Source organism: Flagellimonas oceani, assembly GCF_011068285.1.
Classification (GTDB): Bacteria; Bacteroidota; Bacteroidia; order Flavobacteriales; family Flavobacteriaceae; genus Flagellimonas; species Flagellimonas oceani.
In genome coordinates this window covers 4504116-4561786 of record NZ_CP049616.1, presented here as the reverse complement: position 1 = coordinate 4561786, position 57671 = coordinate 4504116, and the positions used below count along the sequence as shown (strand labels likewise).

Below are 57671 nucleotides of genomic sequence, written 5' to 3'. Positions count from 1 at the left end.
TTGCTTCATATTATTAAGACTCCTTTTCTGTAACTTTTACTTCTACCGCACCTGTTTCCCATAACAAGTCAGCAAGTTCATTTTCGTTATCGTTCAAACCTATTTCCATCAAAAAATGGTCGTCGGTAGTACGTTTGTCCGGATTTTCAGCTTTTTTGAACGGCCACATTCTACTTCTGAGGTAAAAGGTGATCACCATTAAGTGAGCTGCAAAGAAAACCGTAAGCTCGAACATGATCGGCACAAAGGCGGGCATGTTCTCCAAATAGCTAAAACTCGGTTTACCGCCGATATCCTGGGGCCAATCCTCGATCATGATATAATTCATCATAACTATGGCAACGGTAAGGCCCAAACATCCATATAGGAAAGAGGTGATGGCGATTCGGGTATCCGCCAATCCCATTGCCTTGTCCAACCCGTGAACAGGAAACGGAGTGTACACCTCCTCGATATGATGGTGCTCTGCCCTAACCTTTTTTACAGCATGCATCAACACATCGTCATCGTTGTAAAGTGCTTGTATAACTTTTGATGCCATAATTATTTTTTATCGTTTAACAACTTTGCCTGACCCGCCCAATCGTCGCGTTGCGCGCGCCCTGGGAACCTTCCGGTAATGGAGTCCAACAAATCATACTCTCTTTCGGTCATTCTTGCGACCTGGGCATAGGTGAATATGCCTATTTCGTTCAGGGTACGCTCCATTTCGGGGCCTACTCCTTTAATTTTTTTCAGATCATCTGGAGTTTCGGTTGCGGCGTCGAACGTTCCGATGGAACTCAACAATTCGGACACCCCTACCTTATCGCCCACTGCTGGTTTCGCCTCGCCCATCAACACATCATCCGTAATGGGCTCATCATAGCCAACAACTTTATTTACGCCTGTGGGCATTTGGTACAACGGCTGGCCGGCATCCCTCAACTTTTTGTATTTCTCTCCTGAAGATTTCAAGATTGATTTTACTTCTGCCTGAGCAATCACCGGGAATGTTCTGGAATACAACAAGAACAGTACGAAGAAAAATCCGATAGTTCCAATGAAGATTCCAATATCCACAAATGTTGGGGAGAACATCGTCCAAGAAGATGGCAGGTAATCCCTGTGCAACGAAGTAACGATGATCACAAAACGCTCGAACCACATTCCTATGTTCACCACAATGGAGATAAAGAAGGAGAACATGATGCTGGTACGCAATTTTTTGAACCACATGAACTGGGGCGAGAATACGTTACAGGTCATCATGGACCAGTAAGCCCACCAGTAAGGACCGGTAGCCCTGTTCAAGAAGGCATATTGCTCGTATTCTACACCGGAGTACCATGCAATGAACAACTCTGTGATATAGGCACAACCAACGATGGAACCGGTGATCATGATCACAATGTTCATCAACTCGATGTGCTGTACCGTAATGTAGGCTTCCAAGCTGCACACTTTACGCATAATGATCAACAGTGTGTTCACCATGGCAAATCCCGAGAAAATCGCACCCGCAACAAAGTAAGGTGGGAAAATGGTGGTGTGCCATCCCGGAATTACCGAAGTAGCAAAGTCAAACGATACGATGGTGTGCACGGAAAGTACAAGTGGCGTGGCCAAACCTGCCAACACCAAGGAAACTTCCTCAAAACGTTGCCAATCCTTGGCACGACCTGTCCAACCAAAGCTCAACAGACTGTATATTTTCTTTTGGAACGGTTTTACCGCTCTGTCACGAATCATGGCGAAATCGGGCAAAAGGCCGGTCCACCAGAACACCAACGATACGGAAAGGTAGGTTGAAATCGCAAACACGTCCCAAAGCAAGGGGGAGTTAAAGTTTACCCATAGGGAACCGAATTGGTTAGGGATAGGGAGCACCCAGTATGCCAACCAAGGACGCCCCATGTGAATGATCGGGAACAAACCTGCCTGGATCACCGAGAAAATGGTCATCGCCTCCGCAGAACGGTTAATGGCCATTCTCCATTTTTGACGGAACAGTAAAAGTACCGCTGATATCAGTGTACCTGCGTGACCAATACCTACCCACCATACAAAGTTGGTGATATCCCAGGCCCAGTTGACGGTTCGGTTAAGACCCCAAACCCCAATACCCGTGGAAACGGTATAAATGATACATCCTAGACCCCAGAGGAATGCCACTAAGGCAATGGAGAAAACTATCCACCATTGTTTATTGGCCTTTCCCTCAACCGGACGGGCAATGTCCACTGTTACATCGTGGTATCCTTTGTCTCCGACCACTAAGGGCTTTCGAATAGGTGCTTCGTAATGCGACGCCATAATTTATCTTCTAGTTACTTCTTTTTTTATTGATTAAGCCTCGTTGGTGTTTCTCACTTTCACATGATAGAACACGTTCGGTTTTGTACCCACATGCTCCAACAAATGGTACATTCTGTTATCCTCCTTCAACGCTGCCACTTTGCTGTCGTGATCGTTCACATCACCAAATACCATGGCCCCGCTGCTACATGCCGCGGAACAAGCTGTTTGGAACTCGCCATCTTTAATGACCCTTCTATCCCTCTTGGCATCCAAAATGGTCTTTTGCGTCATTTGGATACACATGGAGCATTTCTCCATAACACCTCGTGAACGTACATTAACATCTGGGTTGATCACCATTTTACCCAAATCGTTGTTCATGTTAAAGTCGAACTCGTCGTTGTTGTTGTACAAGAACCAGTTGAACCTACGAACTTTATATGGACAGTTGTTGGCACAGTATCTTGTACCTACACAACGGTTGTATGCCATATGGTTTTGACCTTGTCTACTGTGGGAAGTTGCCGCTACCGGACAAACTGTTTCACACGGTGCATGGTTACAGTGCTGGCACATTACGGGCTGAAAGGCCACTTGTGGATTGGCAGACGGGTCTTCCATCTCCCTAAATCCTCCAAGGGAACCATTATCTCCCCAAAGACCATCCATTCCTTCCTTCTTCTCGTTATCCCCTTCAAAGGTATCTTCGGAAGAGTAATATCTATCTATTCGCAACCAGTGCATATCCCTGGAGCGGCGAATCTCTGCCTTGCCCACCACGGGAACATTGTTTTCTGCATGACAAGCAATAACACAAGCACCACATCCGGTACAAGCGTTCAAATCGATGGATAGGTTGAAGTGATGCCCAACGCTTCTATCAAATTCTTCCCAAAGGTCGGCATCCGGTGAAGTCACAGGTATTTCATTGTGATTCAAACTTACATGCGGCATTGGGTTCCACTCTGCATGATCCTTCGTATTGAAAATCTCCAAGGTGGTTTCCTTGATGATATCACCCCTGCCCATAAGGGTTTTTTGTGACTGAACACAGGCAAACTCATGTGTTCCGGAAGCTTTTTCAACGGTAACGGACTGCACATCGGAGAAATTGGCATACAAAGTGTATGCATTCACTCCAGTCGCCATTTCCGCTTGCATTCCGGCCTTTTTACCGTATCCGAAAGATAGACCGACTGTTCCCACGGCCTGACCTGGCTGAACAATAACGGGCACATTTTCCAGCACCTTACCGTCCACGGTCAAGTTCACATAGCTACCGTTAAGGCCACCATCGGCAACAATGGTATTTTCAAGTCCCCACGATTCAGCGTCCGCTTTGGAAACGGTTACATAGTTATCCCAAGAAACCCTGGAAATTGGGTCGGGGAACTCTTGCAACCAAGGGTTATTGGCCTGTCGACCATCACCCATTCCAACCTTGGAGTAAAGCACCAACTCAGTTCCTTGACTGGTTGAATTTACCAAAGTGCGGATTGCCGAAGCAATTGGAACTATTTCCGGTTGCTCTTCTTCAGCATCTGTTGTTGCAGCAGGAACGTTTGTCTCCTCTCCAACTTCCACGGCCACGTATGGCGCAGCGAACACACCATCTTGCAACGCTTTGTTCCAAGAACCTCCCTGAAGAACATCCGTGCTCCAAGTTTCCTTAATGTATTCGTAATATGTTTTCTCGACACCCATCCATGTTAAAAGTGCTGTTTGAAACTGTCTGGTATCAAACAACTCACGGATTGCTGGTTGCATCAAGCTGTATTCTCCTTTTTTGAATTCGGCATCGCCCCAAGACTCCAAATAATGTGACGCAGCAGCAACATAACCTGATGCTTGCGCGGTCTCGTCATTGGTGTAGGCAAAATCAACCGAAAGCTCTACCTGACCAAGACCGGATATAAACTCTTCGGCATTTGGCAATGTATACGCCGGGTTAACACCGTCCATGATCAATGCACCAACACGACCTGCGTTCATGTCGGCAATTAATTTGCCCACTTTTGCAGCATCACCTTGGCGCACATATTTTGGTTTTTCAACATCAAAAGCCTCGCTGCCCAACAACTTGTTAATGGCCAACACAACTGTTTGTGCATTCTCATCATTAAGCCCACTAACAACCACTGCCTTACTGCCGGCCTTCTTGATCTCGGCAGCGATCTTATCAACAGCTTCATCGACATCGGAAGTTCCTCCTCCAACATTGCTACCGTTCAGTTTACCGTACAATTTGGCAAGTGCAATTTTTTGCTGGGTGGGCGTCATTGGATAACGCTTGTCCGCATTGGCACCGGTCAAGGACATATTGGCCTCCAACTGTACATGCCTGGACATTTTACCGTTTTTGGGAACACGTCCTTTGGTATAACCGGAATCGTATCCGCCGCCTTGCCAGTCACCAAGAAAATCGGCCCCGAAGGAAACGATCAAATCAGCTTTTTCGAAATCGTAATCGGCCAAGGCACGTTCACCGTATGCTTTTTGATAAGCATTCAATGCGGCATCCTCGGAAATGGCATCATAAACCACATGGTTCACGTTCTCTCCGTAAGCCGCTTTAAATTCAGAAATCAATTTGGTGGTCGAAGGACTTGCATAGGTCTGAGTCAACAGGACCACTTGCTTATTGGAACCCTTGAGCGCGTTCAATTTTGCCCTAACGGTAGCGTCCAGCACCTTCCACTCCACAGGTTCCCCATTGGCCATCGGCCCCTGAACCCTTTTGCTATCGTACAAAGTCAACACGGATGCCTGCACTCTTGCATTGGCACCTCCATTTACTTTGGCATCGGTATTGTTTTCTATTTTGATGGGTCTTCCCTCACGGGTCTTCACCAGAATACTGGCAAAATCAAAACCATCGGCAATTGTGGTCGCATAGTAATTGGCCACCCCAGGGACAATATTGTCCGGTTGAACCACATACGGAATGGACTTATGAACAGGACCTTCGCATGCTGCAACCGTGGCTGCCGCCGTACTAAAACCTACATACTTTAAGAAATCCCTACGGGATGTATTGGATGAGGACAGGTTTTCCTTGTCGCCCAAAAACTCATCAACGGGAATCTCTTCGGTAAACTCGTTGTTTTTTAGCGCCTCAACAATGGAATCGTTCGGATTAAGCTCCGCTTCACTTTTCCAATATTTTTTGTTTGATGCCATACGATATATCTGAGATTATCTTCTTTTAATTCTTAATAGTGACACTTTCCACATTCCAGACCGCCCATCATGGCCGCGGTCAGCTCCTCAACACCATACTTCTTGGACAACTCCTCGTGGATTGCTTCGTAGTAAGCATTGCCCTGAACCTTAACATTGGTCTCACGGTGACAGTTGATACACCAACCCATGGTCAACGGAGCATGTTGTTCAACAATTTCCATTTCCTCCACGGGACCGTGACATGTCTGACAATCCACACCAGCCACGGAAACGTGCTGTGAGTGGTTGAAATAGGCAAAATCCGGCAGGTTGTGGATTCTCACCCACTCCACTGGCTGGGCATTACCAGTATAACTCTGGTTTTCCTCGTCCCATCCAACTGCTTTATATAGTTTTTTGATTTCCCCGGTATAGAACTCATTGGTGTACCCTGCGGCCAAATCTTCGGCAGAAGGCCCATCTGGACCACCTGTGTACTCATAGATTGATTTATGGCAGTTCATACAAACGTTCAAAGACGGAATCCCCGAAGTTTTTGAAACTCTCGCAGAGGAGTGACAGTACTTACAGTCCACGCCATTATCCCCAGCATGAATCTTGTGCGAGAAGTGAATCGGCTGAACCGGGGCGTAACCTTGATCAACACCCACCTGCATAAAGAAGCCGTAGGCAAAATAGGCACTGCCCAACAACAAGAAGATGACACTTACCAAAACCAAGAACTGATTCTGGACAAACGCCTTCCATATGGGCAAACGTTTTTCTTTCTCTTTTTCAATGACAACACCATTGGCCTCGGCGATTCTGCGCAAGGTTTTGTTGACCAAAATCAACATTACGACCAACAGACCGAACACCAAGGCAAGGGCACCTAGAATGATTTCATTTGAAATCCCCGAACCGGAACCACCAGAACCTTCACCACCCGCCGGTGTTGCTGCTGTAGATTGAGCAGCCGCTTTTGGAGGCGCAGCGGTATAGGCCAAAATATTGTCGATATCCTCGTTGGACAATGTTGGGAAAGGCGTCATTGCCGCCTGATTGTACTCCGCATAAATCTTATTGGCATAGGAGTCACCTGATGCGATTACTGCCGGGCTATTTTTAATCCATGCATAGATCCACTCCTTATCCAAACCTTCATCTTCCGCCAATCTGGTCTCCACATTTGCCAATGCGGGACCTGTCATCTTTCTGTCCAAAGAGTGACATGCGGCACAGTTCTGATTAAAAAGCTGCTTCCCCTTTACAGGATCACCTTCAACCGCCTCCGCACTTTGTTCTGTAGCAGTATCGGTCGCAGGCTCGGCTTCTTCCTGTGCATAAAAAGATAATGGGAATAATAGGAGAGTTAAACCTAAAACTTTTGAAAATAGATGGCGGTATAAAACCTTTTTCATATTCGTGAAATTTCTATCGAAATCTTTGGCATGATTCTTTCTATTGAGTTTGAGAGCAATAGCTTTTTACCCTACCAAGAATGGCAACAAAAGTAAGACATACAGTCATTTTTTGAAATCTTAAGGTATTCATAACTCTTAATTTATAAAGATTCTAAATAACTTGCCCCCGACTTGGTTAACCTTTAATAATCTACATTTGCAATAAGCATAAATCATACAACACGGAAACAACATGAAAACGGCTGTATTTAGCGCAATTTTAATTGCTTTGGCAACTCAAGCTATGGCCCAGGACGGGCAGGTCACCATCCAGCAAGATCCAAAAATAAACGAGTTGGTGAAACTGTACACCAAGGTAAATGCAAACACTGGATATTATCAAATTCAAGTAGGTTTCGGCAATTACCAAAAAGCACAGGATTTATTAAGTCAAGTTGAAATTGACTTTCCGGATTGGTACTCTAAAATAGAGTTTGAATCCCCTACTTACCGCGTTAGATTGGGACGGTTCAAAACCAAATTGGAGGCCGAAAGAAAGTATTTGGAGGTCCGAAAAAAATATCCGGACGCCATGCTCCTAAAACCTGAGCAAAAAGAATCATAACAAAAAAATCCCGCCATTAAGCGGGATTTTTTTTTGCACTGATATATTGTGTTTACAGCTTTTTCTTCACCGCAACTTCTTGGAAGGCCTCTACAATATCTCCTTCTCTTATATCATTATAGTTCTTGATCTGCAATCCGCAATCGTAACCTTTGGCCACTTCCTTGACATCGTCCTTGAATCGTTTTAACGAGGCCAATTCACCTGTATAGACCACAACACCATCGCGAATCAACCTGATACGGGAATTTCTGAAGATTTTTCCACTCGTCACCATACAACCTGCAATGGTTCCGATTTTTGAGATTTTAAACGTCTCTCTTATCTCCGCATTACCCGTAACCTCTTCTTTCATCTCTGGGGACAACATGCCCTCCATCGCGTCTTTAAGATCATTAATGGCATCGTAGATAATGGAATACATCCTGATATCGATTTCCTCCTTATCCGCAATGGACCTGGCATTGCCCATTGGTCTTACGTTAAACCCGATAATAATTGCATCCGAGGCACTTGCCAACAACACATCGGATTCGGTAATCGCTCCAACTCCTTTATGGATGATGTTCACTTGGATTTCATCGGTGGATAGTTTCTGGAACGAATCCGTCAAGGCTTCAACGGAACCATCCACATCACCTTTAAGGATAATGTTAAGCTCCTGGAAGTCGCCCAATGCGATTCTTCGTCCAATTTCGTCCAAGGTAATGTGACGCTGCGTCCTTACAGACTGCTCACGCTGCAATTGTGAACGTTTTGCCGCAATCTGTTTGGCTTCGCGCTCATCCAACAATACATGGAACCTGTCACCTGCCTGTGGCGCCCCATCCAATCCCAAAATGGAAATTGGCGTGGAGGGTCCGGCCGTTTCTATATTGTTGCCACGTTCATCGTGCATGGCCTTTACTTTACCGCTACATGTTCCGGCAAGTACATAATCTCCAATTTTTAGGGTACCGGTCTGTACCAAAATAGTGGCCACATATCCTCTACCTTTATCCAAAAAGGCTTCTACCACTGTACCGGTCGCCAGTCTGTTCGGGTTCGCCTGAAGCTCCAAAAGCTCGGCTTCCAACAGCACTTTTTCCAAGAGTTCATTAACGCCCTGTCCTGTTTTGGCGGAAATATCATGGGACTGTACTTTACCTCCCCAATCTTCCACCAACAAATTCATTTGCGCCAAACCTTCCTTGATCTTATCAGGGTTTGCAGTCGGCTTGTCCACCTTGTTGATGGCAAACACTATCGGCACACCAGCTGCCTGTGCATGGCTAATGGCCTCTTTTGTTTGGGGCATTATATCATCATCCGCAGCAATTACGATAATGGCAATATCCGTAACTTGTGCTCCACGGGCCCTCATCGCAGTAAACGCTTCGTGACCCGGTGTATCCAAGAATGTGATCTTTTGTCCATCTTCAAGGGCAACCCCGTAGGCACCTATGTGCTGGGTAATTCCACCACTCTCCCCTGCGATTACGTTCTCTTGACGAACATAATCCAACAAAGATGTCTTACCGTGGTCAACGTGACCCATTACGGTAACAATCGGCGCACGCGCCTTTAAGTCTTCCGGGCTATCCTGGACCTCCTCAATGGTCTCCTCGATTTCCGCAGTAACGAACTCTACTTCGTAACCAAATTCATCGGCAACTATGGAAAGTGTTTCTGCATCCAAACGCTGATTGAGCGTCACCATAATACCGAGGGACATACAGGCCGAGATGATCTGGGTCGTAGTAACGTTCATCATGGTAGCAAGTTCGTTAACGGTAACAAATTCTGTCACCTTCAAGATCTTGCTGTCCAATTCCTGTTGCTCAAGGTCTTTTTCCGTTTGTTGACGGTGCTGATCCCTTTTCTCCCTACGATATTTGGCCCCACGGCCTTTACTGGATTTACCCTGAAGTTTTTCAAGGGTCTCCCTGACTTGTTTTTGTACTTCTTCTTCGGTAGGCTCTACTTTAGGTGCATTGGAACGCTGTCCCTTCCTACCTCCTGCACCTGGCCTATTGTTTCGGTTGCCACCTGCTTGCGGACCGCTTTTTACGATTCTTCTGCGGCGTTTTTTACGCTCACCTGCATCGGACGAAGCCCCTGCCTTGTTGGTCTTTTGGGTGTCTTCTTTTTTCTTTTTCGCTGGTTTTTTAAACTGCGAAAGGTCGATTTTATCTCCTGTGATCTTAGGGCCTGAAAGTTTCTGATAGTTGGTCTTTAAAGTACCGGACTCAGGGCTTTCGGCTTCCTCCTTAGGTTTTTCAGCTTCGGGCTTTTCCTCCTTAACTTCTGGTTTCTTGCTTTCCTTCTCTACGGTTTTCTCTTGCTCTGGAGCTTTGGGCTTTTCTACCTCTTGAGCTTTTTCCTGTTCAACTTTTGGGGCTTCAGGCTGTTTTGGCTCCTCCTTTTTGGGTTCCTCTTTTTTAGGCTGCTCCGGTTTTTTATCCAAATCGATTTTGCCTACGGTCTTGGGTCCGGCAAGTTCTGCCTTGGCCTTCACCACTTCTTGTTCGGCCTCCCTTTTCTCCTTTGCCAACCTGCGCTCTTCCTGTTCCTTTTCCATTCGGATTCGAATGGCTTCCTTTTCTTTGCGCTTTTCTTCACCAACTTCCTTGGAAGCGACCTTTTTGCTCTTATCCGTTTGGAACTCATCCAACAGAACTTGATACACCTCATTGGATATTTTAGTGGTAGGACGTGCCTCTACCTCATGCCCCTCCGAGGCTAGGTAATCGACTGCCCTATCCAGTGAAATGTTCAATTCTCTGAGAACTTTGTTAAGTCGTATTGTTGGATTTTCTGCCATAAATTATTTTACTTGCCCTAAATTTTCGCTGCTAATATAAGCCTAATCTTCAAATTCTTCCTTGAGGATGCGAACGACTTCCTGAATTGTTTCCACTTCCAGATCGGTTCGCTTCGCCAAGTCTTTAACATCTTGCTCCAGAACGCTGCGTGCGGTATCCAATCCAATCTTCTTGAACTCTTCGATCACCCAGCTCTCGATTTCATCGGAGAACTCGGTCAATTCCACATCTTCCTCAACACCTTCTCGGAACACATCTATTTCGTAACCAGTCAATTGACCGGCCAATCGTATATTATGCCCTCCCCTACCAATGGCCTTGGAAACTTCTTCCGGCTTCAGGTATACTTGGGCTGTTTTCTTCTCATCGTTCAATTTAACGGAGGACACCCTTGCAGGGCTCAATGCACGGGTCACCATTAATTGCGGATTGTTCGTCCAGTTGATCACATCTATATTTTCGTTGCCCAACTCTCGTACAATGCCATGGATTCTCGACCCTTTCATACCTACACAGGCACCCACTGGGTCAATTCTATCATCATAAGAATCAACGGCAACCTTCGCTTTTTCACCGGGGATACGAACCGCTTTTTTGATGGTAATCAAGCCATCGAACACCTCTGGAATTTCCTGAAAGAACAATTGCTCCAAGAAAATGGGCGATGTTCTCGACATAATGATGGCCGGCTTGTTTCCTTTAAGCTCCACGCTCTCGATGATACCTCGAACATTGTCCCCCTTACGGAAGAAATCGGACGGAATCTGTTTTTCCTTCGGAAGGATGATCTCGTTCCCTTCATCATCCAACAAAATTACTGCACGGTGCCTAATATGATGAACCTCGGCGGTGTAAATCTCACCCTCCAAGTCCTTGAATTGCTTGTAGATGGTCGTGTTGTCGTGCTCATGGATTTTTGAGATCAAGTTCTGGCGCAACGCCAAAATAGCCCTTCTTCCCAAATCGATAAGCTTTACCTCTTCCGATACATCTTCACCAACCTCAAAATCGGGCTCGATTTTTCTAGCTTCGGACAACGAAATTTCTTCGTTTGGCTCCTCTACCTCTCCATCTTCAACAACTACACGGTTTCTCCATATTTCCAAATCCCCTTTGTCGGGGTTGATAATGATATCAAAATTGTCGTCAGAACCAAATTTTTTCTTTAACGCACTTCGGAACACTTCTTCCAAAATCGCCATAAGGGTCACCCTGTCAATAAACTTATCGTCCTTAAACTCCGAAAAGGATTCGATGAGCGCTAGGTTTTCCATTTTCTACTACAATTAAAATTTTAATTTAACTTTTGCCTCTTGAATGTCAGAAAAGGCGATTTCCTGCTTTTTCTGTACTGTAACTTTTCCTTTACCCACGGGTTTGGGCTCACGGGCCTTCCACTCCAGGGTAATACTATCTGCCGAGGTCGCCACCAGTGTTCCCTCCAATTGCTCGGAGCTGGTCTTGACCTGTAATTTTCTTCCAATGTTTTTATTGTACTGACGTGGCAATCGCAACGGCGAAGTGGCACCTGCGGATGTCACTTCCAAAGAAAAATCCTCTTCCTCACGATCCAAATTATGTTCAATGGCCCGGCTAATGTTCATGCAATCTTGCAGATTCACGCCTTCATCTCCATCCAAAACCACTTTGATACTGTTGTCGCCGCCCATTTTAAAATCGACCAAGAACAGGGAAGAGTGCTCTTCCAACGCCTTGCCCAGCAACGATTCCACTTTATCCTTCAACATAAAAATGAGAAATAAGTAATAAAAGAGGGGACTCAAGGTCCCCTCATGAATACTTTTATATCCGTTCAGTTTTGCAAATATACAACAAATAATATCGCTTGTGCAACCCCTCTTCGAACAAAAATAAGTTGCCCCCTATCTATTTTTCAATGATTTACCCATCGATCACCAAAGCCAATACCAGGGAACAACAGCACCAACTACCCAACATCGACCCCACTGGAACATACCTTTCTCCACTAATATTAAGGTTAACACTCTTTTTGCTCCCTTTCACAACAAATATTTTGAAGCCGTTGTACACTAATTAATTTTGACCAATATTCAATTAAATTCATGGGCACAACCTCGTTCTGCAATAAGAAGATGAACCATTTTCCCAAAGGATGGATGCTGATTTTGGCATTTTTTCTATTGGGTACGTTTCTTTCATTCTCTCAGACCACTATTTGGAGCGAAAATTTTAACAGCTACGCCGATAACATACAATCGGGAACGGCAACCGGCCCTTCCGCCACAGGATGGACCACAAACCTAGGAAATAGACTATCCGTAAACAACAATGCTTTAAGAGGAAGAAACCTTGACGCAGAAGGTATTTGGCAAGTGAACCCCATAAACATTTCCAGCTACGATTTCGTATCCTTTAGAATGGAAACTCGGGTGAACGACCAAAGTCAGATGGATAACGGAAGCGACTATTTCATTGGTGAATATCGCATTGACGGGGGTTCTTGGCAACAATTTGTAAACGTATCCGGCTCGGCTTCCAACCCATTGAGCCCATCCTATACAGTAAATATCCCTTCAACAGGTAGCTCGAGTCTACAAATTAGGGTTCGTATGATGAATCATGATAACGTGGAGCAATATTTTATTGACAACGTTACGATTCAAGCAAGGTCCGGACTCTGCAATGGCGAAGTCGATTTTGAGTTTTACGACAGCTCGCCATCGGGAAGCACCGTGGACAATATTCCGACAACCGGCTTTCTTGGCTCGGGCACTTTTACCAGTTTTGACGTAGACGCCCTTCAAAATCAAGAAGACCCCGGGGATACCGACAATTTCAGTATAAGATACACAGGGTTTATCCAAATCGACACACAGGGAACTTATACTTTTTACACCACTTCCGATGATGGCTCCAAATTATACATCAATGGCACGCAAGTGGTCAACAACGATGGCGCCCATGGCTCCCAGGAACGTTCGGGAACCATAACCTTATCGCCCGGATTGCACGACATCACCGTATTGTTTTTTGAAAACGGCGGAGGAGAAAATCTATCCGTAGCATATCAAGGGCCCTCTATAGGCAAACAAAACATTCCTTTTTCAAAATTATATTCCACCTGTAGTGTCGGGGCTATCGACCTAGATGGCGATGGAATTGACGATGTAACCGATATCGATGATGACAATGATGGCATCCTCGACACCAACGAATGTGGAGGCGCCAGCGGAAACTTTGTTCAAACGGCGACCAATGTGCAATATTTTAGAGACCCCTCCAATGCGGAAGGAAATCCTGGAACCTCATATGCCTATAACTCCACATCTACCTATGAAGGTCAATCCACCATATCACTTCAATTTGCCAACCCAATTCCAATAGGGACTACGGTGAGCGTATTTTTATCGGCAGCATCGGGCACTTCGGACATGCAAATCCAATATTCCAATGGCTCTTATTTAGCTGATGCCACCGCAATTCCCTCTGGGTCGATTACCGAAATAACCTTTAATGTATCACAAAGTAATTTTCAATCCTTTAGGGTAATGGCTTATCAACCCAGAGCTCGTGTCCATGGTGCCAGCTACGGCGGTGCGGTTGATTGCACTACGGCAGATACCGATGGTGATGGCATTCCAAACTATCAAGATCAGGACAGTGATGGCGATGGCATACCCGACAATGTGGAAGCACAAACATCTTTAAGCTATATAGCACCTTCCGGAACCGATGCCAACAACAATGGTCTGGACGATGCCTACGAAGGGGGCGGAATCACCCCAGTGGATAGCGATGGCGACGGAGCACCTGATTTTATGGATACGGATGCTGACAATGATGGAACGCCCGACACCACTGAAGCAGTTTTGACACTTTCCGGCTCGGATAGCGATAATGACGGCCTCGACAATACCATCGACACCACAACCGGATACGCCGACCCAGGAGGCACCATAGACAATCCATTGAACACCAATGGAGGTTCATTAATACTTCCGGATTCCGATGGCGACGTTGCCTCCGGGGGAGATCTTGATTTTAGGGACGATACTTTTGACGACAACGACCCACCATCCATAACCGCTACCGGAAACCAGGTATTTTGTCCGGGCGACCCAATTCCCGTTGTGGAGAGTGTGGAAATTACGGATACGGACAGCAGCACATTGGATGCCGTCTACATTCAAGTTACCTCTAACTACAATGTTTCTGGCGATGTATTGAGCTTAACAGGAACACACCCGAACATAACAGCAAGTTGGGACACTTCCGAAGGAAGACTTTTCTTGGAAGGACCGGCAACATTGGCCGAATTTGAAGCAGCGATCAGCGATGTCGTGTTTCAAACCACGGCCACGGTGAGCGGTGGGGATACCAGAACATTCTCCATAGTAATGAACGAGGCCAACTATTTAGAGTCCACAGGACACTATTACGAATACGTGGCCGCAGAAGGAATCACATGGACAGCTGCCAGAGATGCTGCCGCACTGCGTTCCTTTTATGGACTTCAAGGCTATCTCGCCACTATTTCCATACAGGACGAATCCGACCTCTTGGGCTCGCAGGCCCCCGGGGCAGGATGGATCGGAGCCAGTGATGCCACGACCGAGGGTGATTGGTATTGGGTAACGGGACCGGAAGCGGGAACGCTTTTTTGGAGAGGAACCGGCGGAGGCACAGCATTTGCTTACGAATTCTGGAACTCAGGGGAGCCCAACAACTCCGGTAACGAAGACTATGCACATATTACAGCACCAGGGGTTGGATTACCAGGCTCATGGAACGACCTTTCCAATACCGGTGCCGCAAGTGGCGATTATCAACCCAAAGGGTATTTGGTGGAATATGGCGGTATGCCCGGCGACCCACCTTACCCCGATTTGGCCGCCACAACCACAATAACGGTAGAATCGGAAGCACCTACAGCCAGCGCGCCTTCACCAATTTCGGTAAACTGTTCCACGGACATTCCAGCTCCGGACGTAACGGTGATTACGGACGAAGCGGATAATTGCGACCCAAAATCCATCGGTAACATTTATAAGCGATGTGAGCGACGGGGGAACCAATCCAGAAATAATTACCCGGACCTACAGAATAACGGACAATGCCGGAAACGCATTGGATGTAGAACAAACCATTACCGTAACCCCATTTTCCATCTCCACCCAACCAGTGGACCAGACCGTGATAGTTGGGAGCAATGGAAGTTTTTCTGTTGTGGCCTCCAACGTGGACACCTACCAGTGGCAAGTGAGCACTGACGGTGGAAGCAATTTTGTACCGATTGCCGATGGTTCGGAATACACTGGAACACAGACCGCAAACTTAACGCTGACAACACCCGACACCTCGTTGAACGGATACATTTACCGTGTCCTTGTTTCGAACAATGGCGGCAGCTGTCCCCCCTTAGCATCGGATGAAGCATTGCTGACCGTAAAGACCGGAAGGGTGATCACCAACCGAGGGGTTACTTACCGAGTGAACAAAAATTGATAAAAAATCAACCCTCTGAAAAAACATCCAGAGGGTTGATTTTAGTTTTGGGACAGTATTAAGTACAACTAATGTTAAGGCCTCCATCTTCAATATTCTTGAAATGGTACGGTAAACAAAAATTAAAGACACAGTCTCCCGAATCGCAAAAGTCCACCGACAAACTATCCACAGAAAAAAGAACAGGTGTTCCATCTCCTTCTCCCTGTAAACATTGGGGTTGCCCAAAAAAGAACTCATCCGGTAATTCTGAAGAATATTCGTAAACGTTAAAACGGACATCATTGGATTCCAACTCTTTCATAAAGTGATCGTAGTCCTCCCCTAAAATACCCTTTAAATCAAAATAAGGCGATTGTTCAAAAAAAATGTTCTCAGATGCATTGTTAAAATCAAATACCCTGGATGCAGGAACGCTCTTTCCTCCGTTTGGAATTTTGCGTACCTTAAGCTGATCTATGGGAGTATCACTATAATATACCCTTCCCAAAACACGGAGTGAATCGTTATATTCCTCTTCAAATTCATCCATGTACTGCTCTTCATCTTCATCATCTTCATCATCAGAAGAATTATCCTCCAATGGACGGCCCATATCCATATCCTCTCCGGGTCTCACAAAAAAATAACACATGCCACTATCTATTGGAAGTATGTTTTTAAAATCAAAGGGTTTTAGTTGTTCCATGTTAAACTGACCCAAAAAAATTTCATCATCATCTGGATGTATATCATCTGGAAGATGCGGGGACCCATACAGTTTTGTGGCGCCCAAAGGGATATCTTCTTCCTTGTATTCCGAATAACCATCTACCAATAGGTAAGCTTCTGAAAAAAGTAGGATATCTTCCTTTATTTTTTTTACCGAATATTTACTCTTGTTCTTTACTTTGGATTTTTCAAGACTTACTTTAAAGTCAAAGTTGTCCAGTACTTCCTTTAATTTGTTAATTTGATCCATACGCTTTCGCATTTAATAGGTTAATAAAAGATTTGGGGTAAATGCTGCGTAGATATTCCAAATATGGAATTATTTTTTGAATGCTACAATCCTAAATATCAAATTACTACCAATAAAGTCAATTGACCATTGTATAAATTTTGATCGCATGTTGAAGAAACCTTCAAATCCGCATTAGTTTTAAAAAATATTTTCATCACGAATCAAAATAAGAGCTAATTTCGGCCTCCAATAATGACACTAGATCAGAAAGTCCGATCGGTTGAAACGTTATTCGACCAGTTGGAGCTAGAGACCCGGCAATTTCAGGAAAAATCGAAACTTGGCTGTGTTTCTGGATGTGGAAAATGTTGCACTTTTCCAAATATTGATGCTTCACCTTTGGAGTTTTTACCCTGGGCATTCCAGCTATTTTTATCGGGCAAGGCGGAAGAGGCACTGGATACGTTAAGTTCGTCCGCTGAGCAGACTTGCTTTCTGTTGACCCCTGTTTCCATTTTGAGCAAAGGGCATTGCGGAAGTTATCGCCACAGGGGACTTATTTGCAGGCTATTTGGATATGCGGCCAGTAAGGACAAGTACGGTAATCTACGATTGGCCACCTGCAAGGTGATCAAAGAGGAACAAGCGGACAGTTACCAGAAAACCACCAAAGCCATTACCGAGGGATTGTATGTTCCCGTTTTTACGGACTATTACATGCAATTGACCCAAATCGACTATCAGCTAGGCTCCAAAATAATGCCCATCAACAAAGCGCTAAAAATGGCGTTGGAAGAGGTGCTGCAATATTATACCTACAGGCCCATCCCCAATATGGACAAGCAAATTGTGTAGCTTGGAAGAAAATCAATAAAAAAAGCCCCTTAAATCCGATGATTTAAGGGGCTTTTTGTTGGCCTACAAGGACTCGAACCTTGAACGACTGAACCAAAATCAGCTGTGTTACCAATTACACCATAGGCCAGTACCATATAAAAGCTAAATTTGATCCAGCTTTTGAGCGTGCAAATTTAAAACAAACTTTGGTTTCAACAAATATTTTTGACAAGAATACACGCTATTTTTCTTGAACATGGGTGTTAAAGGTTTTCCAAAAAGGGCTAGGCTTCTGTTCTATATTTACTAAATTCGCCACAATTCGGTTAACAACCAACTCTTATGTTTGTAAAAGACTTCAAAAAATGGGATACCATCCTAGGGTGGGCATCCTTCGCCATAGCGTTTATAGTTTATGCCCTGACCGTAGAACCCACAGGAAGTTTTTGGGATGCAGGGGAATATATTTCCACCTCGGCAAAGTTACAGGTAGGGCACCCACCGGGAGCTCCGCTTTTGCAAATGATAGGCGCCTTTTTTGCCATGTTCGCCTTTGGCGACGAGACCAAGATCGCCCTCATGGTAAACGCTGTATCCATCGTATCCAGTGCTTTCGCAGTTTTGTTCACTTTTTGGACCATTACCAACTTAACGGGAAAGTTGATCGTTAAAAAGGAAAAAATGACCGATAGCAAGGCCATCGCCATCTTGGGAAGTGGTTTGGTCGGTGCGCTCGCCTTTACTTTTTCGGATAGTTTTTGGTTCAATGCCGTTGAGACCGAGGTATACGGTATGGCCAGTTTGATCATGTCCCTATTAATGTGGCTGGGCTTAAAATGGACGGACAATCTGGGCGACCCCAGAGGGCACCGTTGGCTCATGCTCATTTCGTTTGTGATCGGGCTTACCTTCGGAATACAGTTTATGGGCTTCCTGGCCATTCCATCCATTGGATTGCTCTACTATTTCAAAAAATACAAGACCACCACGGTAAAAAACTTTTTGTTGGCCAACATAGTGGTGATTGCCGTTCTTATTTTGGTGTATAAATTTTCGTTGACCTACGTATTGGAGCTGTTTGGTTGGAGCGAAGTGTTCTTTATCAACGAAATCGGGCTTCCCTTTAATTCGGGATCCATCATTATGGGACTTTTATTTGTGGCCGCTTTCTATTTCGGTTTGAGGTATACCCGAAAACACAATTACTACAATGCCAATATTGTGGTGCTCTGTTTGATGTTCCTCATCCTTGGGTTCTCGTCATGGTTGATGCTTCCCATCAGGGCAAATGCAAAAACAGTCGTCAACGAAAACAACCCTGCCGATGCACGGGCACTACTGGCCTACTACAACAGGGAACAATACCCGGGGGTTGACAGTCCCGTTTATGGCGCCTACTACTCGGATACCTTTGCCCCTTCTGGAGAGGACAGGGACGACAGCCCCAAGTATGAAAAGGACCTCGAACTGGGCAAATATGTTATCGTAAACCATTATAAAGGTGCGATTCCGGGACCCAACGAAAAGCATGTGGGGCTTTTGCCACGGATGTGGAGCGACCAACATGCCGAAAACTATATGCGCTATTTTGGCGCCCTCGAGTTTCGGATAAAATCCGAATACATCTCCAACAACGACCTTCGCCAAGCCGTAAACCAATTCAAAACGGCCTATTCACAAGGAGAGCTCGACACCGAACAATATATTCGCTTTTTAAGGGAATTTGGGGAATACATTGAAGTGCAACCACCCACATTGGGACAAAACCTTGAATACCTGTTTGATTTCCAGTTCAGCTATATGTACATGCGCTACTTTATGTGGAACTTTGTAGGGAAGCAAAACGATATGCAAGGCCGGTACGATGAAAACGGAAATTGGCTGAGCGGCATCAATTTTATCGACAGCATCCGTTTGGGAAGTCAAGAAAATCTTCCGAGCGACTGGAAAAACAATAAAGGCCGAAACACCTACTTCTTTCTTCCCTTATTATTGGGCATCTTAGGAATTGTGTTCCAAGTATCCAGAAACCCCAAACAGTTTTGGGTACTGTTTGTGTTCTTTATGTTCACGGGACTTGCCATACAGTTTTACACCAACCCCTACATTTTTCAGCCCAGGGAAAGGGATTATTCCTTAGTGGGATCCTTCTACGTTTTCTGTATTTGGATAGGGATAGGTGTATACGGACTTTTTGAAGAGTTTAAAAAACTGATTTCCGCCAAAATTGCCGCACCCGCCATCACAACCTTATGTTTATTGGTCGTGCCCCTGTTGATGGCCTTCCAAAACTGGGACGACCATGACCGGTCGGACAGGTACACCGCACCGGCCACCGCAAAAGCCTATCTGGATTCCTGCCAAGAAGATGCTGGCGCCATGTTGTTCACCATCGGGGACAACGATACCTTCCCAATTTGGTATGCTCAGGAAATTGAAAAGTATCGTACCGATGTAAGGGTAATCAATACAAGTTTGTTCGCTACGGATTGGTACATCGACCAAATGAAACGCAAAGCGTACGAAAGCGACCCCATACCATCACAATTAACACACGACAAGTACAGCTACGGAACCAGGGATGCCATCTATTATCAAGAGGTTACCGACAATAGATGGGACATTAAGGATTTTATGAATTGGGTGGGCAGTGACAAGCCACAAACCAAATTCAGACATATTTTGACCAATCAAGGTGCCGATCTTAGCAATTATTCCGAAAGCACTTTGGATATTGTGTATTACCCCACCAATAAGATCAGGATTCCTGTCAACAAACAAAATGTATTGGAAAGCGGGTTGGTCAAAGAAAAAGATTCCGCTTTGATCGTAGATTATATCGATATCGACTTACCTACCGGGGCACTTCCAAAGAACAGGATATTGATGTTGGACATCATCGCCAACAACGATTGGAAACGTCCCATCTATTTCTCTGGAGGTAGTTTTGACAGCGCAGAATACATTTGGATGAAGGATTACCTTCAACTCGATGGTCTGGTGTACAAATTGGTGCCCATAAAAACACCGAACCGAAATTCTTTTGAAATGGGTCGAATCGATTCCGATCTGATGTACGACATCGTCAAGGATTGGGAATGGGGCAACTCAGGAAGCGATGATATCTACCACGACCCCCAAACACGTTCGCAGGGACTTTCTTTCAGAAGTAATTTGGCCCGCTTGATGGAAACAATGATCGCAGAAAACAAAATCGACGAGGCCAAAGATGTGATCAACATTGCCATGGAGAACATGCCAGTGGACCATTATTATTTCTATGCCTTTGTGGAACCATTTGTAGACGGTTATTACAAAGTGGGGGAAACCCAAAAAGCGCGCGAACTGTTCAACAAGCTCAAGAATGTCTATCAAGAACATCTGGAATACTACGCCAACATTCCTTTGGACGAGCAATACGATAAAATAGACGACATTCTATCCGACATGCAGGCCTACCGCAGAAACATTGATATCTTGATTGAAAATGGAGATAAGGAATTGGCAGAGTCGGAAACGATCATTTTTAATGAATACATAGATAAGTTCTCCCAATTTGTAGATGAGGAGGAGGATGTAATGGATGAATCGATCCCTCCAATAGACCCGGACATGGAAAGCTCCGTTCCGATTGATGCACCGGACAACATTCCGGACTCCATAATTCCGGAAAAAGAATAGCAAAAAAAAGCGAGGTCGAAACCTCGCTTTTTTATTGAATATATTCGTTTAAAATGCCGATGAGCGTATTGGCGTCCTGCTCTCCACTTTGGCGCCAGACCATCTCTCCTTTTTTGTAGATCATTAAAGTGGGCAACCCCTTAATACGGAGTGCCTGCGAAAGTTCCTTGTTCTTGTCCACGTCAATTTTTATGACCTTTCCCTTGTCGCCAAGGGCGGCGGCAACATCACGCAATACAGGATGCATTGAGGTAGACTGCTCGTTCCATTCCGCATAAAAGTCTAATAAAACTGGGACTTGTAAATCTATAAGTTCTCCGAATTTGGACATGTATTCTAAGGTTTACAGTCAAAAGTAAGAAAAAATGTGAATTTTTTTACAGCCTTGCAACGCTTTAGCCAATCAAAGTGAAAACTTAAGCCAATCCCTTCTTCTTCAAAGTGATGACAGATATCTCCGGCCAAATCCCAAAACGGCCCGGGTATCCTATAAATCCAAATCCTCTGTTCACGTTGATGAACTGCTCCATTTCCTTATAAATACCGGCCCAATATTTATATCGCCATTTTATGGGACTCCACTTTACCCAACCTGGAATCTCAACGCCAAACTGCATACCGTGGGTGTGTCCGCTCAGGGTCAAATGAAAATGGTAATCATCGTGGATCACCACATCCTCCCAATGGGATGGATCGTGACTCAGCAATATCTTAAAATCGTCTTGGGAAATGCCCGCTTTGGCCTTTTGCAGGTCACCTGCCTTTTTAAAGCCGCCCCTGCCCCAATTCTCCACTCCGACCAAAGCAATCTTTTGACCATCCTTTTCCAAAAAGCGATTGGAATTAAGCAATAGATCAAAGCCCATATCCCTTTGCATGATCTTTAAATCCTCGAGGTTCTGTGCTTTCTCTTCTTCGGTATCCCAAACGGCATAATCCCCATAATCGTGATTCCCCAAAATGGAATACACCCCATCCTTGGCATCCAAACGGGAAAAAATCTCCTTCCACGGTTCCAGTTCCTCGGACCTGTTGTTCACGATATCGCCGGTAAAGAAAATCACATCGCTCTTCTGTTCATTCACAAGGTTTACCCCATACTCCACTTTCTTGAAATCATCAAAACTACCGCTGTGCACATCGGAAATTTGGGTAATTTGATAGTTGTGGAAGGCATCCGGCAGATCATCAAACTCCAGTTCATATTTGAGCACCTGATAATTGTATTTTCCACGGTACATTCCGTACAATAACGCTCCAAATGGCAATGCCGCCAAACCTAGGGCAATCCCACTTATAAATTTTCTGCGCGAGGGCAAATAACCCGCATCGGGATTGGAAACCCCTACAATTTTATTATAGCCAAAAGCCAATACCCGCACGATATCTTCCAATATCAAAAAGAAGCCCAACACCAAGGCCAACAAAAAGAAAGAAGCAAAAATGGTTCCTGCAATGGCCGCGGTTCCCTTGAACCCATCACCGGGGTCGTAGGTCATAACTTTGATGGTCAAAAACACCAGTGCCCCTAAAAAAAGGATAATGTAAGCCCAATGCATCAACGGACTTTTGAACAAGGTACGGAATGCCTGAAAGCCATAAACGGCCAACACCACATACAAAATTGCCAAAATGATAAATCGGGACATACAATTTTTTTACAAAATTAGGGCTAATCTACTATTATGTAGAACCTTTTACTATTATTTAACGGCTTTGACAACAGACCGAATCGTTTCCTCATCTGAAACGGCCACCGCATCCTCCACCAAATGCTTTGCGGAATTCATTGTGATTTTCCCTTCCAAAGCCACTCGGTTTCCAAAGGAAGTGCCAGAACAATGAATGGCCCTTAGTCCAATTTCCTTAAATTTTGATGCATTCTTGGGCGAAACACTGCCACCTGCCATTATAGTCATTGATGTTTGTTCTTGCCAATCACCCAAATTATTGATTCCTTTTTCTGCTGATGGTTCGGCACCAGAAGTCAGAATAGTCTGTACACCAAGCTCTTCAAGTTGTTTGATGGCCTCCACGGGCTCGGCCACCCAATCAAACGCTCGGTGAAACGTAAAGTGCATTGGTTTTGCCAGCACCACCAGCTCTTTTGTTCTTTCCACATCCACGGAAAAATCCTCCATCAAAATTCCGGAAACAACGCCATGTACACCCAAGGCCTTGCAGGCCAAAATATCGGCTTTCATTACTTCGAATTCAGCATCGGAATAGGTAAAATGTCCACCTCTGGGGCGAATCAAAATGTGGATGGGGATGGTCAATTCCCTCTTTACGGATTGAATCAGTCCAGCGGACGGGGTAATGCCTCCAACACCAAGTTCCGAACAAAGTTCGATCCTATCTGCTCCCGCCCTCTCGGCGTTCCTTGCCGATTCCAAGGAATTGGCACAAACTTCTACCAGCATATTGTATATTTATAGCCCTTAAAATTAAACATACCAACCCATGGAACGACGCAAATTCCTTAAAAATTCCAGTCTGTCCGCAGCAGGACTGGTTTCCGCCTCCACATTGATCGCCTGTAAAACGGAACCAAAGCCCGAAGAAGCAACAGCCGCAACAACAACTCCTGCCCCCAATCCCATAAAACCGATTGTGGTGTGTACTTGGAACTTTTTTAATGCTTCCGAAAAGGCTTGGGAAGTCCTAAAATCGGGAGGTAATGCCCTAGATGCCGTGGAGCAAGGCGTTAGGGTTGAGGAAGCCGACGAAACCAACGAAACTGTGGGCAAGGGCGGTCGACCGGACCGCGATGGAAACGTGACCTTGGATGCCTGTATCATGGATAAGGACGGCAATTGTGGTTCTGTGGTCTGTATGGAAAATATTGTTCATCCGGTTTCCGTGGCCCGTAAGGTAATGGAGGAAACGCCCCATATTATTTTGGCGGGCAAGGGCGCGGAGAAGTTTGCCTACGAACAGGGTTTTAAAAAAGAGGACCTGCTGACGGAAAGCACACGAAAACAATATGAGGAGTGGTTGAAAACATCCAAATACGAGACCACCATCAATATAGAAAACCATGATACCATTGGCATGTTGGCGATCGATGACAACGGGGACATTGCCGGAGCGTGCACTACAAGTGGGATGGCCTACAAAGTTGCCGGTCGTGTCGGGGACTCCCCCATTATCGGCGCCGGGCTGTTCATTGATAACGAAGTGGGCGGAGCCACCGCAACTGGAGTTGGCGAAGAAGTGATTCGTACCGTGGGCAGTTTTTTGATCGTTGAACTGATGCGTCAAGGGAAAAGTCCACAAGAAGCGTGTGAGGAAGGCGTAAAACGCATCATGAAGAAAAATGAAGGCCGAAAAGATTTCCAGATCGGGTTCTTGGCCATCAACAAAAATGGGGAAACCGGTGGTTATTGTGTGCATCCCGGATTTACCTATCGAGAGTATTCCGATAATGGACACCACAACCGGGAAGTCATTAGTTTTTACGAATAGATGATAGACATAAGACTGCTGCGCTGTTGGAAACAAGAATCAAGACTTTTTGACTCATTTATCTTGGTTCTTGACTCTTTGCTCCTCGTTCTAAAAAACAGTCTCAAATCTCACATCTAGAATCTCACATCTTTTCAACAGCAATTCGTACATTTAAAAACTCGTACTTCTAACTTTGTACTTCAAAAAAATATAAAATGTCTGACCAAAAAAGACTATTCCTACTGGACGCCTACGCGCTTATTTTTCGTGGTTACTACGCCCTTATCAAAAACCCAAGGATAAATTCCAAGGGAATGGACACTTCAGCGATCATGGGTTTTATGAACTCCCTTTTTGATGTGATCAAACGGGAACAGCCCGACCATTTGGCCGTTGCGTTTGACAAAGGCGGTAGTGTGGAACGCACCGAAATGTTCGAAGAATACAAAGCCAACCGCGATGAAACACCCGATGCCATCCGCATTGCGGTGCCCTATATCCAACAAATTTTACAGGCCATGAAAATCCCGATCGTAGAACTGGAAGGTTACGAAGCGGATGACCTTATTGGAACTGTGGCCAAACAGGCCGAAAAGGAAAACTATAAAGTTTTTATGGTAACGCCCGATAAGGATTTTGGTCAGTTGGTCAGCGAAAACATTTTTATGTACCGTCCTGCTAGAATGGGCAACGGTATAGAGATCTGGGGCATTCCCGAAGTACAAAAGCGCTTTGGCGTTAAGCGCCCCGAACAGGTAATCGATTACTTGGGGATGATGGGCGATGCCAGTGACAATATTCCAGGATTGCCCGGGGTTGGCGATAAGACCGCAAAAAAATTTATCGAGCAGTTCGATTCCATGGAAGGACTGTTGGCCAATACGGACCAACTCAAGGGCAAAATGAAGGAGAAGGTAGAGGAAAATGCCGAATTGGGAAGGTTGTCCAGAAAATTGGCCGAAATCAAGACCGATTGTGATGTAAAGTTTGAGGCCGAAGATTACGAAATGTGTCCTCCCGATGCCGAAAAGGTCCAAGAGATATTTGAGGAACTCGAATTTCGCAGGTTGAAGGACCAATTCATCAAACTGTTTACGGAAGAGGCCGAAGCCACCACTCAAGTAACCAGCACAAAAACGGCCAAAGAAGAAGCAAAAGTGGCCGGTAGTGGTCAATTTACCTTGTTCGGTGGCGACCCAACCGAGGCCGCAGCGACCCTTAAGGATGTGAACAGCCGTATGACCATCGGCGATGTGCCGCATCTTTACCAGAATGTACAGGAAGGATTGGGCATGGAGCTCTTTTTGGAACTATTGATGAAACAACCTTCGGTATGTTTTGATACGGAGACCACTTCCCTTAATCCTTTGGAGGCGGAGTTGGTAGGAATTGCATTTAGCTGGTCGCCCGGCAAAGGGTTCTATGTGCCCTTCCCCGACAACAGGAACGATGCACAACCACTGATTGAAAAACTACGTCCGTTCTTTGAATCGGAAGACATTGAAAAAGTGGGGCAAAACTTGAAGTACGATATCAAAGTGATGAAAAATTATGGTGTGGAAGTGAAGGGACGATTGTTCGATACCATGCTGGCCCACTACCTCATCAACCCGGATATGCGGCATAACATGGACGTACTTGCGGAAACTTATCTCAATTACACGCCCATTTCCATTACCGAACTTATAGGTAAAAAGGGCAAGAACCAACTCAGTATGCGCGATGTTCCTTTGGAAAAACAAACGGAATATGCGGTGGAGGATGCCGATATCACCTTTCAATTAGGGTTGAAATTTACCCCGGAACTCAAAGATGCCCATACGGATAAACTGTTTTCGGATATAGAAATCCCATTGCTTCGCGTACTGGCGGACATGGAACTGGAGGGCATCAATTTGAACGAAAGTTACCTAAACGATCTATCGGCCGCACTTGAGACCGATATTGCGGAACTGGAGAAGAAAATCTATGAAGATGCTGGCGAGGAATTCAATATTGCCTCTCCCAAACAATTGGGCGACATCCTATTTGGCAAGTTAAAACTGGTGGACAAACCGAAAAAGACCAAAACAGGCCAGTTTTCCACTTCGGAAGATGTGTTGTCCTACTTGGCGAAGGACCATGAAATTATAAAGAATGTATTGGATTACCGGGGATTGGCCAAATTAAAGAGCACCTACGTGGATGCCTTGCCCAACGAGGTCCAGAAAAAAACAGGCCGGGTTCATACGGATTACATGCAGACCGTGGCCGCTACGGGCCGTTTGAGCAGCAACAATCCAAACCTTCAAAATATTCCCATCCGTACCGAGCGGGGACGACAAGTGCGGAAGGCGTTCATCCCGCGGGATGAAAATTATGTGCTCTTGGCCGCGGATTACTCCCAGATTGAATTGCGTATCATTGCCGCATTAAGCGAAGAGGACACGATGATTTCGGCCTTTAAGAATGGAGAGGACATTCACGCTTCCACCGCATCAAGGGTGTTCAACGTGCCGATTGATAAAGTGACCCGCGAACAGCGTAGCAACGCCAAAACGGTGAACTTTGGGATTATTTACGGGGTATCGGCCTTTGGGTTGAGCAATCAAACGGATTTGACACGTGCCGAAGCCAAGGAACTCATTGACACTTATTACAAAACCTACCCAAAATTGCGCAATTACATGAGCGAACTGGTAGATTTTGCCCGTGATAACGGCTATGTGCAAACGGTACTGGGCCGTCGCAGATATTTAAAAGATATTAATGCAGGGAACCAAGTGGTGCGCGGAGCTGCGGAACGCAACGCGGTGAATGCGCCGATACAGGGAAGTGCGGCGGACATTATCAAAATTGCGATGATCAACATCCATAAAAAGCTTTCCGAAGGCAACTACAAGACCAAGATGTTGCTACAGGTGCACGATGAATTGGTGTTCGATTGCTACAAACCCGAGTTGGAAGAAATGAAAGAACTCATTAAATCGGAAATGGAGCACGCCTACAAACTCTCCGTGCCGTTGGATGTGGAAGTAGGGATTGGTGAGAATTGGTTGGAGGCGCATTGATAATAATTTTACTATTCTGTTTTGAGAAAGTATCTTTACTTATGTCTTTTCATATTAATTGGGTGTAAATCCAAAAATGATATTGTTTCTATTGAATCAAGAAAGCTTGTTGTCTTTGATTTTGAAGAAATGGTTAGAGAAAATCAGATAGAGTTGACCAGAGTAGAGAGTGATAGTTTAATAAAATACCGATATGAAAATTTAGTAGATTCAACTAAAAGCATGAGTTTTCAGTATCTAAAGCACCAAGACAAAATATACTTTGGGCCAGAGCAATTTTACTTGAAAGAGAAAAAATATCTTGTTGAAGAATCAGTATTTGACAAATATGAAACCGAACCCATTCCTGACGGAATGGGCCCTCTACTTTTTAATAAAGAATATGGGGTTCTGGCATTTGACAATGGTTGGGGAATGCAATTTCACTTTGTAACTAAGAAAAACGAAAAAAAGTTTCAATTACCAATTATTTATGACTTCTCTCATATTGACGACAATGAATTTTTAAAATTTAAACTTCACAATCAGTCAGAATTTGAATTAAAGAACATAACCATTGGCTTACCTGATACTGTTTTGACCTATGACTATCTTGGGACACGAGCCCAAACAGAATGGACTAATGTGAAGTCGGCATTTCACTATGGCTTTGTAAGATTTTTTGATGTTAAGGATAGAAAATATTTTATCCAACCCATTGACTATATGGGTGAGAAGGCATTTGAAAAAGGAGAGCTTACTTATGTGATAAAAAATATTGATTCTATCAATCAAGCTTTTGAACTAGACTTTGATTATAAAAATTAATCAAGCACTAAATATTTTATTTTCAAACTCAATCTTGCTTGTCTAAAAAATGAAACCCTCCAAAATCATTCTCCCCATCATCGTGTTGTTGCAGTTTTGCTGTACTTCGCCATAGTTTAGCAATATTGAGGTCCACATTAGGTTTGATTGCTTTAGCTTCAAAAAACAAAACCTGGCAGACTAAATAAATCCGTATCTTGAGACGTCGTTTTTGACACCTTTCAACATCATCAAATTCAACTGCATACCATGAAAACCATCCAACTTCTTTTGCTTTTCGTCACTTTAGTCATAACAAGCTGTGGTAATCCTACCCCCGAAACAAAGGAAACCACTGAAACAGCAGAAATCACAGAAGACCAAAGGGAATTCTATCAGCTTAAAATCTATTCCTTCAGTTCCGAAGACCAGATTGCCACAACGGACAATTACCTGAAAAACGCCTTTCTACCGGCCGTTAAAAAACAAGGAATCGATAAAGTCGGGGTGTTTAAATCCCGTATCTCAGAAACGGACACCATCCAAAAAATATTTGTTTTGATACCATTTGAAAGTTTACTGCAGTTCCAAGAGCTGGAAAATCAACTTTTGGAAGACCAGACATATACGACCGCTGGAAGCGAATACATCGATGCCAGTTTTGATAACCCACCTTATACCCGCATCCAATCCATTATCCTGAAAGCCTTCCCGGATATGCCCAAAATGGAGGTTCCCGATTTGGACAATCCCAGGTTGGAACGCGTTTATGAACTTCGGAGTTACGAGTCCGCCACTGAAAAATACTACCGCAACAAAGTGGATATGTTCAACGCCGGGGGCGAAATCCCACTTTTTGACAGATTGGACTTTCAGGCCGTGTTTTATGGCGAGGTACTTTCCGGTGCCAACATGCCCAACTTAATGTACATGACCACCCATGCCGACATGGATGCCCGAAACAAGCATTGGGACGCCTTTATAAATTCTCCCGAGTGGAAAAAACTTATCGCCATGCCCAAATACAAAAACAACATGTCGCATATTGATATGTGGTTCCTCTACCCCACTGAATATTCGGATTATTAAATATTTGTTTTTCATATACTTATATGTAATCTTTATCCAAAAAAAAACACATCAACAGATCAAACAATTTTATACCTTCAATCAATTTTTAATAGGTATAAAATGATTCACCCAGATACAGAATTACGCTTTATAAGCAATGAAATCGGCTACGGTGTGGTGGCCACCAAACTAATTCCCGCAGGCACCATCACATGGGTGCTTGATCAATTGGACCGGGAGTTCACACCTTTTGAACTACAACAAATGTCTCCCATTTACCAGAATATTTTGGATACCTACACTTTTCGGAACAACAAGGGCAACTATGTGTTGTGCTGGGACAATGGGCGGTACGTGAACCACAGTTTCAATTCCAACTGTTTGACCACTGCATACGATTTTGAAATCGCCATAAGGGACATTCAGCCTGGGGAACAACTAACGGACGACTACGGTTACCTCAACATTCCCCTGCCTTTCCGGGCTGCCGATGAAGGAACCCGCCGTAAAATCGTCTACCCCGACGACCTACTTAAATACTACAAGGTTTGGGACAACAAGATCAAAAAGGTATTTGGCAACATCACCAAACAGCAACAGCCCCTCAAAGTTCTACTAGATGATGAACTTTGGAACAGAATAGGTCGTATTGCAAACGGTAAGGAGGAAATGGAATCAATTTTGAACAATTTCTATCAGGGCACAACTCTAGAAAGTATGGCACACAATTAAAAAAGGCACCGATCGGTGCCTTTTCCATTCCTTTTCATAGCATAATGATCAATGGCCAAAACTATTGGCCAAACGTGGTTTTTGACTTTTGCTCCCCATAAACAAATCCGTAAGCGGTTTAAAGTGTCGCTTCCACTGGTAGGGAGCAAAGTCAAACCACAATTTAACTTCGGGGGCGTTATTTTTTTCTACCTTAAAGCCATCCTCAATCGGAAAATCCAAACGGTTGAACGAGTTTGCGGACTCGGTCAATCCATCGTGATAAACAAACTGGTTGCCCCACTCCGCCATATAAAAGCGCAGCGCAACATATTTCCCTTCGGGCAGAGATAGCACGCTTTTGGAACGGATGAAGTTTCCAGAGGCAATGCCTTTAAGGGTAACCGGGTTCTGGCCGGGAAAATCAATAATAAAATGCTCATTGCCCTGCTCATCCACAGCCGAGAACTTAGTAATGTTCAAGTGCATTTCGGAAACGTTGAGCGATGTGGCCGCCTCATTTTTCAGGATCAATTCGGTAATTTTTGAGTCGGAACCATCCCAATCCGCTATTACATTAGGCGTGTAAGGAGCTGTCGACCATATTGTTGGGTAAAACATATTCTTTTTCATAGCAATTGTATATCTAAAGTTATACGGGTACAAAGTTGCAGCAGTTTTCCTATCTCCGCGTCCAATAGATTGTCCAGTTTATATGCTCCATTAACCCAAAAACCTAATTTTAAGATTATTTTTGGTTAAAATGACATAAAATCTGTATTCAAATAAATTACCAAGCTATCTTTCAGAGGTATGAAAGTCAATTACATTTTTCTGCTCTTGGCCTTGGTCGCGGAAATCATCGGTACCATTGGCGGGTTTGGCTCGTCGGTATTTTTTGTGCCTCTGGGGAATTTTTACTTTGATTTTTACTCCGTTCTGGGAATGACGGCCATCTTTCACCTCTCCAGTAACCTCAGCAAAATATTTCTTTTCAAGAAAGGGCTGGACAAAAAACTGTTGCTCTATATCGGTGTTCCGTCGGTGCTATTTGTCATTATTGGGGGATTTCTATCAAAAATAGCCGATAGTGCCATCCTTGAAATTGTGTTGGGGGTTTTCCTTGTGGTTTTCAGTTTGTTGTTCCTCATCAAAAGTGAAATCGTCATTCTTCCCAACAAAAAAAATTCCATCATCGGAGGGTCATTGTCTGGTTTTTCCGCAGGACTTTTGGGTACGGGCGGTGCCATTCGAGGATTGACCATGGCCGCCTTCAATTTGGAGAAGAGTGCCTTTATCGCTACCTCGGCTTTCATAGATTTTATGATTGATTTCTCCCGAACCTTTGTCTACTACGGAAATGGCTACATTGGAAAGCAAGAGTTGATGTACCTGCCATTTTTGTTCGCGATTGGATTGATAGGCACCTATTTGGGGAAAAAGATACTGCATTACATTCCCCAGGAAAAGTTCCGCAAACTGAGTTTGATTTTTATTCTGTTCATCGGGTTGGCCACCATCACCAAACTGGCGTTCGATTATTGGGGCTGATTTTCCTCGTAGTTCTCCCCCATTTTGTCCAATACCCTCAAAAAGGTTTCAAATTCTGATGGATCCACATCTTTTATGGCCAATTTTCTTAAGGCCAATGCACTGGGAAGTGTGAGGTCAAGAATTTCCTGTCCTTTTGGGGTCAGTTCCAGTTTAAAACGCTTTTGATCCCCATCAAAACGGGTCTTGGAAATCCAACCTTTTTTTTCCAGTCCACCAATTACCCTCGAAGTGGTGGCACGGTTGCGAAAGTTCTCGTTCACAATGTCGCGCTGACTGGCATCATCTCCCAATTGATGGATTTGATACAGGATCACCCATTGCTCAATGGTCGTGTCCACACCAAGCTCATCAAATTTGCGCAAATACGCCTTTTGAATCTTACGGAGCACCAAATCCAAATGGAACCCCATCCCTTGTATTTCATCTATACGACTGAGCATTTTTTAAAAGAATAGCCACAAAAATAGGGATTCCTGTTCAGACGGATATGATGTTCCGTAGCGGCATCAATTTTAACTCAAATTTCTGTTACAGAAATCGCTTTCGTGTCTCAAATTTATTATTTTTGTTGTTGATGCAACAAAATAAAACTGAACAATAAAAATCAAAATAAATTATGGAGACGTCAACACTTCCAAAAGAATCGAATACTTCCGAAGATTTTATGCCCATCAACGGGACCGATTACATTGAATTGTATGTGGGCAATTCCAAACAGGCCGCACACTTTTACAAAACCGCCTTTGGTTTTCAATCTTATGCCCAGGCAGGTCTGGAAACCGGCCTACGCGACCGGGAGAGCTATGTGGTGGTGCAGGATAAAATCCGATTGGTGCTTACTTCCCCCCTAAAAAGTGGAACCGAGATAGGAAAACATATAGACAAGCACGGTGACGGGGTGAAAGTTGTAGCACTTTGGGTGGAAGATGCCACGCAAGCCTACAACAATGCCATGGAACGCGGTGCAAAATCTTATATGGAACCCAAAGTTGAAGAGGACAAGGATGGTAAAGTGGTTCGCGCCGGAATCTACACCTATGGTGAAACCGTCCATATTTTCGTGGAACGCAAAGATTACAATGGCATCTTCCTTCCAGGCTACAAAAAATGGGAGACGCCCGACTATAATCCGGAGCCTACCGGTCTAAAATTCGTGGACCATATGGTGGGCAACGTGGGATGGAACAAAATGAACCATTGGGTGAAATTCTATGAAGATGTAATGGGGTTCAAGAATATCCTTTCGTTTGATGACAAAGACATTTCCACCGAATACACCGCTTTGATGAGCAAAGTGATGAGCAACGGAAACGGGAGAATCAAATTCCCGATCAACGAGCCGGCCGAAGGCCAGAAAAAATCGCAGGTAGAAGAATATTTGGATTTTTACGAAGACGAAGGTGTTCAGCATATTGCCGTGGCTACAGATGACATCATTAAAACAGTTCGCGACCTCAGAAGTCGCGGTGTGGAGTTCCTAAGAGTTCCATCAACCTATTACGATGCAGTTACCGACCGTGTAGGCGAAATTGACGAGGACATTGCCCCATTGAAGGAATTGGGCATCTTGGTGGACCGTGATGACGAAGGGTACTTGTTGCAAATCTTCACAAAACCAGTAGAACCAAGACCAACGATGTTCTTCGAAATTATTCAAAGAAAGGGCGCACAGTCGTTTGGAAAAGGTAACTTTAAAGCATTGTTCGAAGCCATAGAGCGTGAGCAAGAGCTTCGAGGCACATTGCACTAATCATAGTTACGAGGGTTGAGTTATGGGTTATTGAATTTCAGACTCATAACTCATAACTTTAAACTCAAAAACTGAGAAAAAATGCCTATTTATCATAAACTCGGGAAAATTCCGCAAAAACGGCATACCCAATTCGAGAAGCCAGATGGAAGCCTCTACTACGAGCAGCTCTTCGGCACCATCGGATTTGATGGAATGTCATCGCTTTCCTATCACGTTCACCGACCTACGCAGGTCAAGGAAATAGGAAAGGCCTTGGACGTGAGTCCAAAAATTGCGGTGGAAAAGAATATCACCAGCCGAAAGTTCATTGGTTTTGATGTGGCCCCCAAAGACGATTTTTTGGAATCGCGCGAACCGCTTTTGGTGAACAACGACGTTCACGTAGGTTTGGCCGCACCAAGAAAATCCGTCACGGACTATTTTTATAAAAATGCCGATGCCGATGAAATGCTTTTTATCCACAAAGGGTCTGGAACTTTGAAGACCTTTTTGGGCAACATTCCGTTTGAATATGGCGATTACCTCATCATTCCCCGTGGGATGATTTATCAAATAGAATTTGACACGGAGGATAACCGTATTCTGTACGCCGAGTCCTTTCATCCTATTTATACCCCAAAACGCTATCGAAACTGGTTCGGACAACTTTTGGAACACTCCCCTTTTTGTGAGCGCGACTACAAATTGCCACAAGACCTTCAAACTTTTGATGAAAAAGGAGAATTTTTGATGAAAATCAAAAAACAGGGAATGTTGCACCAATTGGTATATGCCTCGCACCCTTTTGATGTAGTCGGTTGGGACGGTTATAACTTCCCTTACGGATTTTCCATCCATAATTTTGAACCGATTACGGGACGCATTCATCAACCGCCTCCAGTTCACCAAACCTTTGAGACCGGTGCTTTTGTAGTTTGCTCGTTCTGCCCCAGACTGTATGATTATCACCCAAAATCCATTCCAGCGCCGTACAACCATTCCAATATTGATTCGGACGAAGTACTGTACTACGTGGATGGTGATTTTATGAGCCGCAAGGGAATTGGTCCAGGTTACATCTCATTGCACCCAGCAGGGATTCCGCACGGACCGCACCCTGGTACTTATGAGGCAAGTATCGGAAAAAAGGGCACAGAGGAGTTGGCCGTGATGATCGATACATTCAAGCCCTTGCAGGTTACGGAGAATGCCCTCAAAATTGATGATGGCAAGTATTACAAATCGTGGTTGGAGTAAGTCAACAAAGTTGTCATTCCGTACGGGTACTTCGACTACGCTCAGTACCCGTACGGAATTCAAAATTCAAAAAGATTCCTGCCGGAGTTAATGCTGAGCAAAGCCGAAGTGCAGGAATGACAGAGATACCATTCAATGATTATAGATATACCTGAAAACTCAGATTTTTCGATTCACAATATCCCCTTCGGGATTTTTTCCACCAAGGATAGAAGTCCGCGAGTAGGTGTTGCCGTTGGCGAACATATTTTGGATTTGGCCGCCGTAGCGGAACTGGATGTGTTCGACTTTAACACGGCGCTACTGGAAAAAGACACCTTGAACGACTTTATTTCCCTTGGGAAGGAAATCACGACACGAGTACGCAAAAAGATTCAGTATTGGTTAAAGGATGACGAGTCAGTTTTGGCCGGAAAGCCAGAGCTCTTCGTGAAGCAATCCGAAGCCCAGATGCATATGCCCGTTGCCATAGGTGATTACACGGATTTTTATTCAAGTTTAGAGCACGCGACCAATGTGGGTAAAATGTTCCGTGACCCTGAAAATGCTCTTTTGCCCAATTGGAAACACATTCCAGTGGGCTACCACGGCAGGGCAAGTTCCATTATCGTGAGCGGACAACCCATTCATCGTCCAAAAGGTCAAACAAAACCCAACGACGCAGAGGCTCCCGTTTTTGGTCCTACGCGACGTTTGGATTTTGAATTGGAAATGGGATTCATTTGCGGAAAAGAGACGACATTGGGCGAATCCGTTTCCACCAAGAATGCCGAGGATTATATCTTCGGGCTGGTATTGTTCAACGATTGGTCGGCTCGGGATACCCAAAAATGGGAGTATGTGCCGCTTGGCCCGTTTTTGGCCAAGAATTTCGCATCTTCTATATCTCCGTGGGTAGTTACTTTGGAAGCTTTGGAATCTTTCAAACTGGCAGGACCCAAACAAGAACCCGAAGTATTGCCGTATTTGCAATTTGAGGGCAACAAGAATTATGACATCAATCTAGAAGTCGGTATCCAACCAGAAAAAGGTGAGGAAACCACCGTTTGCCTGAGCAACTTTAAACATATGTACTGGAATATGGCCCAGCAATTGGCGCACCATACGGTAAATGGCTGCAACATCAACATTGGGGATATGATGGCTTCCGGAACCATTTCAGGGAAGGAAGAAAACAGTTTTGGTTCTATGTTGGAACTGTCCTGGGGCGGTACAAAACCCATCAAACTAAATGATGGAAGCGAACGAAAATTTATTGAAGATGGCGATACGGTGACGATGCGAGGTTACGCTCAAAATGGCGATATTAGGGTCGGATTTGGCGAAGTGACCACTAAAGTGTTGCCTGCCAAATAATTTTGGTGGCTGAGCGAAATGGAGCTACTGAATGGTGGCTTCGACTCCGCTCAGTCACCCAGATTTAAAATTTAAATGGATTCTTTCACGGGAATGACATAGGAAACCCACTAGAGATTCCCACCTTTGTGGAAATGATAAAAAACCAAAATATGATCAAAACCATAGATCCAACCACAATACCGCAACCCGAACTGTATACCATTTTGTCCACTGCGGTGGCTCCAAGGCCGATTTGCTTTGCAAGCACCGTGGATGCCGAGGGCAAGGTAAATTTGAGCCCGTACAGTTTTTTTAATGTCTTCAGTTCCAATCCGCCCGTGATGGTGTTTTCCCCAACGCGAAGCGGCAGGGACAATTCTTTGAAACATACGCATCAAAATGTGGTGGAAGTGCCGGAAGTGGTCATCAATGTGGTGAACCACAAAATGGCGGAGCAGATGTCGCTCTCCAGCACGGCTTACGATAAAGGGGTCAACGAATTCGTGAAAGCGGGCTTTACGGAAATACCGAGCGTAAAGGTAAAACCACCACGCGTGGGCGAGGCTCCAGTATCCTTCGAATGCACGGTTTTGGAGGTTGTTGAATTGGCACAATCCCCGGGAGCAGGAAACTTGATCATTGCCCAAGTGGATATGATTCACATCAATGATGAATACTTAACGGACGATGTGCTGGACACCGAAAAATTGGATTTGGTGGGCCGTATGGGAGGCAATTGGTACATCCGAGCCATAAAAGAGTCCTTATTTGAGATTCCGAAGCCTATCCGTACCCACGGTATTGGGGTGGACGCACTGCCGAAAGGAATTCGCGAAAGCGATGTGCTCACAGGCAACAATTTGGGCCGATTGGGGAATTTGGAACAATTGCCCACTACCGAAGCAATTAAAACTGTTATTGAGGTTGATGGAGTTAAAAATAAATCCAAAACGGAACTGCATACCTTGGCCAAAGCGTTATTGGAAGAGGGTGATACGGAAAAGGCAATGGCGTATTTGTTGTTTTCGGAGAGTTTATAGATTACCTATGTCCATTTTTGCTAAATATGGACATATTTTTTATTTTTGAATAAAAATAAATCTTTGATGAACATCAGTTTTACAAAAAAACAGGAGGAATATATTACCGAACAAGTTGCTTCTGGGGAATACCAGAACAATAGCGAGGTTATCCGTGATGCGCTACGCCTTCACAAAATATACAGGAACAAGGTAATCGATGACCTTAGAACTGAAATAGAAAAAGGATGGAACAGCCCCGATAGTGCTAGGACAGTACAGGATATTATCGAGTCAAAGAAAAGTGGATGACAAAAGGCTATGTCCTATCGCAAGAAGCTGACAATGACATTGAGCATATTTTTGAGTATGGCGAATACAAATTCGGCACTTCTCAAGCAATTACATATTTAATTGGTATGAGCGCTCACTTTGATGTGATTGCCAAAAATCCCAATATCGGAATAGAAAGAAAAGAAATCAAGGATGAACTGTTCAGTTTCCCGTATAAATCACACGTAATATTCTATCGTAAGATGGGTGGATATGTACGTATTATCCGAATTTTATATGGAGGAAGAGATTTAATAAAAATCTTGACTTGAAGTCAAATTAAAAAATGCAAGAAGACATAAAATCCATTTTCAAACCACATCTGGTGCCGAAAGAAGTATATAAAGGTGGAAAAAACATTCCACCATCACATAAAAAAATATACAAACTATCCTCCAACGAGAATCCGTTGGGTGCATCGCCAAAGGCGGTTGCGGCCATGAAAGCAGCTTTGGACAAGATTGACATCTACCCCGACCAGACCGATATCCGTTTACGTGAAGCCTTGGTACAAGATTTTGATGGCCAGTTGAGCGCCGACCAGTTTTTGTGCGGGAATAGTGGTTCTGAGGTCATCGATATACTGCTTCGGGCCTTCATCAACGAAGGGGACGAGGTTATTTTTTCCAACCCCTGTTTTCTGCCCTACTCCGTTTTTTCGAGATGGTATGGTGCCAACCAAGTGGACATTCCGTTATTGGCTCCCAACTACCATTTGGATATGGAAGGCATCTTGAACGCGATTACGGAGAAGACCAAAATCATTTTCTTGACCAGTCCCAACAATCCTACGGGCACCTATATTCCTAAATCCGTAATGGACGAATTTATGGCACGTGTTCCCAAAAACATTGTGGTGGTTTTTGATGAGGTCTACCGCCACTTTGCGGATGCAGAAGATTATGTTACTGCACTGCCTTACGTCTTGGCAGGGCACAATGTGGTTGGACTGAACAGTTTTTCAAAAACCTACGGATTGGCCGGGCAACGCATCGGATATGGGTATACCACGGCAACCATTGCCAATTATGTACGCTTGATCCACAAACCGTTTTTACTACCGTTGACATCCATTGAAGCTGCCATTGGGGCATTAAACGACACCGAGTTTATTGCCGAAACCGTGAAAACCGTATTGGAAGGCAGAACTTTTATCGCCAAGGCTTTTGATGAACTCGGCATCAAATATTGGCCGAGCCAAGCCAACTTTTTTATTATTGACCCACCATTGCCCGAAATGGAATTCACGGACAAAATGATGGAACAGGGTATTATGGTTCGACCGGTTTCGCAATTTGGCGCTCCTGGAAAAGTGAGGATTACGATTGGGGATAAAGAGGCAAACGAAGCACTCATTAAGGCATTACAGCAAGTAATGCCTTAATGAATGTTGTTGTTTTCTTAACTACCTCCTAACTAATACAACTGTTGCTTCGCCGTCAACAGCTTCCACATCAACAATCTGCACGGGGCCGACAAAAGTAACTGTGTCTCCAGAGATACTATATGTAGATTCCCCTGTTCCACCATCTTCAGCATCAGTGGCGGTCAATGTATTTCCATCAATGCTATAAGTTCCTGATGCAGTAACGGGGCCACCGCAAGTTATTGTAAACTCCGTTTCGGTAGCTTCAAAATTGATTTCGGTAGTTGCAGATGAATATTCTCCTTCAGCAGTAAAGGTTACCGTACCTGCAAAACATTCTATTTCATCCAGTAAATTATCGGATGAGGTTCCATCACCATCCCAATCAACCGATTCTCCAAAATTTAATTCCACAATATCCCAAGTACCAACAATGGAACCATTGTCCGAACCACCCCCATCATCAGAAGAGCAAGATGCAAAAAGGATAGCTGCCAATAAAAGTGTAAAAAGATTCTTTTTCATGAAGTTTGTTTTAAATGTTATTGTCAAAACGAACAACTTGAGGATGTAGTATTTTTACTACTTCATATTTTTATCATAGCACAAACCGATACGTAGCCTTCAACAAAAAGATGTTTTGTGGCTTTTGTCCAAAAATATTATCCCCCAAACTGGACAACAGTCCATTGGTAGGGTCACCGCTTCGTGACACATCTTGCGACCACACCAAGAATATTTCCGAACCCGGGATGTACTCCCATCGAATCACCAAATTGGAACGAAACTGCACAAAGGAAAAATCAGGATTATCAAAACTAAAATCCGTAACACCGTCCAAGTCCTCATCAATAGCATAAGTGCCATCGGATAAACTCGTTTGTTCCGAAGTGTATTGTACAAATCTATCCTCAAAAACCTTGGCAACAGGGTCGGTAATATGCTTAAAATTGGAATAGCGTCCACGGGAAATAAATGGTTGCCCCCAATACTGAATGGTCAAATTGGGGTTGATGGTATAGTTAAGCCGAACGGACATGCTCAACGTATGCTGGTCTATTTTTCCATTCAAATACCTTGGTGAACCATTTACATCATCAAAATTATCAATGAACTGTAGTTTATCATGATTGATGTCCAAAGAAGGAAACACGGAAACCCGTAAGGCATTTATCGGTTGGTACACAAACCCTCCCTCTAGATAATAGTTTTTGACTGAATTATCCAACGCCTTTCTACCTTGGTGATAGAAAGAAAAGCGTAATTTTTTCCGGTAATCCGTGCTGATGTTGTTCCAAAAACTTGCCCATGGCGATTGCCTTAACCTAGGGCCGCCCCGTAGGGCAAAGTTGGAATATTCAATCGGTGCTATATTGAACCCTATGTTAGATTGATAATTATTTTTCCAGTTTTGCCAACTGTTGGTATTGAACTGCAAATAATTATGGTTGCCCTGAAAATCCCATGCTGTCCAGTGGTTATAATTGATTCCCACCCGCCTAAAGGTACTGTCAGGTTTTAGGGTTTGGTACCCTATCCAAGTGTAGTGACGCACATCATCCGCTTGGCGCTGAAACCCGATATCGTTCAGTTCCAATTCAGGGGAACGCCATGTAGCGCCTGATTCAAACTTCCAATGCCCGTTGCCTATCTTACCTATTTGGACGTTGCCGCCGGTACCTGTCAGCGATGTTCGTGTAGTATCAACGGTAACATGATCAGCATCTACCCTACCGAACAAATGTGTAATGGATTGTTGGGTATTGGTGATGGCATCCTCACTGCCACGAACATGGCTCATGGTCAGGTTTCCTCCCACATACCAATCCCTGTTGGCCCATTGATGCTTAAAATCAAGTCCGCCCGTATAAGCAGCTTCGTGCAGGAAGTTAAGTTGTTCGGGGATCTGTTCCCGGTTCGTGGCCGTAAAAATCCCTCCGATGTATGAATTTCTTTCATTGAAATCCTTCTGCAATCTCCCTACAAAATAGTTGGTAAGCGGTTCCACCATTTCCTTCCGAGTCTGTCCTTCTTCATTTATTATGGTAGCCGTTCGCTGTGCAGTAACACTTTCGAGAACGCCTATGGCCCATCCATCCTTGGTTTTGCCACTAAACTTGGCCGCACCAATGATCGGGGTATTATCGGGCTGATCCACAAACTCGCCATCAACAGTATCCGGATACCCCTGGGGACTTCTTCCTATTCTTCGGGAATAGAAAACATTGTCCGACCCAAAGGTGTTGCCCGCCTCGGATTGTGAAACACTAAAATCAAAAATGTTCTTGTTCTCCACAAAAAACGGACGGCGCTCTTGAAAAAATATCTGGAAACCATCCAGCGCAATGGCAGAGGGGTCGGCATCTACCTGACCAAAATCCGGATTTACGGTCAAATCCAAGGTAAGGTCATTGGTGATTCCTATCTTGGCATCAAGCCCTGCCGTAATATTGCTTTCGCTACCATCCCTAAAAGGGTTTCCTTCCTCGGCTTCGTAGGTTTCCGTTTTGGCCACGGTATAGGGTTGAATCTCCAACTGTTTTTGCGGTTGAATATTCTTTAAACCATGCAGCTCACCAAACTCGCTCACCCATCCGGGCTGATCTACAGGTTTGCGTTGCCAGAGGGAACGTTCCTCGCTCCTAAAAAAGCGGCGTGTGGACTGGAGCCCCCAAACCTGCTCTTCTGCATTCCCAAATTTTAACTGGCTCAAAGGGATGCGAAGCTCAGCCGTCCACCCCTCATCATCAACATTAGTCTTGGCGTACCAAATGGGGTTCCAGCTCGGGTCCCAATTGTTACCATTGTTGGAAATAAACTCATCCCCTTTAACCCCTGCTGCGGTAATGGTAAAGGAGAAAGCGGTCCGTTTATCAAAATAACTATCTATATTGAACTCCACCCAATCCCCATCAAAACCATCCCTGCGGGAAAGCCTTTTCACAATCTTATCGGGCTCATCATCAAAACAACGTACACCTATATAAAGGTTCTTGCTATCGTACAATATCTTAAATTGGGTTTGATACGAGGGCGGTGTATTCTCATCGGGCTGCGATTCGATATAATCGCCTCCCCACTCCACAAGGTTCCAGGCTTCATCTTCAAGAATGCCATTGATGGTTGGAGCTGCGTATTCACCCAATCCTTGGGTCGTATATTTTTTTTTGATGATGACTTGAGTGGAATCTTGTGCTTGAGATGAAAAAATAAAGAATAGGGTCAGGAAAACCAGTGCTGCGTTTTTCACGTGTTCGTTTTTTGATTGATTGGTACGATAAAGACCATGGAATATCCGGAGCGTTACAGTTAGCATATTTTTTAACTATTTTTAACGATTCCGATTCCTATCTTTTAAAGTGGTTTTTAACCAAGATGATTGAATTTCAAAAAAGTGAAAAAATATTCCCGATCAACCGTTTGTAATTCAATCTAATAATTGTACATTTGCAGCCCGTTAATCGGGATAGGTTATTTAAATCAATAATATTCGAGAAGTGGATACATTAAGTTATAAAACTATTTCCGCCAATAAATCTACTGTTGACAAGCAATGGTTATTGGTTGATGCTGAAGGACAGACCTTAGGAAGATTGGCGTCTAAAGTAGCCAAAATACTTAGAGGGAAATATAAGACCAACTTTACCCCTCATGTTGATTGTGGAGACAATGTGATTGTCATCAATGCCGAGAAAATCGACATGACCGGAAACAAGTGGGACGAGAAGGAATATCAAAGATATACTGGTTATCCAGGTGGACAACGTTCCGCTTCAGCGAAAGAAGTATTGGAAAAACACCCAGAGCGCATCATTGAGAACTCTGTAAAAGGAATGCTTCCAAAAAACAAGCTTGGGGCCGACCTTTTTAGAAACCTTAAAGTGTATGCCGGTGCCGAGCATGGGCAAGAGGCTCAAAAACCAAAAGCAATAAACTTAAACGACTACAAATAATGGAAGTGGTTCATAAGATAGGCAGAAGAAAAACTGCTGTAGCTAGAGTATATGTTTCCGAAGGTTCTGGAAACATCACAGTAAACAAAAGAGATCTTAACGATTACTTTACCACAGGTACATTGCAGTACAAAGTAAAACAACCTTTTACTTTGACCGAGACCGACGGAAACTACGACGTAAAAGTAAATGTTTACGGTGGCGGAATCACTGGTCAGGCGGAAGCTGTTCGTTTGGCTTTGTCCAGAGCAATGTGCGAAATAGATATTGAGAACAGAGGAATTCTTAAGCCAGAAGGTCTATTGACCAGAGACCCAAGAATGGTGGAAAGAAAGAAATTCGGTCAGAAGAAAGCCCGTAAGAAATTCCAATTCTCCAAACGTTAATATACTTTGGGTCACGTGCCCAACGATATATAAGTTCATTGAAAACCCTGAAAGTGCAAATATTTCAGGGTTAAATTTTTAACCAAAGTTGTCGTTGTTCCAAAAGGGATAAAATAATCGGCTTTTTGGAAACTAGTTTAGCATCTAAATGGACAGGGCGAACAAAATTTGTGACCACCTGTACATTGCTACTTACAACGGAACGTAAACTAAGTACAAAAAATGGCAAGTAAAATTGAAGTAAAAGACTTACTGGAAGCAGGTGTGCATTTTGGGCACCTAACTAGAAAGTGGAACCCGAACATGGCGCCCTACATCTACATGGAGCGTAACGGGATTCACGTAATCAACCTCTACAAAACGGTTGCAAAACTTGAGGAAGCCAACGAGGCCCTTAAAAAGATTGCAGCTTCAGGAAGAAAAATCCTTTTTGTAGCCACAAAAAAACAAGCAAAGGACATTGTTGCGGACAAAGTATCCAAAGTAAACATGCCGTACATCACAGAAAGATGGCCCGGTGGTATGTTGACCAACTTTGTAACCATTCGTAAAGCCGTTAAAAAAATGGCTTCCATCGACCGCATGAAGAAAGATGGCACCTTCAACACGCTTTCCAAAAAGGAAAGGTTGCAAGTGGACCGTCTTCGTGCCAAGTTGGACAAAAACTTGGGCTCCATCGCGGACATGACCCGTTTGCCAGGTGCACTTTTTATCGTGGACACCATGCGTGAGCACATCGCGGTAAAAGAAGCCCAAAAATTGAACATCCCGATTTTTGCAATGGTGGATACCAACTCCGACCCTCGCGATGTTGATTACGCCATCCCATCAAACGACGATGCCGGTAAATCCATCGAAGCTATCTTGGAATCCGTGACCAGTGCAGTAGCCGAAGGTTTGGAAGAGCGCAAGAGCGAAAAAGGAAGTGGCAAGGACAAAGAAGAGGACGCTCCAAAAAAGGAGAAGAAATCAACTGAAGAAAAACCGGCCAAAAAAGCTGAAGCCGCTCCTAAAAAAGAAGAAAAAACTGAAGATGAAAAGCCTGCAAAAAAAGCAGCAAAGGCAGACGACCTTACCAAAATTGAAGGTATAGGCCCTAAAGCTGCCGAGGCTTTGGTGGAGAACGGAATCACCACCTATGCCGAGTTGGCAAAAGCTGACGCTGACGACATCAAGGAAACTTTGACAGAAGCCAGTTCAACTTTGGCCCACTTGGACCCAACATCTTGGCCAAAACAAGCTAAAATGGCCGCCGATGGCGAATGGGACGAACTTAAAGAATGGCAAGACAGCGTAAAAGGTGGCGTTGAATAAACCTGCTGATTTAACATTGTCCTAAACAAAAACACTTTTTTAGTGTTTTACTTTACATAAAATTTTAAAAGAAAAGAAAAATGGCAAAGATTACTGCCGCAGAGGTAAATAAATTAAGAAAGGCTACTGGAGCTGGAATGATGGATTGTAAAAAAGCTTTGGTCGAAGCAGATGGTGATTTTGACCAAGCTATTGAAATCCTAAGAAAGAAAGGTCAAAAAGTTGCGGCCAAAAGAGCTGACAGAGAATCTTCCGAAGGTGCGGCCATCGCAAAAGTGAACGATGAAAGCACACAAGGAGTTGTTATTTCTTTGAACTGTGAGACCGATTTCGTCGCCAAGAACGATAGCTTTGTAAAACTTGCAAACGATTTGGCCGATTTGGCCCTTGGTTTCGACAGCAAAGATGACTTCCTTGCCGCTTCCTTCAATGGAATGACCGTTGCCGAAAAATTGACGGAGCAAACTGGTGTAATCGGTGAGAAAATAGAAATCGGAAGCTTTGACAAATTGAGCGCCCCATTTGTAGGTTCCTACATTCACGCAGGTAACAAAATTGCCACATTGGTAGGTTTGTCCGCCAATGTTGACGGTGCTGCCGAAGCTGCAAAAGATGTGGCTATGCAAGCTGCCGCAATGAACCCTGTTGCCTTGAACGAAGAAGGTGTTGATCAATCCATCATCGACAAGGAAATCGAGATCGCCAAAGATCAATTGCGTCAAGAAGGAAAGCCTGAAGCCATGTTGGACAACATCGCAAAAGGTAAATTGAACCGTTTCTTTAAAGACAACACTTTGGTGAACCAAGCTTTCATTAAAGACAGCAAGCAGAGTGTAGCTGAGTACGTTAAATCTGTGGATTCCAGCTTGGAGGTTACAGGTTTCACAAGAGTTGCCCTAGGCTAATTTATCGCCAAAATATACTTAACAAACCGCTTCTCCAACGAAGCGGTTTTTTTATGCGCATATCTAACCTGCAATTCTTCATTTGCCGTAAATATTTTTGATTATTTTTGTCCGGACTTCAAGAAACTCTCAATGCATTACAAAAGAATTTTATTAAAATTAAGTGGGGAAGCCCTCATGGGCGAACAACAATATGGCATCGACGCCAAGCGATTGGATGAATATGCCGAAGAAATACAAGGTGTAATCGAAAAGGGCGTTGAGGTCGCCATAGTAATTGGCGGAGGAAATATTTTTAGAGGTCTGGCCGGGGCAAGTCAAGGGATGGACCGCGTTCAAGGAGACCACATGGGCATGCTGGCAACGGTGATCAACGGTCTTGCACTTCAAAGTGCATTGGAGCTTAAAGGAGTCCAGACCAGATTGCAATCCGCCATAAAAATCAATGAGGTTGCCGAGCCGTTTATCAGAAGAAGGGCAATCCGCCATTTGGAAAAAGGTAGAGTGGTTATTTTTGGCGGTGGAACAGGAAACCCATACTTCACTACGGATTCGGCCGCTGTTTTAAGAGCCATCGAGATCAAAGCCGATGTAATCCTTAAGGGAACCCGTGTGGACGGTATTTACACCTCCGACCCCGAAAAAGATAAAAACGCCACCAAATTCGACTCCATTTCCTTTAACGAGGTACTTTCCAAGGGACTTAAGGTTATGGATACGACGGCATTTACCTTAAGCCAAGAAAATGAGCTGCCCATTGTAGTGTTCGATATGAACACACGTGGCAACTTAATGAAAATAGTATCCGGAGAAAATATAGGAACAGTGGTCAACGTATAAGTTGGCACATACTTTGGTTTCAATTTTATAAATTTGAAAGTTATGGACGAAGAAGTAAAATTTATTCTTGATAGCACAAAAGAAAGCATGGACGCAAGTATTGAGCACTTGCAAAAGGCATTGACCAAAATAAGGGCCGGTAAAGCAAGCCCCATGATGCTTTCTACGGTAATGGTGGACTACTACGGTTCGCAGACACCGCTTTCCCAAGTATCCAACATCAACACTCCAGATGCGCGAACGCTATCCGTTCAGCCTTGGGAAAAAAGCCTTTTGGGCGATATTGAAACTGCCATCATGAACGCCAATTTAGGCTTTAACCCCATGAACAATGGGGAAATGGTCATCATAAACGTCCCCCCCCTTACCGAAGAGCGAAGAATCCAATTGGCAAAGCAAGCAAAAGGTGAAGCCGAAGATGCCAAGGTAAGTATACGAAGCGCTAGACAAGAGGCGAACAAAGAGCTCAAGGCATTGGATATTTCCGAAGACCTTTTGAGCAACGCCGAGGTTGATGTCCAAGAGCTTACCAATAAATATAGCGACAAAGTCGATGCTATCCTTACTGCCAAGGAAGCAGAGATAATGAAGGTGTAAAACTTGGATTTTGACCAGCTACTTTCCTAGGAACACAACATATCATTTTCTACCTTTGCGGCCAACAAAACCCAAATGGTAGCAAAGCTCACTAAAGGATTTTGGCCCAAGGTCGCAAGAATTATCCTCCGCAATAGAATTTTGATTCTTTTGGCGGTAATAGGCATAACCGTTTTTTTGGCCATGCAATGGAAAAACATGCAATTTTCCAACACCGAGGCCAATATTCTGCCAGATGACCATCCGGCCAGTATTCAATACAATGCATTCACCAAAATATTTGGGGAGGAGGGCAATGCCATTGTCCTTGCCATAAGGGATTCCACCCTGTTCACACCAAAAAACTTCAACCGTTGGAACACATTGAGCAAACAGCTCGATGCCTTCCCAGAGGTTGATTATGTGGTTTCGCTTGAAAATTTAAAAGAGCTCATTAAGGACAACGAGACCCAGACTTTTTCCATGGAGCCTTTGATAGCTAGGGCTCCCAAAACAAAGCAGGAAATCGATTCCCTTACCAACCACCTGTTCAAAGAACTTCCGTTTTACAATAATTTGGTATACAATCCAGAAAGTGGAACCATACAGACGGTAGTTTATCTGGACAAGGACATTATGAACACCGCGGTAAGAAACGAGTTCATTTTGAACGACCTTGCCGAACTCGTTGAAGACTTTGAACAAGAGACCCAAATGGATGTCCGGATTTCAGGCATGCCCTACATCCGTACTTGGAACACCAAATCCATTGTTGATGAGATAGGACTGTTTATCGTAGGCGCCCTCTTGGTCACATCGATTATATTTTTCTTTTTCTTCAGGAGCTTCAGGGCCACCTTTATCTCCATGTGCGTGGTCATCATCGGGGTTATGTGGGCCTTTGGAATACTCGGACTTCTAAAATACGAGATAACCATCCTTACCGCACTGATTCCGCCCTTGATTATTGTAATCGGTATCCCGAACTGTATTTTCCTGATCAACAAATATCAGCAAGAAGTCAAAAAGCATGGCAATCAAGCACTGTCCCTTCAGCGGGTGATTTCCAAGATTGGCAATGCCACATTGATGACGAACATTACCACCGCCTCGGGTTTTGCTACCTTCATTATTTTGGATAGTGATCTGCTCAAGGAATTTGGCATCGTTGCATCGATCAACATAATCGGCATATTTATACTTTCTTTGTTGATCATCCCTATCATTTACAGCTTTATGCCGCTTCCCAAAACGAAGCATCTCAAACACTTGAACAAAAAGTGGATGGATTTCTTTGTAAACTGGATGGAGAACATCGTAAGAAACCATAGGATTGCCGTTTACATCACCACCGTGGCCGTACTGGTTTTGAGCATCATAGGGATTTACCAGATGCGCATAACCGGTAGCCGGATTGAGGATTTGCCCAAGAACAGTCACTTTTACAAGGACATCCAATTTTTTGAAGCAGAGTTCGATGGTATCATGCCCATGGAAATTGTGGTGGACACCAAACGAAAAAACGGGGTTGTGAAACCGGCGACCTTGAAGCGCATGGACCGCTTGGGAGCAGTTATTGATGAAATCCCGGAACTATCAAGGCCGATTTCTATTGTTGACCTCGTAAAATACTCCAAACAAGCCTATTACAACGGCATCCCAAAATACTATCAACTGCCCACCAGTCAAGAGAACACCTTCATTATGAGCGCGGTTCAAAAATCATCTACCGGTGGTGCCGACCTCTTGCAAACTTTTGTGGACAGCACAGGACAAACGGCCCGTTTGACCACCTACATGCGCGATGTAAAAATCGACCGCATGGAAGAGATAGAAAAAGATGTTCAAGAGGCCATCACAAAAGAGTTCCCAACAGAGCGGTACGATGTGTTTATGACAGGAAAGGCACTATTGTTCCTAAAAGGCACAAAATATTTGGTAAAAAACCTCTTACTGTCACTAGCTTTGGCCATCGGCCTGATTTCGCTTTTCATGGCCTACCTGTTCCGGTCCTTTAGAATGGTCATCATATCCTTGGTGCCCAACTTATTGCCGCTGGTGATAACAGCCGGCCTCATGGGTTATTTGGGAGTGCCCATAAAGCCATCGACCATCTTGGTGTTCAGTATTGCCTTTGGTATTTCGGTAGACGACACCATCCACTTTTTGGCCAAATATCGGCAGGAGCTCACAGCGCACCGTTGGCATATCAAAAAATCCGTGTATGCCGCCTTGCGCGAGACAGGGGTAAGCATGTTCTACACCTCCATTGTGTTGTTCTTTGGATTTTCGGTATTCATAATCTCCAGTTTTGGTGGCACCAAGGCCTTGGGAGGACTGGTTTCGGCAACTTTGTTGTTCGCCATGCTATCCAATTTGATTTTGTTACCCTCGTTGCTATTGTCCCTGGAACGCAGCATTGCCAACAAACAAGTGCTCAAAAAACCTCAAATAGACATTTTACCCCAGGACGAGGACAACATCAAGGACAAATAGTGCTTGCCACCCGCATAAATTAGGCCAATCCATTGCCATCATTTTTTATCAAAAACCTATCTTTACCAACTAAATCACGATAGTTTTAGAATGATGTCTTATTCCATAAAAGAATTGCTGGCAAAGCAACCCGTAGGAGATTCCGTTGAAGTAAATGGATGGGTAAAAACCTTTAGAAGTAACCGATTTATTGCCCTGAACGATGGTTCTACCATACATAATATTCAGTGCGTCGTAGATTTTGAAAATTTGGACGAGGCATTGCTCAAGAAGATTTCGACCGGGGCCGCCCTAAAAATCACAGGGACGTTGGAAGAAAGCCAAGGTCGTGGACAAAGTGTGGAAATTCAGGCCACGGATATATTTGTGCACGGAACGGCCGACCCGGAAACCTATCCCATCCAGCCCAAAAAGCACTCGTTGGAATTTTTAAGGGAGAAGGCGCACCTTAGGGTAAGGACCAATACCTTCTCCGCCGTAATGCGGGTAAGGTCGGTACTTTCGTTTGCCGTGCACAGCTATTTTCAGCAGAACGGATTTTATTACATGCACGCCCCTATTATTACAGGTTCGGATGCAGAAGGTGCCGGTGAAATGTTCCGCGTCACCACTCTGGATGACAAAAATCCACCTGTGGACGATGCCGGTGAGGTAGATTACTCCGAGGATTTTTTTGGCAAGGAGACCAACCTTACCGTATCCGGGCAATTGGAAGCAGAGACCTATGCCATGGGCTTGGGCAAAGTATATACTTTTGGACCCACCTTTAGGGCAGAGAACTCCAACACATCGCGTCACTTGGCAGAATTTTGGATGATAGAGCCCGAGATGGCCTTCTATGATCTGGACATGAACATGGACTTAGCCGAGGACTTCATAAAATACATTATTCAATATGTGCTGGACCATTGCCAAGATGATCTTGAATTCTTGGAAAAACGCCTTTTGGACGAAGAAAAGGGCAAGCCTCAGAACGAACGCTCCGAAATGGCATTGATAGAAAAATTGAAGTTCGTAGTAGAGAACAACTTCAAAAGGGTATCCTATACCGAGGCCATTGACATTCTTAAGAACAGCAAGCCCAACAAAAAGAAAAAATTCCAATTCCCGATTGAAGAATGGGGCGCGGACCTGCAAAGTGAGCACGAACGCTTTTTGGTGGAAAAGCACTTCAAGTGCCCTGTGATCCTATTTGATTACCCAGCCAACATCAAAGCATTTTACATGCGATTGAACGAGGACGGCAAGACCGTACGTGCCATGGATGTACTTTTCCCGGGCATTGGCGAGATTGTTGGTGGATCGCAAAGGGAAGAACGCTTGGAGGTATTGGAACAAAAAATAAAGGAATTGGACATTGACGCCAAAGAACTTTGGTGGTATCTTGACCTTAGGAAGTTCGGTACCGCCGTGCACAGTGGATTTGGACTGGGATTTGAGCGCATGGTTCAATTTGCTACGGGCATGGGCAACATTAGGGACGTAATCCCCTACCCTAGAACACCGCAGAATGCCGAGTTTTAATTTGAATTTATTATTTTAAAGAAGGTAAGATTGTAAATCATCAATCCGTATGCTGAAACAACATCTACAGTTTAAGCTTTCCCAAAAACTGTCTCCACAGCAGATTCAGCTCATGAAACTTATTCAATTGCCAACTCAGGCCTTTGAACAAAGACTGAAGCAAGAGCTGGAAGAAAATCCAGCATTGGAGAGCGGAAAAGAGGAAAATGACGCTCTGGATGACATGTACGAGGATACATACGATGAATCGGACGACAACGAAAGCATCGACACGGAGGAAATCAATATTGACGATTACCTGAGTGATGATGAAATACCCGATTACCGGACCCAGGCCAACAATTACAGCGCAGATGACGAGGACAAAAGGGTGCCCTATGCTGCAGGCACCTCCTTTACGCAATATTTGCTCAATCAGCTCAATACGGTTTACTTGGATGATGAGGAATGGGCCATCGCCGAGTTTTTGGTGGGCAGTGTGGATGAAAGTGGCTATATACGACGGCCGCTCGCGGACATTATGGACGATCTTGCCTTTACCCAGAACATTTATGCCGAGGAAGATAAGATAAAGCATGTTTTAAAGATTGTACAGGACCTAGATCCTCCAGGAGTGGCAGCCCGTTCGTTGGACGAGTGTTTGATCATACAATTGAAGCGCAAGGAGCAAAAACCATCAGTTGAGCTGGCCATAAACATTTTGGAGCGATCGTTTGAGCATTTTACCAAAAAGCACTATTCCAAACTCATCCAAAAACATCATGTATCAGAAGAAGAGCTCAAAAACGCCATATCGGAGATAGAGAAATTGAATCCGAAACCCGGAGGCTCATATTCCGGAAACACACGGATGATAGAACATATCGTGCCCGACTTTTCCATTAAGATCGTGGATGGTGAACTGGAGCTTACCCTTAACGGAAGAAACGCTCCAGAACTTCATGTATCCAAAGAGTACAGCAACATGTTGGAGGGCTATAAAAATGCCAAGGAAAAATCCAAATCACAGAAGGACACGGTGATGTTCATCAAACAGAAATTGGATGCCGCCAAATGGTTCATAGATGCCATCAGACAACGCCAACAGACCCTGTTCATTACCATGAGCACCATCATGGAATATCAAAAGGAATACTTTATGACCGGGGACGAGCGCAAGTTGCGCCCCATGATCCTAAAGGATATCGCCGATAAAATAGATATGGACGTTTCCACCGTGTCAAGGGTGGCGAACAGCAAATATGTGGACACCCCTTATGGTACCAAACTGATAAAGGATTTCTTTTCGGAAGCCATGAAGAACGAACAAGGTGAGGATGTATCCACAAGGGAGATTAAAAAGATTTTGGAGACCGTTATCCGTGATGAGGAGAAAAAAAAGCCCCTTACCGATGCTAAATTGGCAAAAATCCTAAAGGAAAAAGGGTATCCCATAGCCCGAAGAACCGTGGCAAAGTACCGGGAACAGCTGGATATTCCAGTGGCAAGGCTACGAAAAGAAATTTGATGCGCCACGTATACAACATTATCTCCTACATATTCCACCCGTTGTTCATACCGATTGGAGGTACTCTGGTATACTTTATGGTGGCCCCGTACAGCACGCTGGAAACCCAAAGCGGAAATATACTCCCCATTTTTATATTGACTGTGATTATTCCCATCATCTTTTTTCTGATCTTAAAAAACCTTGGGGTCATCAATTCCATTTTTTTGCCCACCGTTCAAGAACGCAAATATCCGCTCTATATCAGCTGTATCATTTTTTTGATGATACTGTACAAGGTGATACCCAATAACTACGTACACGAGCTCTTTTATTATTTTACCGGGCTGTTGACGGCCACCTGCGCAACGATCATTTTGCTTTTCTTTAAGTTTAAGACCAGTATGCACCTTTTGGGCATGGGAAGCATCCTGACCTTTATGGTAGCTTTGAGCATTCATTTTGAGATCAACATTACCATAGCCATTAGTTTGTTCACCTTGTTTACCGGATTGGTGGCAACTTCACGCCTGTACCTAAAGGCCCATACAAAAAATGAATTGCTCATTGGTTTTATCTTGGGATGTTGCTCCCAACTGATCATTCTAAAATACTGGCTATAAAATATAAAAGGTAAGCCCCACCCGGAGCACTTTTAAGTCGATGGGTTCACCCTCGAGGGAAGCCCCTTTCTTCAGCAACGGGTTTAAACCATAATAGGCATGAATGTTCCATGTATTGTATCCAAAATTGAGCATAAGTCCATACTGGAAAGCATCTATATCATCGTTGGAAAAAGAATCATTGCCCTCGTCCATTACCAATTTTGATCGTCCCGAGAAGACATAGCCCAATTTGGCACCGGCATAGATCCTCCAAAACTTGTATTCCTGTGCGGTGGATGTACGCCACCTGATTTCAAAAGGAAGTTCGATCGCGTGGGTTTCGAACTTACTGCGATTAAATTCCGCATCACCCAAAATCTCGTAGGATACACCATTGACTCCCTCGCTGGCGCCCATGTTGGAATAATAGGAGTTAACGGCATAGCCCAATCCTATACCCACACCAAAATTTCTTCTTTCGTTCAGTGGAATATCCTTTATAAAACCAGCTTGAAGATTATAGGAAAGGTTACGTTGGTCGATTGCACCGGGACCATTTAACAGCACATTGTACCCTACTCCAATGTAAAATTGATCTTCGAGGTAACGGTTATCTACCGGTTGAACACTATCCGAAAGTGATTGCCCAAGGACCAAATTGAAGTTCAGTAGGCAGAACAAAATGACGGTAAACTTGTAAAACGAATGAATCATGCGTCAATTTAAAACAAAAAACGCCCCAAATTAAAAATTTGGAGCGTTTCCCACTAAATCTAAGTTATTGTCTACTGTAGATTGTTAAAAGCGTCGCCTTCGTAAGTGGTATAATTCACTTTAAGGGCATTAACCTTTCTCAATTCTTGCTTAATATCGGTGATAAGGCCCATATTGGCTTCCTTATCAACTTTCAAAGCAGTAGTCAATACATTTTGAAGTTCTTGCGGTTTTTTTGCACGTTCTGCCAAAATAAATGAACCTACTTCGTCCACATTGGCGAATTTATCATTCAATTGGATTTTTGGTTCGCTACCAAAAACCTTTTGATATTCTTGGGTAGGCGTTCCTACATAAATGTAGATAACGCGATCCTTCTTCTCCAACTTCTTGATTTCAGAAGCATTGGGAAGGGTATTGGCAACCATTAACGAACTATCTTTCATTGTGGTTACGGTCATAAAGAAGAACAAGAGCATGAAAACGATATCTGGCAACGAAGCTGTTGACACCGCTGGTAAATCTCCTTCCTTCTTTTTTGCAAACTTGGCCATATTAAATAGTTTTAATCGGTTGTGGTTTCTGCCTCTGAAAGCTTTTGTGGGAACATATCCTGGATACGTTTCACTTTGTCTTTCAAGTCATCTCTAACGCTGGAAGGAGTTTCTGGATTCAAGTAATCTGCCTCCATTGTTGTAAAATTCTTGCCGTATAAACGTTGTGCTTCGCGGTTACGCAAATCGTTGTACGCACCCACCAGTTCGTTTTGAACGGTGATGTAGGTACTGTATTTGGTCTCCCTATCGTTCTTTAAGGATATAATTGCTTTGGCAGGGTTATCCGATGAGGCCGGGTCTTTTCTACCTTTACAGTAGTCACAAGTTCCGTCCGCGCCATTCTCCAAAAATTTGGTGGCGGCTTCCCTTAAGTCTTTTATATCCATCAAGTTCTCCTCAACCAAAAGTTGACCATTTCTATTGATGTTAACAGTAAAAATGTTCTTCTGCTTGATCACAGGCGGTTCTTCATTTGGCGGCTCGAATGGCGGCAACATACGGTCCAGACCTGCATCTGTTTCTATGGTGGTGGTCACCAAGAAAAAGATAAGCAGTAGGAATGCAATATCCGCCATGGAACCGGCATTTACTTCCGGTGCTCCTTTTCTTCTAGGCATAATTCAACTTTTTACTTAACAAACATTCTTTTCAATCCTGGAAATACCATTAGAATTACCGCAATTGCAGTAAGGATGAAGAAAACGTTCAATCCCATTCCAATGTTTTTCACAGTAGATTCCGTAGTTTCAATGCCTCTTTCGGACATTGTTTCCACTACTGGCATATTATCAGATGAAAGCCCGTAAGATATGGCCACGATGATGGCCAATCCGCCTATGGCGAAAAGCGCTTTCTTGATACTGCCCTTGGTGGTGAACAATTTTGCCAATCCAAACACCAATGAGGTTATTACCGCAATGGCCAATAGGATGTACATAATAATGAACATAAAGTTCATGGCACCACTACTAATCGCATTTGGATCATCGGCAGACGGAAGAGAGAACCAAAGCACGGCCGCAACCAATCCGATGACGATGAGCAATATTTTTACTATTTTATTCATGATTCTCGATAGTTTTTAATTCGTAATTATTTCTTGTGGGCAGCCAACATATCAATCAAAGCGATCGAGCTGTCTTCCATATCGTTTACGATACTATCGATTTTAGCAATAATATAGTTGTAGAAAATCTGAAGGATAATCGCTGTGATCAAACCGAATACGGTTGTCAACAACGCCACCTGAATATCACCAGCAATCAAGGAAGCACTCAAGTTACCTACCGCTGCAATTTTCTGGAAGGCCGCGATCATACCGATTACCGTACCCATGAACCCAAGCATGGGAGCAATGGCGATAAACAATGACAACCAAGAAACGTTTTTCTCCAATTGACCCATTTGTACACCACCGTAGGCCACAACAGCTTTTTCGGCGGACTCCAGTCCTTCATCAACCCTATCCAAACCTTGGTAGTAGATAGAGGCAACAGGTCCTTTTGTGTTTCTACAAACTTCTTTGGCCGCTTCAACACCACCAGAAGCCAAGGCGTCCTCAACTTGTTGCTTCAACTTGGTAGAATTGGTAGTTGCCAAATTCAAATAAATAATTCTTTCGATGGCTACAGCCAATCCCAAGATCAAACAAAGCAATACAATTCCCATAAAGGCAGGTCCACCTTGGATAAATTGCTCTTTCAATACTTGGGTGAAACCTTTGCTGGCTTCAGCCTCTTCTTGCAACATTGCTGCAGATGCAGTTGTAGTTCCCATCACAAACATTCCGGCAGCAGCCAGAGTAAAGGATATTTTTTTCATTTTACTTAAACTTAAATTTAGTTAGTTAATAATATAAAGATATAAAAATTTTACAATTGAAAAACTAAAATACCTTGCAGAGAGGAAGGGATTCGAACCCTCGATACACTTTTGGTGTATACACACTTTCCAGGCGTGCGCCTTCGACCACTCGGCCACCTCTCTATTGTTCCATTTAGGCCGACCAATAAACGAAAAAATTATTAGTTATAGAAATTTGAGGCGTTAATTTTACACCATCTCACCACGAAGCGGCGTCTCAAAAATTGTCTTGAACAATTTGTCGGGAACCCCTGTCCCCAATAGGTACATCGCTTTTGTTATGGCCGCCTCCGTTGTAATATCCTTTCCGTTAACCAGTTGCATCTCCTTGAGTTTTTCGCTGGTTTCGTAATGCCCCATAAAAACGCTACCGCCCGAGCATTGGGTTACGTTAATTATATGCAATCCATTTTCCACGGCTTTTTTTATCGCATTCAAAAACCATTCGTCCATCGGAGCGTTCCCAGCCCCATACGTTTCCAAAATCAATGCCTTTAAATCTGGAATGTTCAATACTGATTGCAGTACATTTTGATTGATTCCCGGAAAAAGTTTCAAGATCGCGACCCGATCATCCATCTTTTTATGGACTTGGAACGACTTGTTCTTGGTCACTTTTTTGATCAAATAGTTCTCGTGCACCTTTAAATGAACACCGGACTCCACCAAAGGTGGGTAGTTCAGCGATTCAAACGCCTCGAAATGTTCTGCATTTATTTTGGTGGTGCGGTTGCCCCGATATAATTTGTATTCAAAGTACAACCCTACTTCTTGAAGCACCGGTTTTCCATTTTTTTTCCGGAGCGCAGCGATTTCGATGGATGTAATCAAATTCTCCTTCGCATCGGTTCTCAAATCTCCAATAGGCAATTGCGACCCCGTAAAGATGACCGGCTTCTCCAAGTTCTCCAGCATAAAGCTCAATGCGGATGCGGAATAGCTCATGGTATCGCTACCGTGCAGCACCACGAAACCATCATTATCATCATAATGCTCTTCGATAATGTCCGCAATTTTGACCCAATACCCCGGATTCATATTGGAGGAATCGATAGGCTCATCAAAAGAAACCCCTCGTAGGTTGCAATCCAATTGTTTTAACTCTGGAATATTTTTGACAAGTTCATCAAAATTGAAGGCCTTGAGCGCTCCCGTTTTGTAATCCTTTACCATACCGATGGTACCCCCGGTATAGATCAATAATATGTTGGTTTTCTTTTTCATGAAAATCAGATTCCGAAAATTGCTTTGGAGTTTTCCGTGGTAATTGCCGCTATTTCCTCCTCAGGCATACCATAAATAGAGGAAAGCTTTTCCAATACCTTTATTATATAGGAACTCTCGTTCCGTTTTCCGCGATAGGGTGCCGGTGCCAAATAGGGTGCATCGGTTTCCAAGACGATATGTTTGAGGTCGATTTCGTTCAAAAATGTATCGATTTTACCGTTTTTGAAGGTGGCCACTCCCCCAATGCCCAACTTCATATTATAGGATAATGCTTGATGGGCCTGATCCAAAGTTCCCGTAAAACAATGAAAAATTCCGAATAGGCCCTGCCCTTTT

The 57671-nt window shown here is 44.1% G+C and carries 51 protein-coding genes and 2 tRNA genes (2 of these 53 cut by a window edge); 28 read left to right on the top strand and 25 right to left on the bottom strand.

Annotated features, from left to right (window positions below):
- The 5 genes in view from GVT53_RS20700 to GVT53_RS20680 are tightly spaced (at most 33 nt apart) and all read right to left on the bottom strand, a layout consistent with a single transcriptional unit that may run on beyond the window.
- On the bottom strand, positions 1–9 hold the 5' portion of the coding sequence (locus GVT53_RS20700; RefSeq protein ID WP_166250338.1) for a c-type cytochrome. Its footprint begins 561 nt before the window's first position; only the first 9 of its 570 coding nucleotides appear in the window; its start codon is at positions 7–9; the stop codon falls past the left edge of the window.
- Between the two features lie 4 nt (positions 10–13).
- Positions 14–541, bottom strand: a complete 528-nt coding sequence (locus tag GVT53_RS20695; RefSeq protein WP_166250337.1) for a DUF3341 domain-containing protein — start codon at positions 539–541, stop codon at positions 14–16.
- Between the two features lie 2 nt (positions 542–543).
- Positions 544–2295 carry an NrfD/PsrC family molybdoenzyme membrane anchor subunit gene (nrfD, locus tag GVT53_RS20690; protein ID WP_166250336.1) on the bottom strand — a complete coding sequence of 584 codons (1752 nt, stop codon included), beginning with the start codon at positions 2293–2295 and terminating at the stop codon, positions 544–546.
- Between the two features lie 33 nt (positions 2296–2328).
- Positions 2329–5460 (bottom strand): TAT-variant-translocated molybdopterin oxidoreductase, encoded by a 3132-nt coding sequence (locus GVT53_RS20685; RefSeq protein WP_166250335.1) that lies wholly within the window; start codon positions 5458–5460, stop codon positions 2329–2331.
- A gap of 32 nt (positions 5461–5492) precedes the next feature.
- Entirely contained in the window at positions 5493–6863 is a 1371-nt protein-coding gene (locus GVT53_RS20680; protein ID WP_166250334.1) for a c-type cytochrome, read from the bottom strand.
- 235 nt (positions 6864–7098) lie between these two features.
- Between GVT53_RS20680 and GVT53_RS20675 the strand changes: the two genes are divergently transcribed.
- On the top strand, positions 7099–7470 hold the full coding sequence (locus GVT53_RS20675; protein WP_166250333.1) for an SPOR domain-containing protein: 372 nt from the start codon (positions 7099–7101) through the stop codon (positions 7468–7470).
- 52 nt (positions 7471–7522) lie between these two features.
- Here the strand turns inward: GVT53_RS20675 and infB are convergent, their stop codons facing one another.
- From infB to rimP, 3 genes are read right to left on the bottom strand one after another with little or no spacing between them, the layout of a single operon-like run.
- A complete protein-coding gene (infB, locus tag GVT53_RS20670) occupies positions 7523–10273 on the bottom strand; it encodes a translation initiation factor IF-2 (protein ID WP_166250332.1) in 2751 nt (916 codons plus the stop codon).
- A 42-nt stretch (positions 10274–10315) separates the two neighbouring features.
- Complete coding sequence (gene nusA, locus GVT53_RS20665) at positions 10316–11548, bottom strand: transcription termination factor NusA (protein ID WP_166250331.1); 1233 nt, start codon at positions 11546–11548, stop codon at positions 10316–10318.
- A 12-nt stretch (positions 11549–11560) separates the two neighbouring features.
- Complete coding sequence (rimP, locus tag GVT53_RS20660) at positions 11561–12022, bottom strand: ribosome assembly cofactor RimP (protein ID WP_166250330.1); 462 nt, start codon at positions 12020–12022, stop codon at positions 11561–11563.
- Positions 12023–12358: 336 nt separating this feature from the next.
- On the opposite strand from rimP, the gene GVT53_RS20655 reads away from it, so the two are divergent.
- A complete protein-coding gene (locus GVT53_RS20655) occupies positions 12359–15526 on the top strand; it encodes a PA14 domain-containing protein (RefSeq protein ID WP_166250329.1) in 3168 nt (1055 codons plus the stop codon).
- Positions 15516–15761, top strand: a complete 246-nt coding sequence (locus GVT53_RS20650) for a hypothetical protein (protein ID WP_166250328.1) — start codon at positions 15516–15518, stop codon at positions 15759–15761. Before GVT53_RS20655 ends, GVT53_RS20650 begins: the two co-directional genes overlap by 11 nt.
- Positions 15762–15819: 58 nt before the next feature.
- Here GVT53_RS20650 and GVT53_RS20645 read toward each other — a convergent pair whose 3' ends face one another.
- A complete protein-coding gene (locus GVT53_RS20645; protein ID WP_166250327.1) occupies positions 15820–16722 on the bottom strand; it encodes a DUF1963 domain-containing protein in 903 nt (300 codons plus the stop codon).
- A 234-nt stretch (positions 16723–16956) separates the two neighbouring features.
- Here GVT53_RS20645 and GVT53_RS20640 point away from each other — a divergent pair, with 234 nt between their 5' ends.
- On the top strand, positions 16957–17559 hold the full coding sequence (locus GVT53_RS20640) for a YkgJ family cysteine cluster protein (protein WP_166250326.1): 603 nt from the start codon (positions 16957–16959) through the stop codon (positions 17557–17559).
- Positions 17560–17617: 58 nt separating this feature from the next.
- On the opposite strand, the gene GVT53_RS20635 is transcribed toward GVT53_RS20640, so the two are convergent.
- Positions 17618–17689 (bottom strand) — tRNA-Gln (locus tag GVT53_RS20635).
- A gap of 194 nt (positions 17690–17883) precedes the next feature.
- On the opposite strand from GVT53_RS20635, the gene GVT53_RS20630 reads away from it, so the two are divergent.
- Entirely contained in the window at positions 17884–21222 is a 3339-nt protein-coding gene (locus tag GVT53_RS20630; RefSeq protein WP_166250325.1) for a glycosyltransferase family 117 protein, read from the top strand.
- A gap of 31 nt (positions 21223–21253) precedes the next feature.
- Here the strand turns inward: GVT53_RS20630 and GVT53_RS20625 are convergent, their stop codons facing one another.
- The 3 genes from GVT53_RS20625 to GVT53_RS20615 form a co-directional block, all read right to left on the bottom strand.
- Entirely contained in the window at positions 21254–21553 is a 300-nt protein-coding gene (locus tag GVT53_RS20625) for a thioredoxin family protein (RefSeq protein ID WP_166250324.1), read from the bottom strand.
- Positions 21554–21638: 85 nt separating this feature from the next.
- Positions 21639–22871, bottom strand: a complete 1233-nt coding sequence (locus GVT53_RS20620) for a metallophosphoesterase (protein WP_166250323.1) — start codon at positions 22869–22871, stop codon at positions 21639–21641.
- A 54-nt stretch (positions 22872–22925) separates the two neighbouring features.
- Positions 22926–23645, bottom strand: coding sequence for a copper homeostasis protein CutC (locus tag GVT53_RS20615; RefSeq protein WP_166250322.1), 720 nt, complete (start codon positions 23643–23645; stop codon positions 22926–22928).
- Positions 23646–23685: 40 nt separating this feature from the next.
- Between GVT53_RS20615 and GVT53_RS20610 the strand changes: the two genes are divergently transcribed.
- The 5 genes from GVT53_RS20610 to GVT53_RS20590 all read left to right on the top strand — a co-directional run bounded on the left by GVT53_RS20610 (position 23686) and on the right by GVT53_RS20590 (position 30311).
- Positions 23686–24690 carry an isoaspartyl peptidase/L-asparaginase family protein gene (locus GVT53_RS20610; protein ID WP_166250321.1) on the top strand — a complete coding sequence of 335 codons (1005 nt, stop codon included), beginning with the start codon at positions 23686–23688 and terminating at the stop codon, positions 24688–24690.
- 197 nt (positions 24691–24887) lie between these two features.
- Positions 24888–27722 (top strand): DNA polymerase I, encoded by a 2835-nt coding sequence (gene polA / locus GVT53_RS20605; protein ID WP_166250320.1) that lies wholly within the window; start codon positions 24888–24890, stop codon positions 27720–27722.
- Positions 27723–27743: 21 nt separating this feature from the next.
- A complete protein-coding gene (locus tag GVT53_RS20600; protein ID WP_166250319.1) occupies positions 27744–28529 on the top strand; it encodes a hypothetical protein in 786 nt (261 codons plus the stop codon).
- A gap of 249 nt (positions 28530–28778) precedes the next feature.
- Positions 28779–29597: an NIPSNAP family protein gene (locus GVT53_RS20595; protein WP_166250318.1), complete on the top strand. Its 819-nt coding sequence runs from the start codon at positions 28779–28781 to the stop codon at positions 29595–29597.
- Between the two features lie 102 nt (positions 29598–29699).
- Positions 29700–30311 carry an SET domain-containing protein gene (locus tag GVT53_RS20590; RefSeq protein WP_166250317.1) on the top strand — a complete coding sequence of 204 codons (612 nt, stop codon included), beginning with the start codon at positions 29700–29702 and terminating at the stop codon, positions 30309–30311.
- 48 nt (positions 30312–30359) lie between these two features.
- Here GVT53_RS20590 and GVT53_RS20585 read toward each other — a convergent pair whose 3' ends face one another.
- On the bottom strand, positions 30360–30923 hold the full coding sequence (locus tag GVT53_RS20585) for a hypothetical protein (protein WP_166250316.1): 564 nt from the start codon (positions 30921–30923) through the stop codon (positions 30360–30362).
- Positions 30924–31103: 180 nt separating this feature from the next.
- Between GVT53_RS20585 and GVT53_RS20580 the strand changes: the two genes are divergently transcribed.
- Positions 31104–31841: a sulfite exporter TauE/SafE family protein gene (locus GVT53_RS20580; protein WP_166250315.1), complete on the top strand. Its 738-nt coding sequence runs from the start codon at positions 31104–31106 to the stop codon at positions 31839–31841.
- Here GVT53_RS20580 and GVT53_RS20575 read toward each other — a convergent pair.
- Positions 31829–32284: a MarR family winged helix-turn-helix transcriptional regulator gene (locus GVT53_RS20575; RefSeq protein ID WP_166250314.1), complete on the bottom strand. Its 456-nt coding sequence runs from the start codon at positions 32282–32284 to the stop codon at positions 31829–31831. The genes GVT53_RS20580 and GVT53_RS20575 overlap by 13 nt on opposite strands.
- 176 nt (positions 32285–32460) lie before the next feature.
- Between GVT53_RS20575 and hppD the strand changes: the two genes are divergently transcribed.
- The 7 genes from hppD to GVT53_RS20540 all read left to right on the top strand — a co-directional run bounded on the left by hppD (position 32461) and on the right by GVT53_RS20540 (position 38907).
- Positions 32461–33594 carry a 4-hydroxyphenylpyruvate dioxygenase gene (hppD, locus tag GVT53_RS20570; RefSeq protein ID WP_166250313.1) on the top strand — a complete coding sequence of 378 codons (1134 nt, stop codon included), beginning with the start codon at positions 32461–32463 and terminating at the stop codon, positions 33592–33594.
- 81 nt (positions 33595–33675) lie between these two features.
- A complete protein-coding gene (locus GVT53_RS20565; RefSeq protein ID WP_166250312.1) occupies positions 33676–34833 on the top strand; it encodes a homogentisate 1,2-dioxygenase in 1158 nt (385 codons plus the stop codon).
- A gap of 135 nt (positions 34834–34968) precedes the next feature.
- Positions 34969–36189 carry a fumarylacetoacetase gene (gene fahA, locus GVT53_RS20560; RefSeq protein WP_166250311.1) on the top strand — a complete coding sequence of 407 codons (1221 nt, stop codon included), beginning with the start codon at positions 34969–34971 and terminating at the stop codon, positions 36187–36189.
- A 152-nt stretch (positions 36190–36341) separates the two neighbouring features.
- The gene (locus GVT53_RS20555) at positions 36342–37211 is read left to right on the top strand and encodes a flavin reductase family protein (protein ID WP_166250310.1); all 870 of its coding nucleotides are present in this window, start codon (positions 36342–36344) and stop codon (positions 37209–37211) included.
- A gap of 66 nt (positions 37212–37277) precedes the next feature.
- Positions 37278–37502: a type II toxin-antitoxin system ParD family antitoxin gene (locus tag GVT53_RS20550; protein ID WP_166250309.1), complete on the top strand. Its 225-nt coding sequence runs from the start codon at positions 37278–37280 to the stop codon at positions 37500–37502.
- Positions 37499–37795 carry a type II toxin-antitoxin system RelE/ParE family toxin gene (locus GVT53_RS20545; RefSeq protein ID WP_166250308.1) on the top strand — a complete coding sequence of 99 codons (297 nt, stop codon included), beginning with the start codon at positions 37499–37501 and terminating at the stop codon, positions 37793–37795. Before GVT53_RS20550 ends, GVT53_RS20545 begins: the two co-directional genes overlap by 4 nt.
- Positions 37796–37809: 14 nt before the next feature.
- Positions 37810–38907, top strand: coding sequence for a pyridoxal phosphate-dependent aminotransferase (locus tag GVT53_RS20540; protein ID WP_166250307.1), 1098 nt, complete (start codon positions 37810–37812; stop codon positions 38905–38907).
- A gap of 21 nt (positions 38908–38928) precedes the next feature.
- Here GVT53_RS20540 and GVT53_RS20535 read toward each other — a convergent pair whose 3' ends face one another.
- Positions 38929–39414: a lipocalin family protein gene (locus tag GVT53_RS20535; protein ID WP_166250306.1), complete on the bottom strand. Its 486-nt coding sequence runs from the start codon at positions 39412–39414 to the stop codon at positions 38929–38931.
- Positions 39415–39487: 73 nt separating this feature from the next.
- Entirely contained in the window at positions 39488–42139 is a 2652-nt protein-coding gene (locus tag GVT53_RS20530; RefSeq protein ID WP_166250305.1) for a DUF5916 domain-containing protein, read from the bottom strand.
- Positions 42140–42386: 247 nt separating this feature from the next.
- On the opposite strand from GVT53_RS20530, the gene rplM reads away from it, so the two are divergent.
- From rplM to GVT53_RS20480, 10 genes are all read left to right on the top strand, one after another.
- Positions 42387–42842, top strand: a complete 456-nt coding sequence (gene rplM, locus GVT53_RS20525; RefSeq protein WP_166250304.1) for a 50S ribosomal protein L13 — start codon at positions 42387–42389, stop codon at positions 42840–42842.
- Entirely contained in the window at positions 42842–43228 is a 387-nt protein-coding gene (gene rpsI, locus GVT53_RS20520) for a 30S ribosomal protein S9 (RefSeq protein WP_166250303.1), read from the top strand. Before rplM ends, rpsI begins: the two co-directional genes overlap by 1 nt.
- Positions 43229–43450: 222 nt before the next feature.
- On the top strand, positions 43451–44542 hold the full coding sequence (rpsB, locus tag GVT53_RS20515) for a 30S ribosomal protein S2 (RefSeq protein ID WP_166250302.1): 1092 nt from the start codon (positions 43451–43453) through the stop codon (positions 44540–44542).
- Positions 44543–44622: 80 nt separating this feature from the next.
- Positions 44623–45447: a translation elongation factor Ts gene (gene tsf, locus GVT53_RS20510; protein WP_166250301.1), complete on the top strand. Its 825-nt coding sequence runs from the start codon at positions 44623–44625 to the stop codon at positions 45445–45447.
- Positions 45448–45579: 132 nt separating this feature from the next.
- A complete protein-coding gene (pyrH, locus tag GVT53_RS20505) occupies positions 45580–46287 on the top strand; it encodes a UMP kinase (RefSeq protein ID WP_166250300.1) in 708 nt (235 codons plus the stop codon).
- Positions 46288–46329: 42 nt separating this feature from the next.
- Positions 46330–46884, top strand: coding sequence for a ribosome recycling factor (frr, locus tag GVT53_RS20500; RefSeq protein ID WP_166250299.1), 555 nt, complete (start codon positions 46330–46332; stop codon positions 46882–46884).
- Between the two features lie 75 nt (positions 46885–46959).
- Positions 46960–49359, top strand: coding sequence for an efflux RND transporter permease subunit (locus GVT53_RS20495; RefSeq protein WP_166250298.1), 2400 nt, complete (start codon positions 46960–46962; stop codon positions 49357–49359).
- Positions 49360–49449: 90 nt separating this feature from the next.
- On the top strand, positions 49450–50883 hold the full coding sequence (gene asnS, locus GVT53_RS20490; protein WP_166250297.1) for an asparagine--tRNA ligase: 1434 nt from the start codon (positions 49450–49452) through the stop codon (positions 50881–50883).
- 49 nt (positions 50884–50932) lie between these two features.
- On the top strand, positions 50933–52390 hold the full coding sequence (rpoN, locus tag GVT53_RS20485) for an RNA polymerase factor sigma-54 (protein ID WP_166250296.1): 1458 nt from the start codon (positions 50933–50935) through the stop codon (positions 52388–52390).
- On the top strand, positions 52390–52992 hold the full coding sequence (locus GVT53_RS20480; RefSeq protein ID WP_166250295.1) for a hypothetical protein: 603 nt from the start codon (positions 52390–52392) through the stop codon (positions 52990–52992). Before rpoN ends, GVT53_RS20480 begins: the two co-directional genes overlap by 1 nt.
- On the opposite strand, the gene GVT53_RS20475 is transcribed toward GVT53_RS20480, so the two are convergent.
- The 8 genes from GVT53_RS20475 to GVT53_RS20440 form a co-directional block, all read right to left on the bottom strand.
- Complete coding sequence (locus GVT53_RS20475; RefSeq protein WP_166250294.1) at positions 52987–53688, bottom strand: porin family protein; 702 nt, start codon at positions 53686–53688, stop codon at positions 52987–52989. The two genes, GVT53_RS20480 and GVT53_RS20475, sit on opposite strands and share 6 nt — an antisense overlap.
- Before the next feature lie 71 nt (positions 53689–53759).
- The gene (locus GVT53_RS20470; RefSeq protein ID WP_166250293.1) at positions 53760–54242 is read right to left on the bottom strand and encodes an ExbD/TolR family protein; all 483 of its coding nucleotides are present in this window, start codon (positions 54240–54242) and stop codon (positions 53760–53762) included.
- Positions 54243–54253: 11 nt separating this feature from the next.
- Positions 54254–54862, bottom strand: a complete 609-nt coding sequence (locus GVT53_RS20465; protein ID WP_166250292.1) for an ExbD/TolR family protein — start codon at positions 54860–54862, stop codon at positions 54254–54256.
- 11 nt (positions 54863–54873) lie between these two features.
- Positions 54874–55311, bottom strand: coding sequence for a DUF3810 domain-containing protein (locus GVT53_RS20460; protein ID WP_166250291.1), 438 nt, complete (start codon positions 55309–55311; stop codon positions 54874–54876).
- Between the two features lie 26 nt (positions 55312–55337).
- Entirely contained in the window at positions 55338–56066 is a 729-nt protein-coding gene (locus tag GVT53_RS20455) for a MotA/TolQ/ExbB proton channel family protein (RefSeq protein ID WP_166250290.1), read from the bottom strand.
- 77 nt (positions 56067–56143) lie between these two features.
- Positions 56144–56231: transfer RNA gene (locus GVT53_RS20450), tRNA-Ser, on the bottom strand.
- 66 nt (positions 56232–56297) lie between these two features.
- Positions 56298–57332 (bottom strand): asparaginase, encoded by a 1035-nt coding sequence (locus GVT53_RS20445; protein WP_166250289.1) that lies wholly within the window; start codon positions 57330–57332, stop codon positions 56298–56300.
- Positions 57333–57337: 5 nt separating this feature from the next.
- Positions 57338–57671, bottom strand: partial view of a TatD family hydrolase gene (locus GVT53_RS20440; RefSeq protein ID WP_166250288.1) — the end only. 434 nt of this gene lie beyond the right edge of the window; 334 of the gene's 768 nt are visible here — the last part of the coding sequence; its start codon lies off the right edge, out of view; it ends in the stop codon at positions 57338–57340.

Coding starts and splice junctions, on each gene's coding strand:
- GVT53_RS20695 (WP_166250337.1), bottom strand. CDS start 541: ATGGCATCAAAAGTTATACAAGCACTTTACAACGATGACGATGTGTTG.
- nrfD (WP_166250336.1), bottom strand. CDS start 2,295: ATGGCGTCGCATTACGAAGCACCTATTCGAAAGCCCTTAGTGGTCGGA.
- GVT53_RS20685 (WP_166250335.1), bottom strand. CDS start 5,460: ATGGCATCAAACAAAAAATATTGGAAAAGTGAAGCGGAGCTTAATCCG.
- GVT53_RS20680 (WP_166250334.1), bottom strand. CDS start 6,863: ATGAAAAAGGTTTTATACCGCCATCTATTTTCAAAAGTTTTAGGTTTA.
- GVT53_RS20675 (WP_166250333.1), top strand. CDS start 7,099: ATGAAAACGGCTGTATTTAGCGCAATTTTAATTGCTTTGGCAACTCAA.
- infB (WP_166250332.1), bottom strand. CDS start 10,273: ATGGCAGAAAATCCAACAATACGACTTAACAAAGTTCTCAGAGAATTG.
- nusA (WP_166250331.1), bottom strand. CDS start 11,548: ATGGAAAACCTAGCGCTCATCGAATCCTTTTCGGAGTTTAAGGACGAT.
- rimP (WP_166250330.1), bottom strand. CDS start 12,022: ATGTTGAAGGATAAAGTGGAATCGTTGCTGGGCAAGGCGTTGGAAGAG.
- GVT53_RS20655 (WP_166250329.1), top strand. CDS start 12,359: ATGGGCACAACCTCGTTCTGCAATAAGAAGATGAACCATTTTCCCAAA.
- GVT53_RS20645 (WP_166250327.1), bottom strand. CDS start 16,722: ATGGATCAAATTAACAAATTAAAGGAAGTACTGGACAACTTTGACTTT.
- GVT53_RS20640 (WP_166250326.1), top strand. CDS start 16,957: ATGACACTAGATCAGAAAGTCCGATCGGTTGAAACGTTATTCGACCAG.
- GVT53_RS20630 (WP_166250325.1), top strand. CDS start 17,884: ATGTTTGTAAAAGACTTCAAAAAATGGGATACCATCCTAGGGTGGGCA.
- GVT53_RS20625 (WP_166250324.1), bottom strand. CDS start 21,553: ATGTCCAAATTCGGAGAACTTATAGATTTACAAGTCCCAGTTTTATTA.
- GVT53_RS20620 (WP_166250323.1), bottom strand. CDS start 22,871: ATGTCCCGATTTATCATTTTGGCAATTTTGTATGTGGTGTTGGCCGTT.
- GVT53_RS20615 (WP_166250322.1), bottom strand. CDS start 23,645: ATGCTGGTAGAAGTTTGTGCCAATTCCTTGGAATCGGCAAGGAACGCC.
- GVT53_RS20610 (WP_166250321.1), top strand. CDS start 23,686: ATGGAACGACGCAAATTCCTTAAAAATTCCAGTCTGTCCGCAGCAGGA.
- polA (WP_166250320.1), top strand. CDS start 24,888: ATGTCTGACCAAAAAAGACTATTCCTACTGGACGCCTACGCGCTTATT.
- GVT53_RS20595 (WP_166250318.1), top strand. CDS start 28,779: ATGAAAACCATCCAACTTCTTTTGCTTTTCGTCACTTTAGTCATAACA.
- GVT53_RS20590 (WP_166250317.1), top strand. CDS start 29,700: ATGATTCACCCAGATACAGAATTACGCTTTATAAGCAATGAAATCGGC.
- GVT53_RS20585 (WP_166250316.1), bottom strand. CDS start 30,923: ATGAAAAAGAATATGTTTTACCCAACAATATGGTCGACAGCTCCTTAC.
- GVT53_RS20580 (WP_166250315.1), top strand. CDS start 31,104: ATGAAAGTCAATTACATTTTTCTGCTCTTGGCCTTGGTCGCGGAAATC.
- GVT53_RS20575 (WP_166250314.1), bottom strand. CDS start 32,284: ATGCTCAGTCGTATAGATGAAATACAAGGGATGGGGTTCCATTTGGAT.
- hppD (WP_166250313.1), top strand. CDS start 32,461: ATGGAGACGTCAACACTTCCAAAAGAATCGAATACTTCCGAAGATTTT.
- GVT53_RS20565 (WP_166250312.1), top strand. CDS start 33,676: ATGCCTATTTATCATAAACTCGGGAAAATTCCGCAAAAACGGCATACC.
- fahA (WP_166250311.1), top strand. CDS start 34,969: ATGATTATAGATATACCTGAAAACTCAGATTTTTCGATTCACAATATC.
- GVT53_RS20555 (WP_166250310.1), top strand. CDS start 36,342: ATGATCAAAACCATAGATCCAACCACAATACCGCAACCCGAACTGTAT.
- GVT53_RS20550 (WP_166250309.1), top strand. CDS start 37,278: ATGAACATCAGTTTTACAAAAAAACAGGAGGAATATATTACCGAACAA.
- GVT53_RS20545 (WP_166250308.1), top strand. CDS start 37,499: ATGACAAAAGGCTATGTCCTATCGCAAGAAGCTGACAATGACATTGAG.
- GVT53_RS20540 (WP_166250307.1), top strand. CDS start 37,810: ATGCAAGAAGACATAAAATCCATTTTCAAACCACATCTGGTGCCGAAA.
- GVT53_RS20535 (WP_166250306.1), bottom strand. CDS start 39,414: ATGAAAAAGAATCTTTTTACACTTTTATTGGCAGCTATCCTTTTTGCA.
- rpsI (WP_166250303.1), top strand. CDS start 42,842: ATGGAAGTGGTTCATAAGATAGGCAGAAGAAAAACTGCTGTAGCTAGA.
- rpsB (WP_166250302.1), top strand. CDS start 43,451: ATGGCAAGTAAAATTGAAGTAAAAGACTTACTGGAAGCAGGTGTGCAT.
- tsf (WP_166250301.1), top strand. CDS start 44,623: ATGGCAAAGATTACTGCCGCAGAGGTAAATAAATTAAGAAAGGCTACT.
- pyrH (WP_166250300.1), top strand. CDS start 45,580: ATGCATTACAAAAGAATTTTATTAAAATTAAGTGGGGAAGCCCTCATG.
- frr (WP_166250299.1), top strand. CDS start 46,330: ATGGACGAAGAAGTAAAATTTATTCTTGATAGCACAAAAGAAAGCATG.
- GVT53_RS20495 (WP_166250298.1), top strand. CDS start 46,960: ATGGTAGCAAAGCTCACTAAAGGATTTTGGCCCAAGGTCGCAAGAATT.
- asnS (WP_166250297.1), top strand. CDS start 49,450: ATGATGTCTTATTCCATAAAAGAATTGCTGGCAAAGCAACCCGTAGGA.
- rpoN (WP_166250296.1), top strand. CDS start 50,933: ATGCTGAAACAACATCTACAGTTTAAGCTTTCCCAAAAACTGTCTCCA.
- GVT53_RS20480 (WP_166250295.1), top strand. CDS start 52,390: ATGCGCCACGTATACAACATTATCTCCTACATATTCCACCCGTTGTTC.
- GVT53_RS20475 (WP_166250294.1), bottom strand. CDS start 53,688: ATGATTCATTCGTTTTACAAGTTTACCGTCATTTTGTTCTGCCTACTG.
- GVT53_RS20470 (WP_166250293.1), bottom strand. CDS start 54,242: ATGGCCAAGTTTGCAAAAAAGAAGGAAGGAGATTTACCAGCGGTGTCA.
- GVT53_RS20465 (WP_166250292.1), bottom strand. CDS start 54,862: ATGCCTAGAAGAAAAGGAGCACCGGAAGTAAATGCCGGTTCCATGGCG.
- GVT53_RS20460 (WP_166250291.1), bottom strand. CDS start 55,311: ATGAATAAAATAGTAAAAATATTGCTCATCGTCATCGGATTGGTTGCG.
- GVT53_RS20455 (WP_166250290.1), bottom strand. CDS start 56,066: ATGAAAAAAATATCCTTTACTCTGGCTGCTGCCGGAATGTTTGTGATG.
- GVT53_RS20445 (WP_166250289.1), bottom strand. CDS start 57,332: ATGAAAAAGAAAACCAACATATTATTGATCTATACCGGGGGTACCATC.